Annotated in this window: 51 protein-coding genes and 1 tRNA gene (1 of these 52 running past the window's edge); 24 read left to right on the top strand and 28 right to left on the bottom strand. The window is 68.1% G+C overall.

Annotation, left to right across the window (positions count from 1 at the left end; all coding sequences use genetic code 11):
• Positions 1-1,180: 1,180 nt before the first annotated feature.
• Positions 1,181-2,392 carry an SGNH/GDSL hydrolase family protein gene (locus AC0662_RS24395; RefSeq protein ID WP_452204314.1) on the top strand — a complete coding sequence of 404 codons (1,212 nt, stop codon included), beginning with the start codon at positions 1,181-1,183 and terminating at the stop codon, positions 2,390-2,392.
• Here the strand turns inward: AC0662_RS24395 and AC0662_RS24390 are convergent.
• The 3 genes from AC0662_RS24390 to AC0662_RS24380 all read right to left on the bottom strand — a co-directional run bounded on the left by AC0662_RS24390 (position 2,389) and on the right by AC0662_RS24380 (position 5,387).
• The gene (locus AC0662_RS24390) at positions 2,389-3,810 is read right to left on the bottom strand and encodes an aromatic amino acid lyase (RefSeq protein ID WP_452204313.1); all 1,422 of its coding nucleotides are present in this window, start codon (positions 3,808-3,810) and stop codon (positions 2,389-2,391) included. The two genes, AC0662_RS24395 and AC0662_RS24390, sit on opposite strands and share 4 nt — an antisense overlap.
• Before the next feature lie 264 nt (positions 3,811-4,074).
• Positions 4,075-4,320, bottom strand: a complete 246-nt coding sequence (locus tag AC0662_RS24385) for a type B 50S ribosomal protein L31 (protein WP_452204312.1) — start codon at positions 4,318-4,320, stop codon at positions 4,075-4,077.
• Complete coding sequence (locus AC0662_RS24380; RefSeq protein WP_478303394.1) at positions 4,317-5,387, bottom strand: GTP-binding protein; 1,071 nt, start codon at positions 5,385-5,387, stop codon at positions 4,317-4,319. The genes AC0662_RS24385 and AC0662_RS24380 overlap by 4 nt, the downstream gene beginning before the upstream one ends.
• A 132-nt stretch (positions 5,388-5,519) precedes the next feature.
• Between AC0662_RS24380 and rpmG the strand changes: the two genes are divergently transcribed.
• Positions 5,520-5,687, top strand: a complete 168-nt coding sequence (gene rpmG, locus AC0662_RS24375) for a 50S ribosomal protein L33 (protein ID WP_478303392.1) — start codon at positions 5,520-5,522, stop codon at positions 5,685-5,687.
• Positions 5,688-5,696: 9 nt separating this feature from the next.
• Positions 5,697-6,002, top strand: coding sequence for a 30S ribosomal protein S14 (rpsN, locus tag AC0662_RS24370; RefSeq protein WP_478303390.1), 306 nt, complete (start codon positions 5,697-5,699; stop codon positions 6,000-6,002).
• Between the two features lie 43 nt (positions 6,003-6,045).
• On the opposite strand, the gene AC0662_RS24365 is transcribed toward rpsN, so the two are convergent.
• From AC0662_RS24365 to kdpF, 7 genes are all read right to left on the bottom strand, one after another.
• Positions 6,046-6,939, bottom strand: a complete 894-nt coding sequence (locus AC0662_RS24365) for a prenyltransferase/squalene oxidase repeat-containing protein (protein ID WP_478303388.1) — start codon at positions 6,937-6,939, stop codon at positions 6,046-6,048.
• A 90-nt stretch (positions 6,940-7,029) separates the two neighbouring features.
• Entirely contained in the window at positions 7,030-7,707 is a 678-nt protein-coding gene (locus tag AC0662_RS24360; RefSeq protein WP_452204308.1) for a response regulator, read from the bottom strand.
• Positions 7,704-10,265 carry a sensor histidine kinase gene (locus AC0662_RS24355; protein ID WP_478303386.1) on the bottom strand — a complete coding sequence of 854 codons (2,562 nt, stop codon included), beginning with the start codon at positions 10,263-10,265 and terminating at the stop codon, positions 7,704-7,706. The genes AC0662_RS24360 and AC0662_RS24355 overlap by 4 nt, the downstream gene beginning before the upstream one ends.
• 12 nt (positions 10,266-10,277) lie before the next feature.
• Positions 10,278-10,901 (bottom strand): K(+)-transporting ATPase subunit C, encoded by a 624-nt coding sequence (gene kdpC / locus AC0662_RS24350; protein ID WP_478303437.1) that lies wholly within the window; start codon positions 10,899-10,901, stop codon positions 10,278-10,280.
• Positions 10,902-10,908: 7 nt separating this feature from the next.
• Entirely contained in the window at positions 10,909-12,921 is a 2,013-nt protein-coding gene (gene kdpB, locus AC0662_RS24345) for a potassium-transporting ATPase subunit KdpB (protein WP_478303435.1), read from the bottom strand.
• Positions 12,922-12,983: 62 nt separating this feature from the next.
• Positions 12,984-14,645 (bottom strand): potassium-transporting ATPase subunit KdpA, encoded by a 1,662-nt coding sequence (gene kdpA, locus AC0662_RS24340; RefSeq protein WP_452204305.1) that lies wholly within the window; start codon positions 14,643-14,645, stop codon positions 12,984-12,986.
• The gene (gene kdpF, locus AC0662_RS24335; protein ID WP_137256202.1) at positions 14,645-14,734 is read right to left on the bottom strand and encodes a K(+)-transporting ATPase subunit F; all 90 of its coding nucleotides are present in this window, start codon (positions 14,732-14,734) and stop codon (positions 14,645-14,647) included. Before kdpF ends, kdpA begins: the two co-directional genes overlap by 1 nt.
• Positions 14,735-14,991: 257 nt before the next feature.
• On the opposite strand from kdpF, the gene AC0662_RS24330 reads away from it, so the two are divergent.
• A complete protein-coding gene (locus AC0662_RS24330) occupies positions 14,992-15,615 on the top strand; it encodes a hypothetical protein (RefSeq protein WP_478303433.1) in 624 nt (207 codons plus the stop codon).
• A gap of 51 nt (positions 15,616-15,666) precedes the next feature.
• On the opposite strand, the gene AC0662_RS24325 is transcribed toward AC0662_RS24330, so the two are convergent.
• Entirely contained in the window at positions 15,667-16,476 is an 810-nt protein-coding gene (locus AC0662_RS24325) for a PhzF family phenazine biosynthesis protein (RefSeq protein ID WP_478303384.1), read from the bottom strand.
• A 128-nt stretch (positions 16,477-16,604) separates the two neighbouring features.
• Here AC0662_RS24325 and AC0662_RS24320 point away from each other — a divergent pair, with 128 nt between their 5' ends.
• Entirely contained in the window at positions 16,605-17,702 is a 1,098-nt protein-coding gene (locus AC0662_RS24320; protein WP_478303382.1) for a TIGR03118 family protein, read from the top strand.
• 45 nt (positions 17,703-17,747) lie between these two features.
• On the opposite strand, the gene AC0662_RS24315 is transcribed toward AC0662_RS24320, so the two are convergent.
• The 3 genes from AC0662_RS24315 to AC0662_RS24305 are packed head-to-tail and all read right to left on the bottom strand — an operon-like array spanning position 17,748 to position 20,124.
• Positions 17,748-18,626, bottom strand: coding sequence for a GNAT family N-acetyltransferase (locus AC0662_RS24315; RefSeq protein ID WP_478303380.1), 879 nt, complete (start codon positions 18,624-18,626; stop codon positions 17,748-17,750).
• Between the two features lie 35 nt (positions 18,627-18,661).
• Entirely contained in the window at positions 18,662-19,222 is a 561-nt protein-coding gene (locus tag AC0662_RS24310) for a cysteine dioxygenase (RefSeq protein WP_452204301.1), read from the bottom strand.
• Positions 19,219-20,124 (bottom strand): amidohydrolase family protein, encoded by a 906-nt coding sequence (locus AC0662_RS24305; protein WP_478303378.1) that lies wholly within the window; start codon positions 20,122-20,124, stop codon positions 19,219-19,221. The genes AC0662_RS24310 and AC0662_RS24305 overlap by 4 nt, the downstream gene beginning before the upstream one ends.
• A 131-nt stretch (positions 20,125-20,255) precedes the next feature.
• Here AC0662_RS24305 and AC0662_RS24300 point away from each other — a divergent pair, with 131 nt between their 5' ends.
• Entirely contained in the window at positions 20,256-21,266 is a 1,011-nt protein-coding gene (locus tag AC0662_RS24300; protein ID WP_478303376.1) for a LacI family DNA-binding transcriptional regulator, read from the top strand.
• Positions 21,267-21,368: 102 nt separating this feature from the next.
• Here AC0662_RS24300 and AC0662_RS24295 read toward each other — a convergent pair whose 3' ends face one another.
• The gene (locus tag AC0662_RS24295; RefSeq protein ID WP_478303374.1) at positions 21,369-22,199 is read right to left on the bottom strand and encodes an SDR family NAD(P)-dependent oxidoreductase; all 831 of its coding nucleotides are present in this window, start codon (positions 22,197-22,199) and stop codon (positions 21,369-21,371) included.
• Positions 22,200-22,315: 116 nt separating this feature from the next.
• Between AC0662_RS24295 and AC0662_RS24290 the strand changes: the two genes are divergently transcribed.
• Entirely contained in the window at positions 22,316-22,861 is a 546-nt protein-coding gene (locus tag AC0662_RS24290; RefSeq protein WP_452204297.1) for a helix-turn-helix transcriptional regulator, read from the top strand.
• Between the two features lie 66 nt (positions 22,862-22,927).
• Here the strand turns inward: AC0662_RS24290 and AC0662_RS24285 are convergent, their stop codons facing one another.
• Together AC0662_RS24285 and AC0662_RS24280 are read right to left on the bottom strand one after the other, a co-directional pair.
• On the bottom strand, positions 22,928-25,846 hold the full coding sequence (locus tag AC0662_RS24285) for a M36 family metallopeptidase (RefSeq protein ID WP_478303371.1): 2,919 nt from the start codon (positions 25,844-25,846) through the stop codon (positions 22,928-22,930).
• 206 nt (positions 25,847-26,052) lie between these two features.
• On the bottom strand, positions 26,053-27,264 hold the full coding sequence (locus AC0662_RS24280) for a S53 family peptidase (RefSeq protein WP_478303369.1): 1,212 nt from the start codon (positions 27,262-27,264) through the stop codon (positions 26,053-26,055).
• A 332-nt stretch (positions 27,265-27,596) separates the two neighbouring features.
• On the opposite strand from AC0662_RS24280, the gene AC0662_RS24275 reads away from it, so the two are divergent.
• From AC0662_RS24275 to AC0662_RS24255, 5 genes are read left to right on the top strand one after another with little or no spacing between them, the layout of a single operon-like run.
• On the top strand, positions 27,597-28,895 hold the full coding sequence (locus tag AC0662_RS24275) for an extracellular solute-binding protein (protein ID WP_452204294.1): 1,299 nt from the start codon (positions 27,597-27,599) through the stop codon (positions 28,893-28,895).
• 20 nt (positions 28,896-28,915) lie between these two features.
• The gene (locus AC0662_RS24270) at positions 28,916-29,758 is read left to right on the top strand and encodes a carbohydrate ABC transporter permease (protein ID WP_452204293.1); all 843 of its coding nucleotides are present in this window, start codon (positions 28,916-28,918) and stop codon (positions 29,756-29,758) included.
• Positions 29,755-30,567 carry a carbohydrate ABC transporter permease gene (locus AC0662_RS24265; protein ID WP_452204292.1) on the top strand — a complete coding sequence of 271 codons (813 nt, stop codon included), beginning with the start codon at positions 29,755-29,757 and terminating at the stop codon, positions 30,565-30,567. The genes AC0662_RS24270 and AC0662_RS24265 overlap by 4 nt, the downstream gene beginning before the upstream one ends.
• Positions 30,564-31,208 (top strand): hypothetical protein, encoded by a 645-nt coding sequence (locus AC0662_RS24260; protein WP_478303367.1) that lies wholly within the window; start codon positions 30,564-30,566, stop codon positions 31,206-31,208. Before AC0662_RS24265 ends, AC0662_RS24260 begins: the two co-directional genes overlap by 4 nt.
• Complete coding sequence (locus AC0662_RS24255; RefSeq protein ID WP_478303365.1) at positions 31,177-33,663, top strand: GH116 family glycosyl-hydrolase; 2,487 nt, start codon at positions 31,177-31,179, stop codon at positions 33,661-33,663. Before AC0662_RS24260 ends, AC0662_RS24255 begins: the two co-directional genes overlap by 32 nt.
• 52 nt (positions 33,664-33,715) lie before the next feature.
• Here AC0662_RS24255 and AC0662_RS24250 read toward each other — a convergent pair whose 3' ends face one another.
• Positions 33,716-34,093 (bottom strand): DUF779 domain-containing protein, encoded by a 378-nt coding sequence (locus tag AC0662_RS24250; protein WP_452204289.1) that lies wholly within the window; start codon positions 34,091-34,093, stop codon positions 33,716-33,718.
• Between the two features lie 4 nt (positions 34,094-34,097).
• Positions 34,098-35,621, bottom strand: a complete 1,524-nt coding sequence (gene adh / locus AC0662_RS24245; RefSeq protein WP_452204288.1) for an aldehyde dehydrogenase — start codon at positions 35,619-35,621, stop codon at positions 34,098-34,100.
• Between the two features lie 96 nt (positions 35,622-35,717).
• Between adh and AC0662_RS24240 the strand changes: the two genes are divergently transcribed.
• Entirely contained in the window at positions 35,718-37,169 is a 1,452-nt protein-coding gene (locus tag AC0662_RS24240; protein WP_478303363.1) for a GAF domain-containing protein, read from the top strand.
• Positions 37,170-37,224: 55 nt separating this feature from the next.
• On the opposite strand, the gene AC0662_RS24235 is transcribed toward AC0662_RS24240, so the two are convergent.
• On the bottom strand, positions 37,225-37,752 hold the full coding sequence (locus AC0662_RS24235) for a hypothetical protein (RefSeq protein WP_452204286.1): 528 nt from the start codon (positions 37,750-37,752) through the stop codon (positions 37,225-37,227).
• Positions 37,753-37,917: 165 nt separating this feature from the next.
• Here AC0662_RS24235 and AC0662_RS24230 point away from each other — a divergent pair, with 165 nt between their 5' ends.
• The 5 genes from AC0662_RS24230 (at position 37,918) to AC0662_RS24210 (ending at position 44,906) form a co-directional block, all read left to right on the top strand.
• Entirely contained in the window at positions 37,918-39,282 is a 1,365-nt protein-coding gene (locus AC0662_RS24230; RefSeq protein WP_478303361.1) for a DUF4097 family beta strand repeat-containing protein, read from the top strand.
• Positions 39,283-39,360: 78 nt separating this feature from the next.
• On the top strand, positions 39,361-41,514 hold the full coding sequence (locus AC0662_RS24225) for a (Fe-S)-binding protein (RefSeq protein WP_452204284.1): 2,154 nt from the start codon (positions 39,361-39,363) through the stop codon (positions 41,512-41,514).
• 86 nt (positions 41,515-41,600) lie between these two features.
• Complete coding sequence (locus AC0662_RS24220) at positions 41,601-42,389, top strand: hypothetical protein (RefSeq protein ID WP_452204283.1); 789 nt, start codon at positions 41,601-41,603, stop codon at positions 42,387-42,389.
• A 97-nt stretch (positions 42,390-42,486) separates the two neighbouring features.
• Positions 42,487-44,058: an alkaline phosphatase D family protein gene (locus tag AC0662_RS24215; protein ID WP_478303359.1), complete on the top strand. Its 1,572-nt coding sequence runs from the start codon at positions 42,487-42,489 to the stop codon at positions 44,056-44,058.
• Complete coding sequence (locus tag AC0662_RS24210) at positions 44,055-44,906, top strand: galactose-binding domain-containing protein (protein ID WP_478303357.1); 852 nt, start codon at positions 44,055-44,057, stop codon at positions 44,904-44,906. Before AC0662_RS24215 ends, AC0662_RS24210 begins: the two co-directional genes overlap by 4 nt.
• Here AC0662_RS24210 and AC0662_RS24205 read toward each other — a convergent pair.
• The 3 genes from AC0662_RS24205 to AC0662_RS24195 form a co-directional block, all read right to left on the bottom strand.
• Positions 44,894-45,484, bottom strand: a complete 591-nt coding sequence (locus AC0662_RS24205; RefSeq protein WP_452204280.1) for a hypothetical protein — start codon at positions 45,482-45,484, stop codon at positions 44,894-44,896. The genes AC0662_RS24210 and AC0662_RS24205 overlap by 13 nt on opposite strands.
• Positions 45,485-45,663: 179 nt before the next feature.
• Positions 45,664-46,113, bottom strand: a complete 450-nt coding sequence (locus tag AC0662_RS24200; RefSeq protein ID WP_478303355.1) for a hypothetical protein — start codon at positions 46,111-46,113, stop codon at positions 45,664-45,666.
• A 96-nt stretch (positions 46,114-46,209) separates the two neighbouring features.
• On the bottom strand, positions 46,210-46,362 hold the full coding sequence (locus AC0662_RS24195) for a hypothetical protein (RefSeq protein ID WP_452204278.1): 153 nt from the start codon (positions 46,360-46,362) through the stop codon (positions 46,210-46,212).
• A gap of 281 nt (positions 46,363-46,643) precedes the next feature.
• Between AC0662_RS24195 and AC0662_RS24190 the strand changes: the two genes are divergently transcribed.
• Positions 46,644-48,032, top strand: a complete 1,389-nt coding sequence (locus AC0662_RS24190) for a helix-turn-helix domain-containing protein (protein ID WP_478303353.1) — start codon at positions 46,644-46,646, stop codon at positions 48,030-48,032.
• Positions 48,033-48,416: 384 nt separating this feature from the next.
• Here AC0662_RS24190 and AC0662_RS24185 read toward each other — a convergent pair whose 3' ends face one another.
• Entirely contained in the window at positions 48,417-49,073 is a 657-nt protein-coding gene (locus AC0662_RS24185; RefSeq protein WP_452204276.1) for a TMEM175 family protein, read from the bottom strand.
• A 52-nt stretch (positions 49,074-49,125) separates the two neighbouring features.
• Positions 49,126-49,644 carry a DUF1269 domain-containing protein gene (locus AC0662_RS24180; RefSeq protein WP_405068941.1) on the bottom strand — a complete coding sequence of 173 codons (519 nt, stop codon included), beginning with the start codon at positions 49,642-49,644 and terminating at the stop codon, positions 49,126-49,128.
• Between the two features lie 88 nt (positions 49,645-49,732).
• Between AC0662_RS24180 and AC0662_RS24175 the strand changes: the two genes are divergently transcribed.
• The 3 genes from AC0662_RS24175 to AC0662_RS24165 are packed head-to-tail and all read left to right on the top strand — an operon-like array spanning position 49,733 to position 51,275.
• The gene (locus tag AC0662_RS24175; RefSeq protein ID WP_452204275.1) at positions 49,733-49,918 is read left to right on the top strand and encodes a hypothetical protein; all 186 of its coding nucleotides are present in this window, start codon (positions 49,733-49,735) and stop codon (positions 49,916-49,918) included.
• Entirely contained in the window at positions 49,915-50,649 is a 735-nt protein-coding gene (locus AC0662_RS24170) for a hypothetical protein (RefSeq protein ID WP_478303350.1), read from the top strand. The genes AC0662_RS24175 and AC0662_RS24170 overlap by 4 nt, the downstream gene beginning before the upstream one ends.
• Positions 50,619-51,275 (top strand): tyrosine-type recombinase/integrase, encoded by a 657-nt coding sequence (locus AC0662_RS24165; RefSeq protein ID WP_478303348.1) that lies wholly within the window; start codon positions 50,619-50,621, stop codon positions 51,273-51,275. The genes AC0662_RS24170 and AC0662_RS24165 overlap by 31 nt, the downstream gene beginning before the upstream one ends.
• 80 nt (positions 51,276-51,355) lie before the next feature.
• Here AC0662_RS24165 and AC0662_RS24160 read toward each other — a convergent pair.
• Positions 51,356-51,429, bottom strand: a tRNA-Gly gene (locus AC0662_RS24160).
• A gap of 356 nt (positions 51,430-51,785) precedes the next feature.
• Between AC0662_RS24160 and AC0662_RS24155 the strand changes: the two genes are divergently transcribed.
• Entirely contained in the window at positions 51,786-52,226 is a 441-nt protein-coding gene (locus AC0662_RS24155) for a MarR family winged helix-turn-helix transcriptional regulator (protein ID WP_387769313.1), read from the top strand.
• 165 nt (positions 52,227-52,391) lie between these two features.
• Entirely contained in the window at positions 52,392-52,967 is a 576-nt protein-coding gene (gene dcd / locus AC0662_RS24150) for a dCTP deaminase (RefSeq protein WP_452204271.1), read from the top strand.
• A gap of 50 nt (positions 52,968-53,017) precedes the next feature.
• Here the strand turns inward: dcd and AC0662_RS24145 are convergent, their stop codons facing one another.
• Complete coding sequence (locus AC0662_RS24145; protein ID WP_478303345.1) at positions 53,018-54,520, bottom strand: hypothetical protein; 1,503 nt, start codon at positions 54,518-54,520, stop codon at positions 53,018-53,020.
• A 231-nt stretch (positions 54,521-54,751) separates the two neighbouring features.
• A protein-coding gene (locus AC0662_RS24140; protein WP_452204165.1) for a hypothetical protein crosses the window boundary here: on the bottom strand, positions 54,752-54,802 show its 3' end. Its footprint extends 195 nt past the window's final position; the window shows 51 of its 246 coding nt (coding positions 196-246); its start codon lies off the right edge, out of view; its stop codon occupies positions 54,752-54,754.

The following is a 54,802-nucleotide window of genomic DNA, read 5'->3' as shown; positions in this document are numbered from 1 at the left end:
CAATCGAAAAGCGATCCTTTGAATCAGAAACAAAACCATTACTGGCTTGTCATCCGTATATTTCAAAGGAATCCACCCACAGACAACGACAACCCGTAACCCAGAATCAAAAGACCCAGGGCCTAGGAAGACGTTCAACGCCTGTGGACGGGGTTAATGCATCTTTCGGCATTGACTTTCGGCACGCTGTTGAGTTCTCAAGAATCGGACGCTCACCGCGCTTCAGACTTTCGTTTGAAGCTCCGGGGCAACTCGCCCAACTTTACTGTTTCGCTTCCAGCCGGTCAAATCGGCCTTTTTCGATCCAGTCTCTCTGCGTGACTCAGTGCCTGAAACCCACCGGGGCGTGTTTCAGTTACCAAGACCTTCAGGGAGTTTGTTGGCGGGCCGGCCGCTTTCGCGTCCTGCGCTTCCGTCCAACAAGAAGAACATTACTGACATTCATGGTGCGGATGCAAATCGGGGTCCTGGACGCTTGTCCGAGGCCCTCGGCACCCGTCCTCGACACCGGCGATCCGGCGTCGAGGGAAGCAGCGCTCGTTCCTCTGGTCACCACACTCGCCCGGTCTCCCGAGCGACACTTCCATCATGCCTCACCCACACAAGCCGTTTTCGCCGGCGGGTGAGACGACGAGGTGGGAGCCGGTCAGCCCAGCTCCCACCTGTCACGCACTGCACCGTCCAGCAGACGCCTCTCGGCGAGTGGCCGCTCGAAGCGGCAAAAGTTGAGGCCCGGGGTCATGAACCGGACGGCACCACATGCAACCCCCCTCCCCCGAGACCTATTCCCGCCCAACACGCCGTACACCCGCGTGCGGTGCGAGGAGGCGTGGGGTGGGACAGGTACTGGGGACTGGAGACCCGGTATTGCCTGTCCTCAGTGACCGGTTGCTGTCTGCGGCCCCCGTCACGTCACTCCAGCCAGCGCGCGGCTTGCGGCAGCTGCTGCTGGCGGTGTTGCGGGGCCGGAGACAGGTTGTGGTGGGTGGAGACCTGTCATAGCAGGTCTCCACCCACCGGTTCCTGTCTCCAGTCACCGGTTCCTGTCTCCGGTCGTGTGGACCGCCGGACCGTCGGTCGCAGGGGGTCTACCGCTGGTCGATGACGGGTTGCAGGTGAGTGACTACTCCGGGTGGAGTGATGGTGAACATCTTCCATCCGCCCAGACGAAGGTGATCTCATGCGCCGTCTCAAGCAGTTGATCGTCGCGTTCGCATTACTCGCCATTCCCCTCACGCCGACCGCCAACGCCGCCCCGCCCACCGGATGGGTCGGTAGTTGGTCGGTCGCCGTCACCCCACCGGGTACGTCGGGACTCTCCGCGACCGGTGTCACCGATACGACTCTTCGGCAAGTCGCTCATCTGTCCATCGGGGGACCGCAGCTCCGAGTGCGGTTGTCCAACGTCTACGGAACCCAACCGCTCGTCGTCGGCAAGGTCACCGTGACGCCACGGGCCGACGCACAGGCGGGTACGCCGACCGTCGACCCGGCGAAGCTTGTCCCGGTGCTGTTCAACGGCCGCGCGTCGGTCACGATCCCGGTCGGTACCGAGTGGGTGTCGGACCCGGTGCGGGTCGCCGTACCGGATGACACCGATCTGGTGATCAGCACGTACTTCCCGGGGCCGACCGGGCCGCTCACGCAGCATCCGGCCGGGTACGCCACCGGCTTCTCGTCCGCGGGTGATCAGATCGGCGGCGACGGGTCGTCGTACCAGGCGATCCCGGGCGCGGCCCGGTACGTGATCGAAGGTGTGGACGTGCAGAGCCGCGCGCGTGGTGCCGTCGTGCTGTTCGGCGACTCGATCACGGACGGCGTCGTCTCCCCGACCGACAAGAACCTCCGGTACCCGGACCAACTGGCCGACCGCATCCTCGCCGGCCCGGCGTCCCGCGACCTCGGTGTCCTGAACGCCGGCATCAGCGGCAACCGCCTGCTCAGCAACGCGGGTACGGCGGGAGACTCGACTCTCGCCCGCTTCGATCGGGATGTCGTCGCACAGGCCGGCGTACGGACCGTCGTGCTCCTCGAGGGCATCAACGACATCGGCGGCAGCCGCGGCGCCACCGACCCGGCGGACCTGATCGCGGTGCATCGCCAGTTCATCCAGCGCGCGCACCAGGCGGGGCTGAAGGTCATTGGTGCGACCCTCACACCCTACGAAGGCGCCGGCTACTACACCCCTGAAGGAGAGGCCGACCGGCAGGCGCTGAACACCTGGATCCGTACCTCCGGTGAGTACGACGGTGTCGTCGACTTCGACAAGGCCACTCGCGACCCGGCCGCTCCGTCGAAGTTCCTCCCGGCGTACGACGCAGGCGACCACCTGCACCCGAACGCCACCGGTTTCCAGGCGATGGCGGCGGCGTTCGACCTCACGCAGCTCTAACCCGACTCGGCCGGGTGTTCGACCTGGCGGTCGCCCCATTGGGTGAGAACCCCGCGGGCGATCTCCAGGTCCTCCCGGAGCGAGCGGTCCGCCAGGTCACCGGGGAGCGCCGCGAGCGCGTCGGCGAGCCACGGCCCGATCGAGGCAGGTGCGAGATTGGCAGGCCGCAGCCCGGCCAGGCGGATCGCTCGGACCGCGGTGACGAACTCGCTGGCGAGGACCTCGCGGAGTGCGTCCAGGAGTTGCTTGGTCAGCGCGGCGGCCTGCGGCGCGAAGCTCGCGTGCAATTCGGCACCGCGGGACAAGGTCGCCGTACCGAGCGTCGCGGGCTGCGCGGACGACCGGACCGCGGCGAGCGCGTCGTGGGCGACGTACTCGATCATCATCACGCCCGAGCTCGCCTCCGCACCGCTGGCGAGGAACCGGCTGAGGCCGGTGTAATCCGGGTCGACCAGGTTCGCCACCCGCGTCGTCGAGAGGGTCGCGACGCTGTGCAGGCTGAGCCGGAGCGAGTCGAGCGCGAGCGCGATCGGCATCGCGTGCCAGTTTCCGTTGTGCAGCACGGTGTCGCCGGCCACCAGCGGGTTCTCCGCGGCCGCGTTGATGTCGATCCGCACACTGTTGCCCAAGGCATCGGAATGGTCGACGGCCGGCCCGAGTACCTGAGCGAACGCGCGCAATCCGAACGGGTCCTGGATCCGCGCGGCCGGCAACGGCAAACCGTCGAGCAGGTCCCGCATCCGGCGCGCGACCCGAACCTGCCCCGGCTGCGGTCGCGCCTCGTGGACACGGACGTCGTACACCTCGGCGTTGCCGCGCAGCGCGACATGCGACAGCGCGCCCACCAGCGGTACGACGTTGATCAGGGTCGATGCCTCGACGTACGCGAGACAGCACTCGGCCAGCGTGAACGCGTTGCTGGACAGCAGCGGGAGGGCGCTCGTCCCGTCGATCACGTCGCCGAGCGCGAGCCCGAGTTCGGCGAGCGGACCGAGGTCGCCGGTCCCGATCGCGCCGCCGCGGTGCAGGTCCGGCAGGTCGTCGTCGTTGAGCAGCCCAACGATCGCGTCGGCCACCGCGGGGTCCAGTCCCGAACCGCCGGCCGCCAGTTGATTGACCCGGATCAGCAGCCCGAGCCGCACCACGTCCTTCGGGTACGACGTCGTACCGGTCGTCGAATGCGACGCCAGCAACCGCGCGCCGTGCTCCGGATCGGCCGTCAGTACGTCGCGGTTCGCGCCGACCCCGGTGGTTCGCCCGTACACGGGCCGGTGTTCAGCCACCTCGGCCACGACCGCCGCCGACGCCGCCATCCGCTTCCGCGCGATGTCGCCGAGCCGGACCGCCGTACGTCGCTGCCCGAGCGCCACCGCCTCGAGCGGCGTCAGCCCGGCACCCGTGAGCTCGACCGGTTCCATCCCCTCAGTGTGGAACCGGGCCTGCCCCGCGGGTAAGCGACGCGCCCACCTCGCCGTCTGAGATCCGAGACAGTCGCGCACCCGGACCGCCACTACTCACCAACCTCGCCAACCACCAGTCACCCGGGCGACTCCAGGCGTGAAACCGCGCCGAAGCCTGAGGTTGGTGAGTGGCACAGGTCCAGCTTCCGTCGCGAGTGCCACGACCAAAGAAAACGGCCCGTCGCCCTCGGTGGGGGCGGCGGGCCGTCAGGGACCAGACCGTTACTTCTGGCCGTAGCGCTTCTTGAACTTCTCCACGCGGCCCTGGGTGTCCATCACGCGCTGCTGGCCCGTGTAGAACGGGTGACTCGCGGCCGAGATCTCGACGTCGACGACCGGGTAGGTGTTCCCGTCGTGCCAGACGACCGTCTCGTTGCTCTCGCGGGTCGAACCGGTGAGGAAGCTGAAGTTGCCGGACTTGTCCCGGAAGACGACCCGGCGGTAGTCGGGGTGAATGCCGTTCTTCATGCTGCGGTACTTCCTTCCAAGTAGGGAGCGAACGGATCGGTCAGGGGGTGGACCGCTTCGTCCGCACGCAGGACACAACCGTCGAGGCGGCCCCGTAATTCCCGGAGATCCAAACCGGGCCCGGTGAAGGACAGGTACGACGCGCGGTCGCCGTACTGCGGGTGCCATTCGAGGGCCGAACGGGCCTGGTGCTGCTGACCGACGCCGGCCCAGCGGTCCGCTGGCAGGTCCGCCAGCCACGGGCCGAGGACACCTAGGGAGATGTTCGCGCCGAAACTGTCCCAGCCGATGCGGTGGCGGTGCTGGGTCGCGATCCACAACGTGCCGCGACCGCGCGCTGTCCCGGCGACCAGGTCCTCGAGGGCGTCGTACAACCGCTCCGGATGGAACGGCCGGTCCGACTGCCACACCAGCGTCTGCTCACCGGGCGCCGCGATCGAGCCGGCCTCGAGAACCCGGCCAGGAACATGCAGCCGTACGCCGAGCAGGCCCGTCGGCGTGGTCTTGATGAGGAGACGCGGGTTGATCGCCTGGACCAGCGCCACCGAGTCGTCGGTGAGGATCGCGGCGTCGGCGTACTCGAGCTGGTGGATGATCACCTCGGCGATCGCGCGACCGTCCTCGGCGGCGGTCGGGATGCCGCGGTCGCGGATCAGGTCCTCGCCGGTCAGGTCTGCGACGACCGTGGTCGTGTCGACGGTCGTGACGACAGCGTCCACGAGCAGGTCGGCGTCGGCGTCGATCTCGCTGGCGATCGCCTGGGTGTCACCGGCGGCCGGGACGCTCACGATCGCGGCCTCGTACCGCTCGACGGCGGCGATGCTCGCGAGTAACTGGACGAGTGAGCCACGCAGCGCGCACGAGACACACGGGTGGCCCATCGTGATCACCTCGCGGTCGATCACGCCGGTCGCAGTCCTCGCGGTCCGGACGACGGAGCCGCTGGTCAGCGCGCTCACGTCGTACTCCACCAGGACGCCCGTCGGGCCGGCGGCGGCCAGCAGATTCGCCGCGACGGCGCCGCGGAACCCCTCGTCGAGGCCTGTCAGCAAGGTCACCGGCAGCATCGACTCTCCCGTCTTGTTGAAAACGATAACCAGTACAAAGTACCCTCTGAACCGGAATAGCCGCCACCCGGCCGGCGTTCTTCCTGGCAGGGTCACCCGCCAGGTGATCCGAGAAAGGACAGCAAGGACAGCATGGCCAAGCGCAACGACCTCCGCCCGATCATCAAACTCCGCAGCACCGCCGGAACCGGCTTCACCTATGTAACGCGCAAGAACCGCCGGAACAATCCCGACCGGGTCGTGATCCGTAAGTACGACCCGCAGATCCGGCAGCACGTCGACTTCCGCGAAGAGCGGTAGGAGCGCCGGATGGCCACCACGGCGAAGATCGCGAAGAACGACCAGCGCCGCCGTACCGTCGCCCGCTACTCCGAGCGCCGGGCCGACCTGTTACGCGTGATCGCCGATCCGGGGACGCCCGCGGCCGACCGCGCGGCGGCGCAGCTGAGGCTGCAGAAGCTGCCGCGCGACGCCAGCCCGATCCGCGTCCGCAACCGGGACGCGGTCGACGGCCGTCCGCGTGGGTACGTCGGGAAGGCCGGGATCTCCCGGGTCCGCTTCCGGGCGATGGCCCATCGCGGCGAACTGCCCGGGATCACCAAGTCCTCCTGGTAAGACAGCGAAAGGCCCTCCGCCGGTGGCGGAGGGCCTTTTTTGCTTACAGCCGGTTGTAGGCCTTCAAGGTGCGCAGCGAACCGACCGTGACGGCACCGCGATACTCCAGCGTCGCGGCCGGGCCCGGTGGCTCCCAGGTGATCGCCCAGCCGCCGTCGTCCTGCTGGTCGGCGATCAGCCGGTCGAGATGCGCCTCGAGCTGTTCGTCGGTGAACAGTGGGCGCCAGAAGCTGTCCGGCGTCGGTACGAAACTCAGCGGCGTCACGCCGTACGACGGGTCTGCGGCGTCACCGCGGTAGTGCTGGAGTTTGGGCAGCCACTCGCGGATCCGGTCGAAGTCGACGTCGTCGGTGTGCTCGAGGAACACCAGCGCCTCGCTCATGCCGTGCGCGTCCTCCGGGAAGCCCTTGGCCAACTCCGAGGCGCACCAAGCGGCGGCCTTGTCGCGCCACGGGTGGTCGAGGCCGAGCTTGCCGAGCCGGCCGACCAGTCCCGCCGTCGGGTTCAGGCCGGGCTTGTACGTCCACTCGGTGATGTGCTCGGCACGCGGGTACCCCTCGACCGCGGGGCCGCACAGCGGGACGGCGCCGTTCTCGTCGGCGGTCCGGCCGAGCCAGTCGGCGGCGCGGCGGATCATGTCCTCGTCCCGGGCGCCGGCCCCGAGGAGCGTGTCGAACGCGACCTCGACGTCGAGCGGCAGGCTGTCCGGGCAGCGCTTGTCCGGTTCCAGCCCGTGCCCGAACCCGCCGTCGGCGTTCTGGTAGCCCCGCAGCGCGTCCACCACGCCCTGCGCGTCGGCCCCTTCGAAGACCGTCGCGAAGACCCGCCGCTCGAGCACGCGAGCGTCCCGCCGTACAAAGTCCCGACCTGCGCTGAAGATGTCCATGCCCTGAGCCTCCCGCAGATCCCGGTCCACCGTCTTGAACGAAACGGACACGCGGACCGCCAGGCCATCACAATCCGCGTTCTGGCGCCGAGCCGAGCGTGCGACGGCCCGATCCGCGCGATTGTGATGGCCTGGCGGTCCTCACGGCTCGAAGCGGTAGCCCATGCCGGGTTCGGTGAGGAGGTGTTTGGGGCGGGCGGGGTCGGCTTCGAGTTTGCGGCGGAGCTGGCCCATGTAGAAGCGGAGGTTGCCGCCGGCCGTCTCGTAGCCGGGGCCCCAGACCTCGGTGAGGAGCTGGCGCTGGGACATCAGCTTGCCGGGGTTGCGGACCAGGACCTCCAGCAGGTGCCACTCGGTCGGGGTGAGGCGGATGTCCTCGCCGGTCTCCAAGGTGACCCGTTTCGCGGCCAGGTCGACGACGGCGCCGCCGACCGTCACGACCGGCTGGTCCTGGGCGATGTTGCTGCGCCGCAGTACGGCGCGCATCCGGGCCAGCAGCTCATCGATCCCGAACGGCTTGGTCACGTAGTCGTCCGCGCCGGCGTCCAGCGCCTCGACCTTGTCGGTCTGGTCGGTCCGCCCGGACAGCACCAGGATCGGCGCGTCGGTCCAGCCGCGCAGCCCGCGGATCACCTCGACGCCGTCGAAGTCCGGCAGCCCGAGGTCGAGGATCACCAGCTCCGGCGGGTGCTGCGCCGCGACCTTCAACGCCGACGTACCGGTACCGGCCAGGTGCACTTCGTACCCGCGCGCCTTCAGATTGATCTGCAACGCCCGCACGATCTGCGGCTCGTCGTCGACGACTAACACCCTCGTCACTCTTGCTCCGATCGTTCGCGGGCGCCGGGGACCGGTGCGTCGGTGGGGCGTACGGCGGCGGTCGGCATCGACACCACCATGGTCAGTCCACCACCTGGGGTGTCCTCGGGCTGCAATGAGCCGCGCATCGCCTCGGCGAGTCCGCGGGCGAGCGCCAGTCCGAGCCCGACGCCGACGGTGTTGTCGGTGTCGCCGAGCCGCTGGAACGGCGCGAACACCCGGTCCCGGTCCGCGCGCGGAATGCCCGGACCGCGGTCGATCACCCGGATCTCCACGGTGGCGCCGAGGGCGCTGCCGGTGACCAGCGGCGGGCGTCCAGGCGGCGAGTACCGGATCGCGTTGGCCAACAGGTTCGCGACCACGCGTTCCAGCAGCGCCGGGTCTGCCTCGACCAGCGGCAGCGTGTGCGGGATGTCGACCGTGACGGGATCGGAGTCGTCGCCCAGCTCCCCGAGAACCCCGGGCAGGATCTCGTCCAGCGCCATCGGCCGGGTGAACACCGGCAGTACGCCGGCCTGCAACCGACTGAGGTCGAGCAGGTTGTCCACCAGTCGCGACAGCCGGTCGAGTGACTCGTCCGCGGTCTCCAGCAGCTCGGCGCGCTCGGAGTCGCTCCACTCCACATCGTCGCTGCGCAGTGAAGTCACCGACGCCTTCGCCGACGCGAGCGGGGAACGCAGGTCGTGGCCGACCGCGCGAAGCAACGCCGTACGCAACTTGTCGGCCTCCGCGAGCGGCTTCGCCTCCGCCGCGGCCTCACTCAGCCGGGCGGTGTCCACGAGCGCCGCCGCGTGGGCGGCGAACGCGCCGACCAGACGTCGCTCGTCGGCCTCCAACTGGTGGCCTTGCAGCACCAGGACCAGGTCGTCGCGGGCGGGGATCTCCGCGTCGGCCTCCTCCGGCCGGGTGCAGGTCAGCACCCCGGCCGAGGCGAGCGGCCGCCAGACCTCGGTCAGCTCGTCGTCGTCCACGCGCTCCATCAGGCACGCTCCGCTCATCCCGAACGCCTCGCGAACCCGCTCGAGCAGAGCGGGCAGCGCGGTCTCGCCACGCAGTACCGAACCGGCCAAGGTCGCCAGCGTCTCCGATTCCGCGGCCGCCCGGGCCGCCTGTCTGGTACGTCGTGCCGCCCGGTCGACGACCGAACTGACCATCGCCGCGACCAGGACGAAGATCAGCAACGCCAGGGCGTTGTTGAGCTCGGCAATCGTGAACGTCCGCCGCGGTGGGGTGAAGAAGTAGTTGAGGACCAGCGATCCGCCTACCGCCGTCACCATCGCCGGCCACATCCCGCCGACCAGCGCGACCACGACCACCGCGAGCAGAAACGCCAGTACGTTGCTGGTCAGGTTCAGCGTGTCGCCACCCAGACCGAGGACGAGCGCGAGCACCGGCGGCAGCACGACCGCCAGCACGAAGCCCTGGATCCGCCGCCGCCGGGACAGACTCCCCCGCAGCCGCGGCAGCCGCCCACGCCCCATCTGCGAGTGCGTGACGATGTGTACGTCGATATCGCCGGACTCACGGATCGTGCTCGCACCGATCCCGGGCCCGGTGAACAGCGAACCGAACCACGACCGGCGACTGCCGCCGAGGACCAGCTGGGTCGCGTTCTCGGCCTTCGCGAACGCCAGCAGCGCGGCCGGGATGTCGTCGCCGACCACCTGGTGGTAGGTGCCACCGAGCTTCTCGACCAGGTTCCGCTGTCCGGCGAGCTCGCTCGGGTTGGCCCCGGTCAGACCGTCGGACCGCGCGACGTGGACGGCCAGCAGGTCCCCACCGGACGACCGGGCCGCGATCCGGGCCGCGCGGCGGATCAGCGTCTCGCCCTCCGACCCACCGGTGAGCGCGACCACGACCCGCTCGCGGGCCTCCCAGGTCGAGTCGATGGCATGCTCCGCGCGGTACTGCTGCAGGCCCGCGTCCACCCGGTCCGCGAGCCAGAGCAGCGCGAGCTCCCGCAGCGCCGACAGGTTGCCGACCCGGAAGTAGTTGCCCAGGGCAGCGTCGATCTTGTCCGCCGCGTACACGTTCCCGTGGGCCATCCGCCGGCGCAGCGCCTCCGGCGTCATGTCGACCAGCTCGATCTGGTCCGCGGCCCGCACCACCCGGTCCGGCACCGTCTCCTGCTGCGGTACGCCGGTGATCTTCTCGACCACGTCGTTGATCGACTCGAGGTGCTGGATGTTGACCGCCGAGATCACGTCGATCCCGGCGGCCAGCAGCTCCTCGATGTCCTGCCAGCGCTTCTCGTTGCGGCTGCCCGGAACGTTGGTGTGCGCCAGCTCGTCGACCAGGGCGACCTCGGGCCGCCGGGCCAGGACCGCGTCGACGTCCATCTCGGTGAAGCTCGCGCCGCGGTAGTCGATGATGCGCCGCGGTACCGACTCCAGCCCGTCGAGCATCTCCGCGGTGTGCTCCCGGCCGTGGGTCTCGACGAGCCCGACCACCACGTCGGTGCCCCGGGCGAGACGGCGCTGCCCCTCGCCCAGCATCTTGTACGTCTTCCCGACACCGGGCGCGGCCCCGAGATACACCCGCAGATGCCCGCGCTTCATATCAACATGCTCTCAGCTGGCAGCCAACGCGGCGTTCAGCGTCACCACATTGACGTACGGTTCGCCCAGGAAACCGAGCGTACGGCCGGTCGTGTTCTCCTTCACCAGCTCCTCGACCCGGTCCACCGGGAGCCCACGCTCGCGGGCGACCCGGTTGACCTGCAGGGCGGCGTACGCCGGGCTGATGGCGGGGTCCAGACCGCTGCCACTGGCCGTGACCGCGTCGGGCGGAACCTGCGACGGGTCGACGCCCTCGAGCTTGGCGACCTCCTGCCGGCGCTCGTCGACCAGCTTGACCAGCTCGGGGTTGTTCGGCCCGTACTGCGAGGCCGCGCTGCCCATCGCGTCGTAGTCGACCGCGGACGGGCGGGTCTGGAACCACTTCGGGTCGGCGACCATGATCGCCTTGCCGTCGGCGTCCTTCTTCCCGCTGTCCATCGTGTACGCCTGACCGATCAGGCCGGACGCCACCGGCTTGCCGTCGACCTTGATGATCGAACCGTTGGCGTTGCCGTGGAAGAGCACCTGGGAGACGCCGGTCATCACCAGCGGGTAGGCGATCCCCAGGACGACGGTGAAGACCAGGAGCACCCGGACCGCCACGCCGAACTGACGGAAACTGCTTGTCATTGACAACAACCTTTCAGCGCAGACCGGGGATCATGGAGATCACCAGGTCGAGAAGCTTGATGCCGACGAACGGCGAGATCAGGCCGCCGACGCCGTACACCAGCAGGTTCCGGCGGAGCATCGCCGAGGCGGACGAGGGCCGGTACCGGACGCCGCGCAGCGCCAGCGGGACCAGCCCGATGATGATCAGCGCGTTGAACACGATGGCCGACACGATCGCCGACTCCGGCGAGTGCAGCCCCATGATGTTCAGCTTGTCCAGACCGGGGTACGCCGCGGCGAACAGCGCGGGCAGGATCGCGAAGTACTTCGCGACGTCGTTCGCGATCGAGAACGTGGTCAGCGAACCGCGGGTGATCAGCAACTGCTTGCCGATCTCGACGATCTCGATCAGCTTGGTCGGGTTGGAGTCGAGGTCGACCATGTTGCCGGCCTCCTTCGCGGCCGACGTCCCGGTGTTCATCGCCACGCCGACGTCGGCCTGTGCGAGCGCCGGCGCGTCGTTGGTGCCGTCACCGGTCATCGCGACCAGCCGGCCGCCTTCCTGCTCCTTCTTGATCAGCGCCATCTTGTCCTCGGGCGTCGCCTCGGCCAAGAAGTCGTCGACCCCGGCCTCGTCCGCGATCGCCTTCGCGGTCAGCGCGTTGTCGCCGGTGATCATCACGGTCCGGATGCCCATCGCGCGCATCTGGTCGAACCGTTCTCGCATGCCTTCCTTGACGACGTCCTTCAGGTGGATGACGCCGAGCGCGCGGGCCGTGCCGTCGATGCTCTCGGCGACGACCAGCGGCGTACCGCCGGAGGCCGAGATGCCGTCGACGATCTCACCGAGCAAGCTGTCGGTGGTCCCGCCGTGCTGACCGATCCACGCGTTCACCGCACCCGCGGCGCCCTTGCGGATCTGCCGGTTGTCGACGTCCACGCCGCTCATCCGGGTCTGCGCGGTGAACTCCACGAACGTTGCGTGCGGCAACTCTCCGGTGTGCCGCTCCCGCAGGCCGTGCCCGGTCTTCGCCAGCACGACGATCGACCGGCCTTCCGGCGTCTCGTCCGCGAGGCTCGACAGCTGCGCCGCATCGGCCAGGTCGGTGTCGGTGACGCCCTGGACCGGGATGAACTCCGCCGCCTGCCGGTTGCCCAGCGTGATGGTGCCGGTTTTGTCCAGCAGCAGCGTGTTCACGTCGCCGGCGGCCTCGACCGCGCGGCCGGACATCGCCAGTACGTTGCGTTGCACCAGCCGGTCCATGCCGGCGATGCCGATCGCGGACAGCAGCGCGCCGATCGTGGTCGGGATCAGGCAGACCAGCAGGGCCACCAGGATCACGATGTTCAGGTTCACCTTCGCGTACGCCGCGAACGTCGGCAGCGTGATCGTCGCGACCAGGAACACGATGGTCAGGCTGGCCAGCAGGATGTTCAGCGCGATCTCGTTCGGCGTCTTCTGCCGGGACGCGCCTTCGACCAGCGCGATCATCCGGTCGATGAAGCTCTCACCGGGTTTGGTGGTGATCTTCACGACGATCCGGTCCGACAGCACCTTGGTGCCGCCGGTGACCGCGCTGCGGTCGCCACCGGACTCCCGGATGACCGGGGCCGACTCGCCGGTGATCGCCGACTCGTCGACACTGGCCACGCCCTCGACGACGTCACCGTCGCCGGGAATGATCTGGCCGGCCTCGACGACGACCAGGTCGCCGAGCCGCAGCTGGGTGGCCGGGACTGCTTCTTCCTGGTCACCGACCAGCCGGCGCGCGGTGGTCTCGGTCTTGGCCCGGCGCAGCGTCTCGGCCTGGGCCTTGCCACGGCCCTCGGCGACGGCTTCGGCGAGGTTCGCGAAGATGACGGTCAGCCAGAGCCAGACGACGATCCACCAGACGAACACGCTGGAATCGGTGACGGCGAAGATCGTCGACGCGACCGCGCCGACCTCGACGACGAACATCACCGGGTTCTTCCACATCACCCGCGGGTCGAGCTTGCGCAGCGCGTCCGGCAGCGAGGTGAGCAGCATCTTCGGGTCGAACAGGCCCGAGGGTGCCTTCTTCGAGGTAGCCGCCGGTTGCGAGACGGGCGGCGTCGTCAGCGTGGTCACAGTCCCTCCGCGAGGGGTCCAAGTGTCAGAGCGGGGAAGTACGTCAGGCCCGTGACGATCAGGACGGTTCCGACCAGCATCGTCACGAAAAGCGCCTTGTGGGTGGGCAGCGTGCCCTGGGTCACCGGCACCGGCTGCTGCTGGGCGAGCGAGCCCGCCAGCGCCAGCGCGAACACAATCGGTACGAAGCGGCCGAGCAGCATCACCAGACCGAGCGCGGTGTTGTAGAACGGGATGTTGCCGCTCAGCCCACCGAATGCGCTGCCGTTGTTGTTACCGGCCGAGGTGAACGCGTACAGCACCTCGGAGAACCCGTGCGGGCTGTCGGTGTTGAAGATCGAGGCCCGCGCCACCGCGAGTCCCATCGCGATCGACGCACCGGCCAGTACCAGGGTCGGCGTCGTCAGGATGTACAGCGAGACCAGCTTCATCTCGCGTGCAGTGACCTTCTTCTTCAGGTACTCCGGGGTGCGCCCGACCATCAGGCCCGCGACGAACACCGCTAGGACGGCGAGGATCAGCATGCCGTAGAGGCCGGTGCCCGTACCGCCGGGTGACACCTCACCGAGCATCATGTGGAACAGCGCCGTACCGCCGCCCAACGGGGTGAACGAGTCGTGCGCGGAGTTCACCGCGCCGGTCGACGTCCCCGTGGTGGAGGTGGCGAACAGTGCCGAGGCCCATTCGCCGAAGCGGGTCTCCTTGCCCTCCATCGCGGCGCCGGCGGCCTGCGTCGCCGTACCGGCGCCGAGGTTCTCGAAGAGCGTCGCGGAGAACGTGAAGGCCGCCCACAGCACGCCCATCACGCCGAGGATCGCGTAGCCCTGCCGCTTGTCCTTCACCATCAGGCCGAAGGTGCGGGTGATGCACACCGGGATCACCAGGAGCAGGAAGATCTCGAACAGGTTCGACAGGCCGTTCGGGTTCTCGAACGGGTGCGCGGAGTTGGCGTTGTAGAAGCCGCCACCGTTGGTACCCAGCTCCTTGATGACCTCCTGGCTGGCCACCGGGCCGCCGGGAACGGTCTGGGTCTGGCCGACCACCGAGGTCAGCTCGTGACCGCCGGAGAAGTTCTGGACGACGCCCATCGCGACCAGCGCGAGCCCGCCGACGACCGCCATCGGCAGCAGGATCCGTAGCGTGGTCCGGGTCAGGTCGACCCAGAAGTTGCCCAGCCGGTCGGTCTTGGACCGCGCGAAGCCACGGATCAGGGCGATCGCGACGACGATGCCGACGGCGGCGGACAGGAAGTTCTGCACCGCGAGGCCGGCGAACTGGACCAGGTGGCCCATCGTCACCTCGGGCGAGTAGTTCTGCCAGTTGGTGTTCGAGACGAACGACGCGGCGGTGTTGAAGGCGAGACCGGACGGAACGTTCGGCAGTCCGAGCGACAGCGGCAGCCAGTGCTGCAGGCGCTGCAACAGGTACAGCAGGACGACGCTGAGCGCGGAGAACGCGAGCAGCGACCGGGCGTACACGGCCCAGGTCTGGTCGGCCTTCGAGTCGACGCCGAACAGTTTGTAGGTCATACGTTCGACCCGCAGGTCCTTGTCGGACGTGAAGACGCGGGCCATGTACCCGCCGAGCGGCCGGTAGACCGCCGCCAGGCACACGATCAGGAAGCCGACCTGCAACAGGCCGGCCGCGGTGTCGGACATCAGAACCTCTCGGGAAAGATCAGGGCGGCGATCAGGTAGAGGACCAGAGCAGCGGCCACGACCAAGCCGGCGATGTTCTCGGCGCTCACAACTTCTCCACTCCACGCAATGCGGACCAGACGGCCGCGAACACGACGACGGTGAGTGCGAGGTAGACGACGTCACCCACGACGACACGACCTCAGGGCGAATGTGCTCATGGGTTCCACTGGACACCGTTGGCTGCGCGGTCAGGAGGGTTCTCGCAGGCCTCTCACACCCGCTGACGCAGCTCTCACAGGCTTCTCACATACTTACGGCTGGCATTCCCACCGACAGACAAGGGAAGAACAACCACGTGACCGAGATGGACATCACCGCCCCTGCAGAGCAGTTCTTCTCCGCGGACTCCCGGACCGCCCTCGCCGAGGCGAGCCGGAAGCTGGCCGAGCGCCTCCAGGCCCACACCGAGGCGCTGCTCGCGATGACGGGCGACGAGGACCACTCCACGCTCTTCGAGCACAACGCCGCGCTCGAGGGCGTCGTCGAGGACTGGAACGACGCCGTCTTCGAACACACCGGTACGACGCCGCTGCTGCTCGACGAGCCGGCCGACGACGAGGACGACGAAGAGACCGAGCCGGACCACGTGATCAGCGTGGTGTCGCGGTTCGACCTGCGCGTCGTCGAACTGGACGAGCTGCTCGAAGCCGGCCGCGCCGCGCAGGAGCGGCACCCGGCCGAGCTGGACGAGTCCGGCGACCGCGACCCGGTCGACACCGCCGAACAGGCCATCTACGAGATCAGCCGCGAGGTCGGTGAAGCCTGGTTCGAGCTGCCCGGCACCGAACTGATCGCGGGCGCCCGCGCGTACGTCGTACCGGAGGCTCCGTTCGAGGCGCTGGACGCCGACGCGGAGGACGTCGTCACCGAACTGATCGCCCCGAACGGCGTCGCCACGCACGCCGAGACCTGGGCCCAGACGAGCTAGAGCGAGACTGAGCGGCCCGGCGTCCGGTGGTTTCGGGCGCCGGGCCGCTGTCTATACCAGTAGTTCGCCGTCGAGCACGGTCACCGCGGTACCACCGAGGAGGACGCGGTCGCCGGCGGCGGTGACCTGGAGTACGCCGCCGCGCGCGGACACCTGGTGGCCGACCATCGCGTCCCGTCCGAGGCGCTGCGACCAGTACGACGCCAGCGCGGTGTGGGCGCTTCCGCAGACCGGGTCCTCGGGGATCCCGGCGGCCGGCGCGAAGAACCGGGAGACGAAGTCGTACTCGGCATCGGCCGGCGCGGTCACGATCGTGCCCCGGTTGCCGTGGCGCCGGTTGAGCGACTCCAGCCGGACCAGGTCCGGAGTAACGGCCCGCACCGCGTCCTCGTCGGACAGCACCACCAGGAAGTCGGTCAGCGGACCGGTCCCGTAGAGCTCGTCCGGCTTCGCCCCGAGCGCCTCCACCAGCCCGTCCGGTACGTCGATCTGCGTCACCGGGGAGATCGGGAAGTCCAGAGTGATCCGGCCCGCGGCAACCGAAGCCGACAGGATGCCGCTCCGGGTGCTGAACCGGACATGGTCGGTGACCAGACCGTCCGATACCAACGCATGCGTGGTGGCCAGGGTCGCGTGACCACACATGTCCACTTCGATGGTCGGGGTGAACCAGCGCAGGTCCCAGTCCGCGCCGGGCGTCTCGCTCGGGCGCGTGAAGGCCGTCTCCGCGTGCTGCATCTCCGCAGCAACGCTCTGCATCCAGTTCACGTCCGGCCAGTCACCGGCCCCGAGGACACACACCCCCGCCGGGTTGCCCGCGAAGGCCCGCTCCGTGAACGCATCCACCACCCGAATCCGCATGCCCCCGACGCTAACCGTCGCGGCAGACCGGGCTCCATAACCACTTCGGCACCGAGTGGCCTCTGAACCGGCCCGGCGATCCAGCCGTGTCGGCTATGTCCCGTATTCCTATCGAGGGGGAAAGTGTGATGTCAGTTCGTTCGAAACGCCGTCCGATCGCGGTCGCGACCGCACTGGTCGGTGGCCTGGCCCTGGTCGCTCCAGCGATCCCCGCCAGCGCACACCGGGCCCAGCAGCTCGACGTACGGCAGGTCAACCTGGTGTCCGACCAGAAGGGGAAGGCCGCGTTCCAGGATCCCGACCTGGTGAACTCGTGGGGTCTGGCGCTCGGCGCGAGCACCCCGCTGTGGTCGGCCAACAACGGCTCGTCGACCGCCACGGTGTACTCCGTCCCGGCGGGCTCGAGCACGGTCACGAAGCTGCCCATCCGGGTGACGGTGGGTGCACCGACCGGGCAGGTGAACAACCCCGGTCCCGGGTTCGTCCTCAGGAACAAGACGACCAGCGCACCGGCCAACTTCATCTTCGCCACCGAGGAAGGCAAGATCGCGGCCTGGAGCAGGGTGGTCGACTCGCCGACCGGCCCGGCCGAGGTCAAGGCCAGCACCCGCGGTGCGGTCTACAAGGGCCTGGCGCTCGCGTCGACCAGGAGAGGTGACCGGCTGTACGCCGCCAACTTCTCCCAGCACCGGATCGACGCCTTCAACAGCAGGTTCGCTCCGGTGAGGCTGCCGAAGGGGGCGTTCCGGGACCACCGCGTGCCGAAGAGTTTCGGTCCGTTCAACGTGCAGACGCTGAGGGACCGGGTCTTCGTCACCTACGCGAAGGTCAACCCGAAGACCAACGACGAGGTGGACGGCCGCGGTCTCGGTTTCGTCGACGAGTTCTCGGTCGACGGCAAGCTGATCACCCGCGTCGCCTCCCGCGGCACGCTGAACGCGCCGTGGGGTATCGCACAGGCTCCCAGGGCCTGGGGCCAGCCCAGGGGCACGCTGCTGGTCGGCAACTTCGGCGATGGTCGGATCAGCATCTTCCAGCCGAAGTCACACGGTCGGTTCGCGTTCGCGGGCCTGGTCCGTGACACGCACGGCCGGACTCTGGTGATCGACGGTCTGTGGGCCCTCCTGCAGGGCACCGCAACCACCGGCGGCACCGATGCCCTCTGGTTCTCCTCAGGACCGGGCGGCGAGAGCCACGGTCTGGTCGGTCTCCTCCGGATGCCGTGACAACCCACCTCCACCCGCCGGCGGACGAGTCGGCGGGTGGAGGACTCACGCTCCCAAGGTCTTCTCGAACCAATGGTCGGCGTACGGCTCTGTGTTGAACGCGGCAACCTCGGCGTACCCCGAGGTGCGGTACAGCGCGATCGCCTCGGTGAGCGTGCGATTGGTCTCCAGGCGTACGGCGCTCGCGCCGTACGCGCCTGCCTCGCGCTCGAGTTCGTGCAGCAGGCGCCGGCCGAGCCCGAGACCGCGCGCGTCGGGTGACACCCACATCCGCTTGATCTCGGCCGGTTCGGCACCGTGCAGCTTGAGTGCCGCACACCCGACCGGCTCCGAGTGCAGCGTTGCCAACAGCAACAACCCGGCGGGCAGCGTCAACTCCGCGTGGTCGGCCGAGATGCTCCGGGTCTGATCGAAGCCGCTCTCGAACCGCCGTCCGAGTTCACCGAAGTACGACTCCAGGCAGTACTGCGCGGCCGGCGAGCGCGGATCGACGATCTCGACCCGAACCATCGATGCCGTCAGCAACCGGTTCACCTCGTCCATCGCCGTGACGAGCCGCTTCTGCTGGCGTTCGTCGAGCGGCTCGAGGATCGAGGCCGCGAGTTCGTCCGAACGCTCGTCCAGGACCTGCCGCTCCGCGAGTCCTTCCGGCGTCAACCGGGCGATCCGCACCCGCGCATCCGCCGTACTGCGTTCGACGCGAACCAGCCCGGCACTCTCCAGCGAGCGCAAGAGTCGACTCAGATAGCCGGAGTCCAGATCGAGCTGGGCGCGCAGCGAGCGCACGTCGCACCCGTCCGCACCGATCTCCCACAGCACCCGGTCCGCACCCAAGGGCCGGCCGCGCGCCAGATAGTCGTCCTGCAGCGCCCCGACCCGCAGCGTGACGAGCCGGTTGAACCGCCGTACCACCCCAACGCCCATTCTCTGACTCTAGTCAGAGAATGGGCGGGCGACAGTCAGTCGATCGGGCGCAGCTCGTCGGCGTACGAGACCGAGACCCGGCGGAGTACGCCGTCCTTGACCGAGTACTGCCCCATCCGCCACAGCGGCGGGCTGTAGGCGTGGACCGTGACGCTGCCCTTGTCGAGACCGGTCAGGCGGTGGATGTGGTCCGGGCCGAAGCCGTAGACGTCACCGGCGACGACCTCGGTCTCGATGGATTCGGTCCCGATCGCGAGGTTGTGCTCGACCAGCTTGCCCTTCGCGACCGCGACCGCACCGGAGGAGACGTCGTGGTCGTGCCAGCCGGTGTCGTTGACCGGGGTCCAGCAGATCAGCCAGACGTCGACGTTCGCGTCGCGGTGCAGGGAGGCGAAGACCCGCTCCTCGTCGCTGTACGCGACCTGGTCCTCCCACAGATGCGGCTGCGCGGCGATCGAGGCGGCGAGCTCGGACAGCTCGTCGGGCGTCAGGTCGCGACCGGGAAGGTCGTCCAGCGACAGACAGTTGTTCAGCTCCACGAGCCGGCTGGCCTGGCGCGCCGGAACGTCGGGTACGTCGATCGGCTGAGCAGTCACTGCACTCCCCTCTCAGGAGTAGTCGTCCCGGCGTTTCCGAAGAGCAGCCGGTACGGGTTGTCATGGCGGATCACCGCGGTCGCGGCGTCGCCCTGGCGAAGGTCGGTGGTGTCGGCGTACGGCCGGTCCGTGCCGTGCACGACCTGGTCGATACCGAGCACCCGCGCGACCGCGTCGATCCCCTGCGGGCCGTAGCTCGAGGTGTCGACGTACAGGTTGGGGTCGATGGTGCCGAGCCGGCCGCCGCGCGCGGTCAGCCGCTCGTGGTGCACCGGCGCCAGACCGGCCGCGGCGACGAAGCACAACCGCAGGGCCGGGTACGAGCGTCGCCCGCCGAAGGCATGCCACGCCCACCACGCCGCCTGCAGCTGCGTCGTGTAGTCCACGACCGGCGCCCACCAGCCCGGCGCATCGGTCGTGCGCGCCGCACCGGGATGCACGAGGATCGGCTTACCCAACCGCTCCGCGAGGCGCAGCAGTTCGGCCTGCGCTTCCCACGCGGTCGGCGTACCGAGGACGTGCGCCGGGAGCTGCAGTCCGAGAAAACCCTTGTCCAGCAGGGATTCCAGCCCGGCCGTGTCCGGATCGAGCAGGTCCACGGAGGCCCAGGCGCGGAACGGTGCGGGGAACTCCGCCGCCCCGTCGTGCCACGCGGCAAGCAGTTCGGCATCCCCGAGCTCCTCGACACCCAGCGGACTCGACAGCGACACGGCGGCCAGTCCGGTCCCGGCGTCCTGCTCGAGTGCGACCCGCTTGCCGATCTCGTGCGCCGCCGGGTCGACGTCGTACGGGGCCTCGGTCGTGGTGTGCAGCGTCCAGCCGTCCAGGTACGGCGGTTCGCGGCGGGCGCGGAGCCGGTCGACGAACGCCTCCGGCCACAGGTGCTGGTGGACGTCGATCATCGGCCCCTCCCTTCACCGGGGTTGTCAGCGCGGGTTTGATCAGATTGAAGCGCTTCAGGATGTCTAGAGTGAAGCGCTTCAAAGGTGCCGTTGTCAAGTTTTTGTCCGCCGGCCCGGCTAGGGTCATGGACATGTCCGGAACCGGCCGGAGGCCCACCCTCAAGGACATCGCCGCCGAGACCGGGCTCTCGATGGCCGCCGTGTCGTACGCACTGCGCGGCCTGCATGGGACCCCCGAGACCAGACAGCGCGTCCAGGACGCCGCCGAGCGCCTCGGCTACCAGGCCGACCCGGTCGCCCGCGCGCTCGCCTCGGGCCGCAGCGGCTCGGTCGGTGTCCTGTGCGCGTCCCTCGAAGATCTCTGGCAGCAACGCGTCGCCGCCGCGCTCGGCCGCGAACTGCTGGCCCCGGACCGGAACGCCTGGATCATCGACTCGGCCGGCGACGCCGACAGGCAGCTCGAGCTCGCGCAGCACCTGGTCGACCATCGCGCCGACGCGATCGTGGTGATCCCGATCAACCCGGCCGCCAAGGGCTGGGCGACGATCGCGGAGCAGGCGCCGGTGATCGCGATCGGCGACGCGCTGCCCGGCGCGAAGGCGAAGTCCGAAGTGATCATGGACAACGAGTCCGGCGTGAGTACGGCGCTGCGCCGCCTGGCCGACGCCGGTCACCGCGATATCGCCGTACTGAGCCCGACCCGCCGCCTCGAGGTGGAACGCCCTGCCGAGCAGATCGCCCAGCGGGTGGCCGGCGACCTCGGACTGACGATCCGCCTGCTGCAGTGCCCGCACGACCTGGCCGGCGCGACCGAGGTCGCCCGGGCGCTGCTCACCAGCACCCCGCGCCCGACCGGCATCCTCGCGCTCGCCGACTCGATGGCCTTCGGCGTGTACGCCGCGAGTCGGGAGCTCGGCCTGCGCATCCCGGACGACCTCTCGCTGCTCGGCTACGACGACCAGCCGATGTCCCAGCTGCTCACGCCCCCGCTGTCGACCTTCCACTGGCCGCTCGACGACCTCGTCAGCCACGTCGTCTCCCGCGTGACCTCCGCCGTCGACACCAACCGCCGAGTTCGCCGAACCACCCTCACCCCCACCCTGATCGAACGCGGCTCGGTCACCGCCCCGCCCACCCACTGAGCGCGACGACCACCGATCCACGAGAGCTCCCACGCCCTCGAAACTAAACTAATCCACTACACTTACCCCCCATAGTCCACCATCCGGACCCCACCATCGCGGTCATGGTTTGAGGCCATTGAGGCCTACCGAGGTGCTGATCAGGCGGTCGCGGAGGGTGGGCGGGAGCTTGGGGAGGATCGCGCCGAGGGTGCGGGCTTCTGCGACGGCGTACCGGCGTCGGGGTCGGCGGGCCTCGATCGCGCGGACGATGGTCTCGGCGACCTTGTCGACGGGGCCTGGCTTGAAGCGGGCCATCGCCTTCTCGTACGCCTCGAGGTGCGCCTGATACAACCCGACCCGCTCGCGGTCCGCCCGCTGCAGCGCGGCGTCCGCGGCCGCGCCGGCGCGCGCGAAGATCTCCGTCTCGGTCGTCCCGGGCTCGACCACCACCACCGGGATCCGCCACACCGCGAGCTCGAGCCGCAGCGCGTTCGACAGCGCTTCCAGCCCGGCCTTGCTGGCGGACAGTGCCCCGAGCAACGGCATCGCGACCCGGCCGGTCGGAGCACTCACGTTCACGATCCGCCCCTGGCCGGCCCGGACCAGCGGCAGGAACTCACGGATCACCGTCGCCGGCCCGAGCGTGTTGACCTCCAGCTGACGACGCCACTCGTCGGCGGGCACCAGCTCCAGCGGACCCTGCACGATCACCCCGGCGTTGTTGACCACCGCCCACAACCCGTCGACCTCACCCGCGACCCGCTTGGCCGCCGCCGCGACGCTCTCCGGATCCGCCACGTCCAACGGCAGCACCCGCACGCCCGGCTCGAACTCGGCCCGTCCGCGCGCTCCGGCGTACACCGTGAAACCCCGGCGTCGCAGCAGCCGCACGGTCGCCGTACCGATGCCGCCGGTCGACCCGGTGACGAGCACCGCCCGTTCCTCCGTCATATCGACTCCCCAGCTTGAGATGTTCTTTAGGACATGTCCCTAGGGACATATTTGAGCATGCACATGTCCGTAGGGACATGTCAAGATGGCGTACGGCGAAACATCGAGGAGGCGGTATGTCGTTGCGGCACGGGCTGCTCGGGCTGCTCGCGGAAGGGCCGGCCAGCGGGTACGACCTGGCCGGGCGGTTCACCGAGGTGCTCGGTTCGATCTGGCCGGCCCAGCACCCGAAGATCTACGCCGAGCTGAACAAGCTCGCCGCCGAGGGGCTGGTGGAGGTCGAGAGCGAGGGCCCGCGGCGACGGAAGGCGTACCGGATCACCGACGCCGGGGTGGCGGAGGTCAAGCGCTGGCTGACCGAGGTCGACGTCGACCACACGATGCGGTTGCAGCCGCTGCTGCGGTCGTTGTTCTTCTGGATGATGGACACCGACGAACTGCAACGGCACCTCGAGACCGAGGAGCGCTACTACCGCGAACTCGCCGACCATTACCGCGACTACGCCGACCGTAAGGACCGCGGGGAGTTCGGCTACAGCGAGCAGACCCAGTCGATGCGCGTCACGATCGAGGCCGGTGTCCGCCTCTACTCGGCCCTCGCCGACTGGGCCCAGTGGGCGCAAACCGTGCCGCCGGCCAAGCCCGGCAAGAAACGGCGCTGAACGCCGGAAGGCCGGTCGAGGGGTGCTCGACCGGCCTTCGCGGGGTACTGCGGGGGGTGCTGCGGGTTACTTGGTGCCGAAGACCTGGAGTTCGGTCATGTCGGTGAACTGGCAACCGCCGAACGCGCCGTCGGGGCAGTTCGTCTTGAAGTCCGGAACCTGCGGGCTGAGCATCCAGAACCGGACGTACTGGACACCGGTCGCGTTGCCGGTCGGGGTGACCAGGTTGTACTTGCCCCGGTTCGCGGCGGCGAAGGTGCCCTCCGCCGCGGTGGCCCAGGTGGTGCCGTCGGCCGAGGTCTCGATCTTGTACTGACCGGTCGACGCGCTGCCCGGGTCGCCACACGTGTTCGACGGGTCCACGTTGAAGTTGCTGACGTTGACCTTCGCCGGCAGCTTGATGTCGACGTGCTTGGCGATCATCGTGTTGGTCGGCGTGCCCTTGTCGTCACCGGTGGTGCTGCCCCAACCGGTGCCCTGGGCGTTGTCGATCGCGAAGTCCGGACCGCACTGCGGGCTGAAGTCCGGACCGTTGAAGCCGGCCACGGTGCCGCCGCCGGACGAGGCCGCCCAGTTGCGACGCGGTACGAAGTTCGCCTTGGTACCCGGGGTGACCTTGACCGACTGGACGATCAGCTCGTAGCCCGGAGCGGACACGACGATCTTCGGGTACGTGCCCGGCGCGACACCGGTGATGGCGTAGTTGCCGTTGGCATCGGTCGTGCCGGCGTAGTCACCCGCGTAACCGGAGGAGTGACCGCCGATGTAGACCAGCGCACCGGCCACCGCGGCACCGGTGTCCTTGTCCTTCACCGTGCCGCTGAGCGTGGTGGTCGCACCCGTCGGCGGCTTGTGGAAGTCCTCGACCGGGTAGGCGTCGCCGCCGTCGACGACACCGGCGTACCAGCCCATGCCGCGGTTGGCGAAGACGGTCCAGATCGTGTCGGCGTTCTTGCCGCCACTGGCGACCAGGTCGGCCTGGACGATCGCGTTGCGCATGTCGAGCATCGTCGGGTCGGACGGCGAGAGCTCCATCGCCCGGGTGATGATGCTCATCGCGTAGCTGCGGCCGAAGCGCTCGCGGAGGTCCCACAGCGTCTGGGCCCAGACCTCACCGGAGGCGTGCACCTCGGGCGCGCCGCCGATCGTCGGGAAGTCGGCGTAGGTGTAGCCGCCCTTCGAGCCGTCCGGCTGGACACAGTTCGCGCTGACCGCCTTCACGCGGCAGTCGATCGCCTGGGTGCGGATGGTGCCACCGCCGGTCACGTACTTGCCCTCGAGGACCTCACCAGGAGCGGTGGTGTCCTTCTCCAGGCCGTGGGAGACCAGGTAGTCGAGCGCGTAGAAGTCGCTCCAGGCCTCGCCCATCGAGCCGGCCTGGACGCTGTTCAGCGTCGAGTTGCCGGTGGCGTCGACGACCAGGCGGTTCGACAGACCGTGGGTGTACTCGTGGTACAGGATGTCCGCGGAGTTGGCGCCGCTGGACGGGACCAGGGGCTCCTGCTCGTCGGTCAGACCCGGGTAGTGCCACAGGTACATCTGCATGGTCGGCGGAGTGCCGTCCGGCGGGGTGTTCATGTTCGCGTTGTCGATGTGGTTGGCGTCGGGGCCGCCGTTCGCGGCGGTCGCCGCCCCGTCCAGCGCGTTCAGCAGCACCGGGTCGCCGTCCGCGGCATCGAACGAGCCGGCCGCCGGGGTGAAGCTGATCGGCGGCTTCGCCAGCCAGTCGTGGAAGTTGCTGGCCAGGTAGAACGCGTTCGTGACGTCCTGGTTCATGTTCGTCTTCCAGGAGTCCGGCTTGGCCGGGTCCCAGGTGCAGATGAACGAGGCCGAACAGAGCGTGGACGAGTTCTGGAAGGTGGTCAGCTTGTACTCGGCGCCGGTCTTGGTGCCGGGCACCTTGACCGTCTCGCCGGCGTTCGGCTGGTTGTCGTCGTTGAGGTCGGCCCAGGCCGCGACCGACGAACCGTCCAGGAGGGTCTTGGCGTTCTTCGGCAGCCACTTGTTGTAGATCAGGTTCTCGACCCGCTGGGTGCCGCCCTTGGGCGCACCGGGGTAGTTGTCCTGGACGAGGGCGTCTCCGACGCCCGCGCTGGACAGGTTGCGGCGGTAGAGGAGGCCGCCGGTCTGCGCGTCGATGACGTGCGTGTAGACCTTGGTGCCGCCGGCATTGACGTAGGTCATCCAGCCCTTGCGCAGCCCGTCGGCGGTGTGGAACCACACCTGCTTCGCGGTGTCACCGTTGCTGAAGGTGGTGTTCACGCCGGAGGACTTCGCGGTCGCGGTCTTCGCGGTCGCGCCGATGTCCTCGATGGCGGCGCTGCGGGCCGCGTTCGCGGACAGCTTCGGGGCCGCGGCGTTGGACCGGGTCTGCGCGGCCGAGGTCAGCCCGGAGACCGGGGAACCCATCAGCGAGACCAGCTCACCGTGCTTGGTGACGTTGGCCTTCAGGCCGTTGCCGAAGACCTCGACGCCGTCGACCACCTGGGACCACGAGATGTGGTGGGTGCCGAGGTCGTCGACGTAGTCCTTGCGCAGCTGCAGCGTCGCCAGGTCCGCGTCGGAGAGCTTGAAGACCTCGGGGTGCGCCTTGACGTAGCCGAGCGCGATCTCGGTCGCCTTCTTGCCGCTCTTGCCGGTGAGGAAGCCGTTCAGCTTGGTCACCTGGGCCGGCGTACCGGTGTTCGGGTCGAGCTCGACGACACCCTGGGCGCCGAGCGAGTTGCGGAACTTCTCCGACGCCGCCGACTCCTTGCCGGCCACCTTGGCGGCCCGCGCGTACGTCGTCTTGGCGTTCGGCGTCCGGGCGTCGTAGAAGCCCTTCTGCTCCTTGCCGGTGAAGTTCTCCGACTGGGCGGACTTGCCCTTGTCGGGACCGGCGGTCTGCGCGGCGTCCGCGCCACCGGCGGTCATGGCCAGCACGGTGGCGGCCGCGGAGACGGCGGAGACTGCCAGGAGCCCCCGCCCTCTGCGTGATGTGGTCACAGCAAATCTCCATGGAGTTCGTGTGTCTGCGGATCGCCCTCCACGACCCGTCCCGGGGGCTGACATTAAGCCCGCCGGGGCTCCCGGGGAAGAGAAATCTCCGGAATGCCCTGGAGTCGAGGGTTGTCCTTCGTGCTCGGAACAGTACCGGTAGTGATCGGAATGTTGCGCACAGCCACCATCCGATCACTACCGGTGTCGCTGGATCAGAAAGCGCCGGCGCCGTTCGGCGTACCGAGGCCGGTCGGGCCGTCCCAGCCGGCCCGGGCGTTGCACCACTGGGTCGTCGGGCAGGTGCCGTTGCTGCCGCTGGTCACGTCGAACAGCGAGCCCGGGTGCGCGTACGGCGCGGCGTTCGCGTACCCGGCCGTGTTGCCGGACAGCGCGTAGACCGCGGCGATGATCGGCGCCGCCTCACTGGTGCCACCGAACTGCGCCCACGTCGACGCCGTCTTGCTGGTCGGGTAGTAGATCGCCATCCCGCCCTTGCCCGGGTCGGCGGCCGCGGAGACGTCGGCCATCGCTCGCTTCGAGCATCCGGTGTCGAACGAGGACGCCGCGCTCAGAGCCGCGTTGTACGTCGAGCAACCCGAGCCGGCGCCGCTCCACACGCTCTCGCTCCAGCCGCGCGAGTTGCTCGCGGCAACCAACGACGTACCGCCGACGGCCGTCGTGTACGCCGAGGACGCGGGATAGCTGCCGCCCTGGTACCCGTTGTCGCCGGTGGACGCGGTGACCGCGATCCCCGGGTGGTTGTAGTAGCTGCCGTACGTCGTGTCGTCCGCGTCGCCGCCGCCGTAGCTGTTCGAGATCGCCACGACGCCGGGCTGCTTCGCGGCCGTCTGCACCGCGGTCCCGAGATCGGCGAAGCTGGCCGACTTGGCCTGGACGACGACGATCTTCGCGTCCGGCGCCGCGGCCGAGACCGCGTCGACGTCGAGCGCCTGCTCGCCGGCCCAGCCGACGTTGAACTTCGGCAGCGAGGTCCCGCCGGTCTGGTTGATCACGCGCAGGCAGCCGTTGGCCGTCGTACAGTCGCCGAGGCCGAACTGCTTGCGGTAGACGCCGAGATCGCGCTCCAGGTTCGGGTAGCCGTACGCGTCGACGATCGCGACGGTGCGGCCTGCGGCCTTCAGGCCCTTGAGTTTGTACGCGTCCTGCAGGCCGGTCGGGGTGAGTCCGGTGGCCGGCGGCGCGGTGGACGTCGGGGCGACGCCCTTGTCGTTGACGAGTTTGATCGCGTCACACACCGCGGTGTGCGCGGACTTGGTTGCCGAGCACACCTTGGCGGCGTGCTTCCCGGCGGTGTAGGGGGTCGGGCCCGTGACGGCGCCCGACGCGGTCAGTGCGGGGGCGGTCAGTCCGACGACGGCGAGTGCGCCGGCGCCCAGGGCGGACACGAGAATCCGTTGCCTCAACAGGACTCCTCGAGGTTGGGCAGGCCTCCGCGTGCAGTCCGTTCGGCCGGCTGGGCGGAGGCCGGCGGTTGTGGGGGTCCTCGCATCGTCCGTCCGTCGCGGTCCCGGAGGCCAGCGGTCGGACCGCTGACAAATGTCATGGGTGGACCCGTGACACCCGCCCCGGCCGGATCCGGTTTTCCGCCTGGTGGCGCGGCCCGCGAGCCACCAGGCGGGAGTGAAGGATTCCCCCTGAGTTTCCGGGCGTCCGACCCTTGACACGGTTTCGGCCGCCGGGGCTATGCTGCCGGGAACTTCTGAGAAATCGATTTCCCCGCTCTGGAGGAACGGTCATGGATCAGCCCCTGCTCAATCGGCGACGCTTCCTCCAGGCCACCGGTGGTACTGCGCTGGCCGCCACGCTGGCCGGGTGTGGTGGTGGCAGCAGTGGCGGCGGTGGGTCCTCGTCGAAGGAACTGTCGTTCGTCTACATGGGCACCGCCGAGCAGCAGGCGACCTGGAACAAGCTGTTCGCGAAGTTCACCGAGCAGCACCCGGAGATCAAGCTCAAGGCCGAGGGCATCCCGCTGTCGAACTGGGGCGACTTCTTCAACAAGCTGTCCACCCGGATCGCCGGCGGTCAGGTCCCGGACGTCATCCAGATCGCCACCGAGGGCCAGCGGCTGTTCGCGTCCAAGGGCCTGCTCGCACCACTCGACGACTACATCAAGAAGGACCAGTCGACGATCGACGAGTACTACGCCGACATGGACCCGAACCTGATCGAGTGGGACAAGAAGTACGCCTCCACCGACGGGAAGACGTACTACCTGCCGGGCGAGTTCAACACGATGTGCATGTGGTACTCGAAGGATCTGTTCGCGAAGGCCGGCGTACCGGAGCCGACGGCGAAGTGGACGTGGGACGACTTCCGGCACGCGTGTGAGCAGATCAAGGCCAAGACCGGAGCCTTCGGGTACGCCGCGGACTCGGCGTACTTCGCGGCGATCATGCCCTGGCTGCTCACCAACGGGACCAGCAGCTTCAGCGAGGACTGGTCGAAGCCGACGTTCGACGACCCGAAGGCGATCGAGGCGGCCGAGTTCAACCGGAAGCTGGTGGCCGACAAGCTGTCGCCGCCGCCCGGCGGCACGTTCGACGCGTTCACCGCGGCCGCGCAGGGCAAGCTGGCGATGTTCGGTGGCGGCCGCTGGCCGATCATCAGCATCCGGAACCTGAAGGCGACCACGAAGATGGGCATCGTGCCGTGGCCGACCAAGGTCGAGCAGGGCTCACCGGTGGGCTGGAACGGGTACCCGATCCTGAAAGCGTCGAAGAAGAAGGACGACGCCTGGACGTTCATCAAGTTCCTGATCTCCAAGGAAGGCTCGTCGACGTTCGCCCAGCTCGGCGGCACCATCGTCCCGGCCCGGAAGTCGATCGCGAACAGCCAGTCGTTCCTCACCGACGCGCCGAAGGGGACGGAGTACCTCTACCAGGCGCTCAGCTACGCGACGCCGATCCCGTCGCCGGACAAGGGCGCCGCGATCCAGAAGGCGATCGAGGACGGCTGGAAGCAGGTCCTGACCGGTAACGCCGCGCCGGGCGACGCGCTCGGCAAGGCGCAGACCACGCTGGAGGGGTTGGTCTGAAACCCCAGCGTCGGGACTGGTTGCCGGGCTACCTGTTCATCAGCCCGGCCGTCCTGCTCTTCCTGCTCTTCGTCGCGCTCCCACTGGTCGCCGCGTTCGGCCTCAGCCTGTTCCACTGGGACCTGCTGAGTACGCCGGAATTCGCCGGCCTCGACAACTTCAAGCAACTGGTGTCCGACTCCGCGACCATTCGCGCGGTGATCAACACCTTCGTCTTCGCGCTCGCCTCGGTGGTCACGCACATCGGCGTCGGCATGCTGCTCGCGCTCGGCGTCCACCGGACGATGACCCGCGGAACGAAGTACTTCGTCCGGACCGCGTACTTCTTCCCGTTCCTGATCTCCTGGGCCGCGGTCGCGCTGATCTGGAAGTACGTCCTGGATCCGGCTTTCGGCCTGGCGAACTTCTACCTCTCGGCGACGACGAACTGGCTGGCCTCGCCGACCTGGGCGCTGCCGACGCTGATCGTCGTGGACTGGTGGCACACGATCGGGTACACGTTCATCATTCTGCTGGCCGGCCTGCAGACCGTGCCGTCGCAGTTGCTCGAGGCGGCCCGGGTCGACGGCGCGAACGCCTGGTGGCGGTTCTGGGGCGTGACGCTGCCGGTGATGTCGCCGACGATCTTCTTCGCGACCGTGATCACGTTCATCGGCGCGTTCCAGATCTTCGACCCGATGGTGATCATGACCCAGGGCGGCCCGGACGGCGCCACCCGGAGCATCGTGCAGTACACCTACGAGAAGGGCTTCCAGTCCTTCGAGGTCGGGTACGCCGCGGCACTGTCGCTGGTGCTCTTCGTGGTGATCATGATCGTGACCGGCCTCCAGTTCCGCCTCAGTCGACGGTGGGTCCACCAGTGAAGGGCAAGCTGCTCGATCTCGTGCTGGTGCTCGGTGGGGTGTTGATGATCGCGCCGCTGGTCTGGCTGATCGTGAACGCGTTGTCGGAGCCGATCGACGCGTTCCAGCTGCCGCCGCGGTGGATCCCGAGTCCGCCGACGCTGCAGAACTTCCAGCAGGTGCCGGGGCTGATCCCGTTCGCACAGATGGCGTGGAACAGTCTGCAGATCGCGGTGATCACGACCGCGGGCGCATTGCTCACCAGTGCGCTGGCGGCGTACGCGTTCAACCGGCTGCGGTTCCCGGGGCGGGACCAGATCTTCTCGGCGCTGCTGGCGGCGCTGGTGGTGCCGGTGCAGCTGACCGTCGTACCGATCTTCATCATGATGCGCTGGCTGCACCTGGTCGACACGACAGTGGCGATCTGGCTTCCGGCGTTGGTGAACGTGTTCGGGATCTTCTTCCTGCGGCAGTACATCTCGTCGATCCCGCGGGAGCTGGACGAGGCGGCGATCATGGACGGCGCCGGGCACTTCTGGATCCTGTTCCGGGTGATCCTGCCGCTGGCGCGGCCGGGGCTGACCGCGCTCGGGATCTTCGTGTTCGAGGCGTCCTGGAACAACTTCTTCTGGCCGTACATCTTCCTGTCGTCACCGGAGAAGATGACGCTGCCGGTCGGCCTGGTGTCACTGCAGGGCGCCGTCGGCGGCGGTCCGGCGGTCGTCCTGTTCGCCGCGATCACGATGGTGGTGCTGCCGATCCTGGTGCTGTTCCTGATCTTCCAGCGCTCGTTCATCGCGTCCATCGCGTCGACTGGCCTCCGCGCATGACCGACCACCTACCGACAGCCTTCAAAGCCATCTGGCACGAACTCCCCCTGCTGGCCGCGTCCGGAGCCCTCGTCTGTACGGCGTCCGCGCTGGTCGTACTGCTCCTGCCAGGGGTCACCCCGCTCAGCGTTCTCCTGCTCGCAGTCTTGGTCGGGCCAGTGTGGGCCGCCGTCATCGCGACGACCGACTCAGTGGTGCGCCGCGACCGCGGCGGCGTACTGCTGTTGCTACGGCACCTCAAGCAGCACGGTCTGGCCGGCGCTGCCGTGGCCATCGTTCCCGGTGCGGTCGCCGCTCTGGCGTTGCTCAACTGGCATCTGTACACCGGCCCGGTCTTCGCCGTACCGCTCGCTGTGAGCTGCTGTGCGAGTGTCCTGCTGCTGTTGGCTTCCTGCTACGCGTTCAGTCTCCGTGTGAGCGGTGGACTGCGTGGCAAACAGCTCTGGTTCACCGCACTGCACCTGGTCTCGCGAGCACCGCTCGTACCGCTGGGGGTGCTCGCACTGGCTTTCGTCGCTGTGCTCGTCGGTACCTCCGTGACTGCCTCGCTGCTGCTGCTCGCCCCCGGCCCGGTGGCGTTGTTCGCCTCCGCAGGCACCTGGACTTCCTATGGGACGGAGAACCATGCACTACACCGGTGACAACCTTCGACACTTCGCACTGCCGCTGGGAGGTCTCGGTACCGGCACTCTCGCCCTCGCGGGCAACGGTGCGCTGCGTCAGTGGCAGCTGCACAACGTCGGCAACCACGAGGGCCACGTACCGGACAGCTTCTTCGCACTGCGTCTCTCCCGCATCGAGCCGCCGCTGGACGAGGTCCGGCTGGTGCAAGGTCCGCCGGCAGATCCCTCCGACACTCCGCTGGTGACCGACGACGTGGTCCCCGCCGGCGAGCAACGACTGCACGAGCTCCTCCGGCCGATCGGTTCGACGAAGGTGACTGCCACTTATCCACAGGCACATGTGGACTACGACACCGATCTCCCGATCGAGATCGGTCTGGACGTCTTCAACCCGCTGGTGCCGTCGGACGCCGCCGCCAGCTCGCAGCCAGTCGTCGCGTTCACCTTCACGCTCCGCAACCCAGGCGAGATCGCCGTCCACGGCAAGTTGGCTGCCGCGCTGCAGAACTCCGTCGGCTGGGACGGTGTCAGCCCGATCGACGGGGTCGCGTGCAGCCTGCACGGCGGCAACACGAACCGCGTCCGCCGTACCAGCGAGTCGACCGCGCTAGTCCTCGAGAACGGCTCGCTGCCCGCGGACCACCCGGGTGCCGGTCAGCTCGTCCTGGCGAGCGACGGCGCGGACGCGTTGGCGCACCCGCAATGGTCCCGCCCGGACGAATTCGTTGCCTTCCTCAACGGTCCGGTGACGCCGGCGAGTGGGGCGAGCGCGCCGGGCAGCACGTGGAACGGTGGGTTGGCGGTGCCGTTCGACCTGGGCCCCGGTGAGACCACGCAGGTCCGGTTCCTGATCGCGTGGCACTTCCCGAACCGATATGTCGACTTCAACCAGTTCGGCCCGCATCCGGAGTACGGGCACAGCCGGTTCTGGCTGGGCAATGCCTACACCGCACGCACGCCCGACGCGGTCGCCGCGGCCGAGGCGTTCCTGCCGCGGTGGGACGAGCTCCGGGACCAGACCGCTCGGTGGACTGAGGCGTTCGAGTCGAGCAGTCTGCCGGGTGAGGCCGGGACCCGACTCGCTGCACTGGCGGCCGACGTACGCAGTCCGACTGTCTTTCAGACAGCGCAGGGCGACGTACTCGGGTTTGAGGGTGTGCTTGGCGCGTCGACGGTGATGTGGGGCGGTAGGTACGGCGGCTCGTGTCCGCTCAACTGCACACACGTGTGGAACTACGAGCAGACGCTGTCCCGCCTCTTCCCGTCCCTCGAGCAGAACATGCGCGACACGGAGTACGACGTGATGCAGGCACCGGAAGGGTACATCCCGCACCGGGTGCGCGCACCGCTCTACATGAGGCAACTGTGGGACGTGGTGATCGGCGGACCGGAAGAGCCCGCGCTGGACGGGATGCTGGGCAACGTACTCAAGACGTACCGCGAGGTGCGTCAAGGAGCCGGACTGGAATGGCTGGCGCACCGTTGGCCTAACGTGGTCCGGCTGCTCGACCACATCCACGGCAAGTGGCTACGGGACGGCGTACTGCGGGGTATCCAGCCCAGCACGCACGACATCGACCTCTGTGGCGTCAACTCGTTCATGGGCACGCTGTGGCTTGCTGCGCTGCGTGCCGCCGAGGAGATGGCGTTGCTGCTCGGTGAGGACGCCAAACCCTTTAGGGCACTCTTCGAGACCGGCAGCACGGCGTACGACGAGTTGCTGTTCACCGGCGAGTACTACCGGCAGATCCTCGACCCTGACGAGACACGCGACTTCCAATGGGGTGACGGGTGCCTCGCTGACCAGCTGATCGGTCAGTGGTGGGCACACCAGCTCGACCTCGGATACCTCCTCCCCGAGGACCACGTGAAGACCGCGCTGCGCAACGTCGTACGGCACAACCTGCGTACCGGCTTCCAGGACTTCGACCACCCGTACCGCGTCTTCGCGGACGGCGACGACACCGGTCTCCTGATGTGCACCTGGCCGCACGGCGGTCGCCCCGACATCCCCACGCGGTACTGCGACGAGGTGTGGACCGGCTCGGAGTACCAGGTCGCGGCGCACTGCCTCTACGAAGGACTCACTGACGAAGGAATGTCCATCCTGCAAGGCCTCTGGGCTCGGTACGACGGCACGCGCCGCAACCCGTTCAACCCGATCGAATGCGGCGACCACTACATCCGCAACGCCGCCGGCTGGTCCGTCCTGGAAGCCCTCACCGGCTACCGCTACAACGCAATCACCAGCACGGTCAGCTTCGCGCCACTGGCCCTCAGCCGAGCGTCGGACGACTGGAACTTCCCGTTCACGACGAACACCGGCTGGGGTGTGGCGACGCGGGCCGGCGCCACTCTCACCATCGACTGCAAGTCAGGCCATCTCGACCTGCAAGCCGTCCACGTCGACGGCACGGTGCACCCGGTCGACAGCCCCATCCACCACGGGCAGCCGTTGGTGATCACCACCTAGACATGGAGGAGTGCCGGCCGCCCGGCAACGCCACCGGACGGTCGGCACTCGATCAGAGGAGTCCCAGTTCCGCGGACTCGGTGTCGGTGAAGAGACGGGAGCGGATCAGGAAGCGGACGCCCTCGGGGGCTTCCACGGAGAATCCGCTGCCGCGGCCCTTCACCACGTCGACGGTGAGCTGGGTGTGCTTCCAGTACTCGTACTGGTTCGCTGACATCCAGAAGCCGATCGGCTTGTCCAGACCGTCGACGGACAGATCACCGAGATGCACGTCCGCTGACCCCGTTTTGAACTCACCGTCCGGGAAACACATCGGCGAACTGCCGTCACAGCAGCCACCGGACTGGTGGAACATCAGCGGACCGTGCATGTCGGTGAGGCGACGCAGCAGATCCGCCGCCTCGTCGGTGAGCAGCACCTTCTCGACCATCGGATCAGAAGAACCCGAGCTTCGAAGGGCTGTAGCTGACCAGCAGGTTCTTGGTCTGCTGGTAGTGGTCGAGCATCATCTTGTGGTTCTCCCGGCCGATGCCCGAGTTCTTGTAGCCGCCGAACGCCGCGTGCGCGGGGTACGCGTGGTAGTTGTTCGTCCAGACCCGGCCGGCCTGGATCTCCCGCCCGGCTCGGTACGCCGTATTGATGTCGCGCGACCAGACGCCCGCGCCCAGACCGTAGAGCGTGTCGTTGGCGATCTTCATCGCGTCGGCGTAGTCGTCGAACTTCGTCACCGCGACGACCGGACCGAAGATCTCCTCCTGGAAGATCCGCATCTTGTTGTCGCCCTCGAAGATGGTCGGCTGGATGTAGTACCCACCGGCCAGGTCGCCGCCGAGCTCGGCCTTGCCGCCGCCGGTGACCACCCGGGCGCCCTCTTCCTTGCCGATCCCGATGTAGGCGAGGATCTTCTCGTACTGGTCGTTGCTGGCCTGCGCGCCCATCATCGTGTCGGTGTCCAGCGGGTTGCCGAGCTTGACGGCCTGGGTGCGCGCGGTCGCGTCGGCGAGGAACCCGTCGTAGATCGACGACTGGATCAGCGCGCGGGACGGGCAGGTGCAGACCTCGCCCTGGTTCAGCGCGAACATCGTGAAGCCCTCGAGCGCCTTGTCGTAGAAGTCGTCCTTCGACGAGGCGACGTCGGCGAAGAACACGTTCGGGCTCTTGCCGCCGAGCTCCAGGGTGACCGGGATGATGTTCTCCGACGCGTACTGCATGATCAGCCGGCCGGTCGTGGTCTCACCAGTGAACGCGACCTTGGCCACTCTGTTGCTGGAGGCAAGCGGTTTGCCGGCCTCGACGCCGAACCCGTTGACGATGTTCACCACGCCCGGCGGGAGCAGGTCCTGAATGAGTTCCATCAGCACGTGGATGGAGGCCGGGGTCTGCTCGGCCGGCTTCAGTACGACGGCGTTGCCGGCCGCGAGCGCAGGCGCCAGCTTCCAGACCGCCATCAGGATCGGGAAGTTCCACGGGATGATCTGCCCGACCACGCCGAGCGGCTCGTGGAAGTGGTAGGCGATCGTGTCGTCGTCGATCACCGATACCGAGCCCTCCTGGGCCCGCAGCGCACCGGCGAAGTACCGGAAGTGGTCGATCGCGAGCGGCATGTCGGCGACCAGCGTCTCGCGGACCGCCTTGCCGTTGTCCCAGCTCTCGGCGACCGCGAGCAGTTCGAGGTTGGCCTCGATCCGGTCCGCGATCTTGTTCAGGATGTTGGCCCGCTCGGCCGGTGACGTCCGCCCCCAGCCCGGCGCCGCACCGTGCGCGGCGTCCAGCGCGGCCTCGACGTCCTCCGACGTCCCGCGGGCGATCTCGGTGAAGTTCTCGCCCGTGACCGGGGTCGGGTTCTCGAAGTATCCGCCCTTGACCGGCGGCACCCATTCACCACCGATGTAGTGCTCGTAGCGCGATTTGAACGCGACCGGGCTGCCATCCTGCCCGGGAGCTGCGAAGATCGTCATAGGTCCTCCTTGACACCGCGACGTTGGACCCGAAGCTAGTAAGCCGGACGTTGCACGAACGTTGCACACTGCAGATGCGGCTCGAAGTGAGGCGTCATGGACCAACCGGAGCGGGCTCGCCGACTGAGCGAGTTGTACGACGAGGTGCTCGGCGGCGGCCGCGTGCCGGGCGCGCCACGTCCGCTCGTCGCCGCGTCCTGGGAGCGCTCACTCGCGGCCGCGGTCGACCCCGAGCTCGACCAGCCGCCCGTCGTCGTCGACCACGAGATCCTGGCGGCGCTGCGCGACAACCATCCGTTGCAGGCGGTCCTTCCGGTGCTCCGGCAGACGCTGACCACGATCGCCGACGAGGCGTCGCACATCATGATCATCACCGACGCGCGCGGAACGATCCTGTGGCGCGAGGGCGCGTCGGACGTGAAACGCCAGGCGGACCGGATCGCGTTGTCGGAGGGCGCGGTGTGGTCCGAGGACCAGATCGGCACCAACGGGATGGGTACGGCGCTCGCGGTCGGTGAACCTGTGCAGATCTATTCCGCCGAACACCTGGTCCGCCGGATCCACGAATGGACCTGTGCCGCCGCGCCGGTGCACGATCCCGACACCGGCAAGCTGCTCGGTGCGGTCGACGTCTCCGGACCGTTGCGGACCGTCCATCCCGCGATGGTCGCGCTGGTGACCGCGGCGGCGCAGCTCGCCGAGGGACAGCTGAAGGTCCGGATGGCCGCGGCCGACGAGATGCTGCGCGCCCGCAACATGCGGCACCTGATGGCGCTCGGCGACGCGCCCGGCGCACTGCTCACCCCGACCGGCCGGGTGCTCGCGGTCCAGCCCCTCGAATGGTTGCCCGACCGCCTCGTCGTACCAGAGGGTGCCGACCGCATCGATCTCGGCGACGGCCGCGAAGGATTGGTCGAGCGACTCGACGAGGGCTACCTGCTCCGCATGCCCGGTACGCCGGTCCGCCGTTCGCGACCGTCGTTGCGCCTCAAACTCCTCGGCTCCGGTCAGCCGATCGCGGTCGTCGGCGGCCGCGAGATCGCGCTGACGCTGCGGCGGGCCGAAGTACTCGCGCTGTTGTTACTGCATCCGTCGGGGCTGACCGCCGAGCAGCTGATGCTTCAGCTGTACGGCGACGAGGGCAACCCGACCACGGTCCGCGCGGAGATGCACCGGCTGCGGAACCTGCTCGGTGGCGGCGTCCTCGACACCAAGCCGTACCGGATCATCGCGGACGTGACCAGCGACGTGACCGACGTACAGACTGCGCTCCGCGACGGCGACCTGCAGAAGTCTCTGACGGCGTACGGCGGTCCGCTGCTCGCGCGCTCGGACGCACCCGCGCTCCGGGCCGAACGCGACGAGCTAGACGCGACGTTGCGCCGCGCGGCCCTCGATGCCCGCAGCGCCGACGCGCTGTGGACGTTCGCGCAGACGTCGACCGGCGCCGAGGACCTGGAGATCTTCGAGTCGCTCGAGGCCTTCTTGCCGGCCGACGACCCGCGGCACGCCGCGGTCGCCGCCCGACTGAACCGCCTCGTCGACTAACCCCTCACTCGCGCCCGACCAGGATCCACGACCACCCACCCTCCGCCTTTGTTCCTTACTCCCGCCCCACCAGGATCCACATGTAGTCGTTGTTCTTTGTGGGGAAGGTGGCGGTCTTGTTGCTGAGTTCCTTGGTCGCGCTGCAGTCCGACTTCGTGTACTTCCAGCGCACCACCTGAACGCGCCACGACTGCTTGAGCTGATGCAGCCGCCGGACCTTGTTGGCCGGGACCTCGGCCGTGTACGACCAGCTGTCGGTGACCGAGTGGGACTTGCCCACGGTCTTCGCGTACTTGTTCTGGATCTCCGCGATCACCAACGGGATGCTCACCCCGAGATCACCGGTCCAGGACGAGTTCGACTCCGACGTCGCCGTCTTCTGGTACGTGATCCGCCCGGGCCCCTCCATCCAGTCGCTGTAGAGGTTGGTCCCGACGTACACCTCGTGGCCGCCCTTGGCGTACCAGTTCACCTCGTTGGTGTCGCATTTCTTGGCCGCGGCCGGCGCCGCAGTCGCGACAGCCGGGACGACCAGACCGGTCGTGAGCAGCAGGCCGGCAGCGATTCCTCGACGAACACGCATGACTCTCTCCCACTGAAACCGATTGACAGGTACTGCGTTTGCAGTGGTTGGAAACTTACGGATTGGTCTAGTACGGCCGCAACGAGTTGTCCGTAACGCTCTGTGTCGATTCCTTCACGACGAGATCTCACTCATCGTGACCTCCCGTCCCCCTACCCTCGGCGAATGGCCGAAAGAGAACGCACCGCCGACACCGAAGGCCCGGTCACGCTGAAGGTCGGGCTGCGCGACCGGAACGGAACCGTCCAGGTCAGGGTCGACCCGACCTGCACGCACCCGTCGGTCCGGATCCGCACCGCCGATGCGACCGGTGTGTCGGCCGACGCGATCGCCGAGGCGATGCTGCATTGGGACGAGGACGACCGGCAGTTGACGGTGGACCTCGAGACGCCGGGCGTCGATCCGCGCTCGGGGTCGGCGGTCGATGTCGAGGCAGTGGTGCGGCCGGGCAGCACGCTGGACATCGCCACGCACGGCGCGAACGTCGTGGCGACCGGGCCGCGCGGGCTCGCTGCCGCGACGGTCAAGACGACATACGGTTCGATCACCATCGACGAGGCCACCAACGTGCAGGCCGAGACCGTCGGCGGATCGGTGCGCGTCAGCTACGCGGACAAGGTTGTCGTCCGGAACCAGACCCCGTTCGACGGCAACGACCACGTCGTCATCGGCCGGGCCGCCGACATCGATGTGGAGGCGACGGGCAGCCGTGTCCGGATCGGCGATGCCACCCGCGACCTGGTGGTCAAGACCGGCGAAGGCCACATCGACATCGAGAACCTCTCGGCGGACACCAGTCAGGTGCGCACCGACAGCGGGACCATCACGGCCTGGGTCACGGGTGGGCAGAGGCACCAGTTCAACTCTGGCACCGGCCTGGCGAACGTCTCGATCGAGAACCCCGCGCCGGTTGACGTTCAGGTCCGGATCAGCGACCTCCGTGGCGTGATCAAGCCCCATATGTCCGAGGAATTCGCGGAACGGCTCCGGAACGCCAGCGAAGGCCCCGCCCAGGCGAGCGACCGCGCCGCAGCTGCGGCCGGAGCAGCCGCTGCAGCGGGTACGAGCGGTCCCGCCGCAGGTGTCGGCGCTGCGGCAGGCACCGCGGCGGGTGCCGGTGCCGCAGCGGGGGCTGCGTCTGGCGCGGCGGCTGCGGCAGCGGCAGCGGCTGGGCCGGCGTCGTCGCTCGCGGTCGAAGCCGCCGAGCTGGCCGCGACGCGGGCGGCGTACACCACGGGCTGGGCGGCCCGGCACCAAGGAACCGGTGAGCGGACCCCGGACACACCGGGTACGGGCCAGTTCGCCAAGGCACTGCGGGAGGCGCACACCCAGGGCTGGGACGACCGGGACAAGCTGACCGACGCCGAGGCGAACGCGCAGCTCAACCGCACCGCGGAGGCGGAGTCCGGTCGACCCGCGGCCGCAGCCGCCGGAGCGGCCGGAGCGGCCGGAGCGGTCACCGCTCCAGAGGCCGCAGCAAAAGCGGGTGTCTACAAGGCGCCGCGCGATCGTGGCGGCCACGGTCGCTGACCGGGTGATGTGGAACACGCGGGTGACGATCGCCGCATGGACATGACTCGCGAGTAACCAACCAATAACATCGCTGGTATGCAGATCCTCGCCATCGTCGTCTCGCTCGCGGTGACGCTCGTCGCTGTCGCACTGTTCGGCAGGACGATCGGGTACATCGTGTCTGTGATCAAGCTCGGGCAGCCGGCCGGCCGAACGGACAAACCGGGCAGCCGGACCGTCACGCTGGTCAAGGAGAGTCTCGGCCACACCCGGATGCTGCAGTGGAGCCACATCGGGGTGATGCACTGGTTCGTGGCGTTCGGGTTCATCGGGCTGTTCCTCACCCTGGTGACCGCGTTCGGGCAGCTGTTCGACCCGCATTGGGCGCTGCCGGTGATCGGCCACTGGTTCGTGTTCGAGTGGGTCAGCGAGGCACTCACCTGGACCGGCCTGATCTCGATCGTCGGCCTGATGATCTACCGGCTGATGCACCTGCCGAAGGGCGACCACCCGCGTTCGTCGCGGTTCTACGGCTCGACGTCCTGGCAGGCGTACTACGTCGAGTACACGATCCTCGGCGTACTGATCTGCATCCTGTTGCTGCGCGGGCTCGAGTACGAGCTCAGTGGCGCGTCGAAGTTCCACTTCCCGACGACGTTCTTCATCGGCACCGGCCTGTTCGGCGGACTGAGCGAGCAGGGCCTGGAGAACGCGGTCTACCTGGTCGCGATGATCAAGATCCTGATCTCGTTCGCGTGGATGATCACGATCTCGCTGAACGCCACGATGGGCGTCGCCTGGCATCGGTTCACCGCCTGGCCGAACATCTGGTTCAAGCGCGAGGCCGACGGCGGTACCGCGCTGGGCGCGCTGCAGCCGATCATGGTCAACGGCGCCCCGATCGACTTCGAGAACATCGAGGAGCTCGACGAGGACGCCGCGCTGGGCGTCGGCAAGGTCGAGGACTTCACCTGGAAGGGCCTGCTCGACTTCACCACCTGCACCGAGTGCGGGCGGTGCCAGTCGCAGTGCCCGGCGTGGAACACCGACAAGCCGTTGTCGCCGAAGCTGATCATGATGGGCCTGCGCGAGCACGCCTACGCGAAGGCGCCGTACCTGCTGGCCGCTGACGACGACGCGCGCAAGTCGCTGCCCGAGCTGGTCCTCGCCGAGCAGGACAAACCGTTGGTCGGCCCCGCGGATGTCGCGGTGATCGACGAAGAGGCACTGTGGGCGTGTACGTCGTGTGGCGCGTGCGTACAGCAGTGCCCGGTCGACATCGAGCACGTCGACGCGATCATGGACATGCGCCGGTACCAGGTGCTGATCGAGTCGTCGTTCCCGTCCGAGCTCAACGGGCTGTTCAAGGGCCTGGAGAACAAGGGCAACCCGTGGAACATGAACCCGTCCGGCCGGATGGACTGGGCCAAGGACCTGCCGTTCGAGGTCAAGCAGGTCGGCACCGACGTCGAGTCGCTGGACGAGGTCGACTACCTGTTCTGGGTCGGCTGCGCCGGCGCGTTCGAGGACCGCGCGAAGAAGACCACGCAGGCGGTCGCCGAACTGCTGAACATCGCCGGCGTCTCGTTCGCCGTCCTGGGTGACGGTGAGACCTGCACCGGTGACCCGGCCCGCCGGTCCGGCAACGAGTTCGTCTTCCAGCAGCTCGCGATGCAGAACGCCGAGGTCTTCAAGGAGACCAAGGTCCGCAAGGTCGTCTCCACTTGCGCGCACTGCTTCAACACGCTGAAGAACGAGTACTCCCAGCTGGGCGTCGAGCTCGACGTCATCCACCACACCCAGTTGCTGAACCGCCTGGTCCGCGACGGCAAGCTGACCCCGGTCGCCCCGGCCGACAGCTCGCTCAACGGCCAGAAGATCACGTACCACGACCCGTGCTACCTCGGCCGCCACAACCAGGTGTACGACGCCCCGCGCGAACTGCTCGACATCATCCCGGGCGCGGAGTACGCCGAGATGCCGCGGAACCAGACCAAGTCGTTCTGCTGCGGCGCGGGTGGCGCGCGGATGTGGATGGAGGAGAAGGTCGGCACCCGGATCAACCTGAACCGGACCACCGAGGCGGTCGAGACCGGCGCCGACAAGATCGCCACCGGCTGCCCGTTCTGCCGGGTGATGCTGTCCGACGGGCTGACCGCGAAGCAGGCCGACGGCTCGGCCCGCGAAGAGGTCGAGGTCCAGGACATCTCCCAACTGCTCCTCGCCTCTGTAAAGCGCGCGGAAAGCTGACCTGCAACTAGGTGCAAAACTCTTCCTCCCCAGGCGGTCCAGACCATAAGATCCTCCGGCTGCATCACCTGGGGAGGAACAACAGCATGAAGCTCCGCGCCGCGATCGCCACTGTCGCCGCCGTACCACTCGCTCTCGGGCTGGCCGCCTGCAACCACGAGGCAAAGCCCACCGGCTACCGCCCGTCGGCACCAGCTGAGGTCACTGACTCGAAGCCCACCACGGCCGCGCCGCTCAAGCAGGCTCCGGCCGCGCACCTGAACCGGATCTCGTTCGTCCCGGCGATGAACACCGCCCTCACCAAGCAGAAGTCCTGGCGGATCACCGGCACGATGTCGGCCAACGGCAGCACCGTGATGACGATGGACGGCGTACAGACCGCGAAGCCGCTCGCGATGTCGGTGCGCGCCACCGGCGCGGCGCTCGGTGGGCAGCAGGCGCACATCCTGCTCGTCGGCAAGACGCTCTACGTGTCGGCGCCCGGGTTCTCACCGACCGGCAAGTACAAGAAGGTCGGCGGCGCGGACGCGATGCAGATCCGGTCGCTGGTCGACAGCGGCGACCCGACGAAGCTCTTCTCGTCGTTCAGCTCCGCGCTGGTCGGCGTGAGATACACCGGCACGCAGACGATCGCCGGCAAGAAGCTCGAGCGGTACGTCGTCACCGTCAACACCGCCAAGGCCCTGAAGACAGCCGGTACGGCGGTCCCCGCGGGCGCACCGGAGACGGTGTCCTACGAGCTCCTACTGGACGCCCAGCACCTGGTCCGCCAGGTGCGGTTCGAGGACCTGGGGATCTCGATGAAGCTGTCGATGACCGACTACAACAAGCCGGTGCGCATCACCGCGCCGCCGGCGAGCAAGATCGCCAAGTAGACCGATATCGGTCATTTTCCCACCACCTCGTGTGAACTTCTCGTAATCTCCCGTTACAGATGTGATCACCTCGGGATGATCGGGTGGGTGGATGCCGATGCGGAGTACACGACGCAACTTCCTCACCGTCAGCGGAGCAGCGGCGGCGCTCGCGTTGACCGGAGGTCTTCCGGAGATCAGATCCGCGGCCGCGGGATGGACGGGCCGGCCCGACCGGCGGGACCCGTTCACCCTCGGCGTCGCGTCCGGCGATCCGTTGCCGGACGCGGTGGTGATCTGGACACGGCTGGCCCCTGACCCACTCGCGCCGTTCGGTGGGATGGATCGGCGACCGGTCGAGGTGCAGTGGCAGGTCGCCGAGGACGAGCAGTTCCGCCGGGTGGTGCGCCACGGGACCGCGCGGACCGGACCCGAGGCGAGTCACTCGGTCCACGTCGACGTCCGCGGACTACAGCCGTGGCGGCACTACTGGTACCGCTTCCGCGTCGACGGGCAGCTCAGCCCGGTCGGTCGCACCAAGACCGCACCGGCGGCCGACGCGGTGGTGCCCGAACTGTCGCTGGCCTTCGCTTCCTGCCAGGCGTGGTGGGAGGGCTGGTACACGGCGTACGCCGACATGGCCGCGCGCGAGCACGACGTGGTGTTCTTCCTCGGCGACTACATCTACGAGTTCGGGATCGACCGCGGCATCCGGCCGCACTCGAACGAGCCGTACATCACCCAGCAGACCGTGACGCTGGACGAGTACCGGCAGCGCTACGCGGCGTACAAGCTGGACCCGGATCTCCAGAACGCCCACGCTCGGGCGCCGTGGGTCGTCACGCTCGACGATCACGAGGTGGTCGACAACTGGGCCGACGAGGCCCACCCGAGCGCGCCACCGGCCCAGTTCCTGGTACGCCGGGCCAACGCGTTCCGCGCGTACTGGGAACACATGCCACTGCGGCTCGCGCAACTGCCGAAGGGGCCGGACATGCAGCTCTACCGGCGGATCAGGTACGGGCGGCTGGCCGAGTTCAGCGTGCTCGACACGCGTCAGTACCGGTCGGACCAGGCGTACGGCGACGGCACGAAGGCACCGGGTCCGGAAACCGCCGACCCGGCGCGGACGATCACCGGTGATGCGCAGGAGAAGTGGCTGCTCGACGGCTGGTCCGCCTCGCAGACCCAGTGGAACGTGATGGCGCACCAGACCGCGATCGCCCGGCTGGACACCAAGGACGGGCCGGACGTACTGGTCCCGATGGACACCTGGGACGGGTACGAGGCGTCCCGGAACCGGATCCTCGGTGGCGCCGCGCAACGAAAGGTTCGCAACCTGGTGTCGATCGCCGGCGATCTGCACCGCAGCGTCGCGTCGGACCTCAAACTCGACTTCACCGACCAGGCGTCGCCGACCGTCGGCGCCGAGTTCGTCGGTACGTCGATCACGTCCGGGATCGACGGCGAGGATCTGGACGCCGGCGGCGCGACGCTCCTGCGCGAGAACCCGCACATGAAGTTCGGCAACTTCCAGCGCGGCTACGTCAGCTGCAGCATCACGCCCGAGCGCTGGACCTCCGACTACCGTGTCGTCGACAAGGTGTCCGTCCAGGGCGGCACCGTCAGCACCCGCGCCAAGCTCCTCGTCGAGGACGGCCGCCCCGGCATCTCGGAGGTACAGCGATGAGGATCCCCCGGCAGACCGTCGTCGCCGCCGGCACGCTCCTGGCGGCCGCCCTGCTCGGCTCCAGTTCGATGCCAAAGGCAACCTCCGACGTGACGGTCGGCGTCACCCCGGAGCAACTGAGCGTGGTCGGGCTCCCGTGCTTCCCCGGCACATTGAACCTGACCATGACCAACACCGGCAGCCAGGACCGGTACGCCGACCTGACGCTCGACCCGAGTGGTCCGCTGCAACTGTCCCGCACGCTGTTCTCGTCCTGGCTGCCCGCGGTCGACCCGGATCAGCCGGTGACCGCCCCGGTCGAGGTCCGGGTCCCGCGGGACACCAAACCCGGCATGTACCAGATCGGCGTCGAGGTCGACCGTACGCGCGTCAACGTGCCGGTCACCGTCACCCCACTGCCCGCGAAGGGTGCCGGTGACAACCTCGCCCTCGGCGAGCAGGCGACGGCATCCTCGACGCACGGCAACTTCACCCTCTGCGGCGCGGTCGACGGCGACAAGGACTCCGAGCACTGGGACACCCTGACCGGCTGGAACGACGGCACCCGCGCCGCCTTCCCCGACACGTACGACGTCGCGCTCTCCGCGCCCGCCACGCTGAACCGGGTGGAGCTCTACACGCTGGACTCGGCGAAGTACCCGGCCCGGGCCAACGGATTGAAGGACTGGGACATCCAGGTCCGCGTCGAGGGCAGCTGGCAGACCGTCGCACAGGTCCGCGGCAACACCGTGGGGCACGTCACGTCGACGTTCGCCCCCGTGAAAGCCGACGCCGTACGGGTCCTCTGCCTCGATGGCAACGACCACACCTACTCCCGCATCGTCGAACTCGAGGTCTACGGAAGCTGACCGCTCAGAACTCGGCGTACTCGGCGCAGACCGGGAGTTTCAGGCGTAGCAGGGCGCCGGTCCGGCACGGCGGCCATGGCCTTGGCTCGAGAGACGCCGAGCGTCGTGGCCAGGTGGGCCGCCGCGGCGTTGGTCGCGAACGGCGCGTCCGCCCCCTTGTCCTTGTGGCCGCGCTTGCCGTCCGGTCCGGCCTTGTGGTCCTTGCCGCCGCGAGTGCGCCCGGGCTCGAGTAACACCGGTTCGACGACGGACCTGACCTTCGAGACAGGCAGCCCCAGGTTGGCCGCGACCGCCGCGGCGAAGGCCTGTGGCGTGACGTTGGCCGAGCCCTCCAGCGACCTCTTGGCCGCGACGAATGCTGCTTCGAGCCGGCTTGCCGACACCCCGAGCTTCGCCGCCATCGCGGCGAATTCGGCCTTCCGGCCCGGCTTCGGCTTTCCCTCCGCCTTGGCGGCGGCAGCGGCTTTCGCGCCGCCGGTCTTCGGATCCGAGCCGGTCGTCGCCGCCGACGCCGTACCCGTCGCGACCAGCGCGGCGAGCGATACCGAGGCCACGGCCAGCTGTAGGCGTTTCATCATCGTGAGTCCTTTCGTCCCCTGGGTGCGCCGGGCGGATACCGGCGCTGTGGGGACCAGACAAACAACGCGGCCTCAGCTGTGGTTTCAGCCGGCTTTAGAGCTTCCTCAGAAGCCCACGCTCTCCGTGGCGAGCGAGCGGTTGACCCGGGCAACAGTTGCCGCCTGGGTCAACCGTTTGATCATCCGAGTGCCGCGAGCACGGCGATCAGCAAGGTCACGACGACGATTGCCCCGACCATGCCGAAGAGCGCGCCGATCCCCTTCCGCTTCACCTGGCTGTGGCCGATGCTTCCGGAGGTGAACTGGTGGAACGGCGACGCGTAGAACACCGGCACCGCTTGGTTCGGCTGCACCGTGCAGTCGAGCGCGGCCTTGCCGTAGACGCGAATCCACTGCGAGTGGATGTCGATGTGCAGCGGTCCGGCAGGTACCGGAATGTCGTTCCGCCCGTATTTGACCGGCACCGGGTAGCCGTTCAGGTGCACCGTCGGCGGAATCATGTTGGACGTCATCGCGCTGCCCTGGATGGTCAGGTGCAGCATCCCCATCGGACCCTGCGGCTGGAACTGCTGCTGCGGCTGAAACTGCGCCGGCTGAAACTGGGGCGGCGGCTGCTGCGGGTAGCTCATGCCGCCAAACGATAGAGCGTGCCAGGGCTATGGAGCGGGTGACGGGAATCGAACCGCATTGTCAGCTTGGGAACAGAATTGTCACCACCGGACGGCTCACGCGCAGCGCCACACCCACTGGATCGACGCCGCGAGCATGAAGGCGCTCGCGACAACTCCTGTCGGTCGCAACTTCGTCAAGTACGAGATGCCGGTCCAGAAGGACAAGAAGTCGGCGTGACGCTCGACCCGGAGCAGGCCCTGGGGCACCTTCCCCAGGGTCTGCGCGACGAACTGTTGAGACCTGACCAGCCTACGGGCGCAGCTCCCTGCGAATCTGGGCTGCGAGGTTTCATACGTCGATGCGCGTGATGATCGCGGCGGAGCGCGCGGTCGCGAGCCGGTCAACCTACTCGGCTGCTGCCCAGATGCCTCCGTCAAACCCTCGTCTTAGCCGCGTCGCCAGGGCGAGTAGCGGTTGAGGAGGCGGCGGATGTTGCGGCGCATCAGTCGTCCAACCACTCTGCGCCGGTCTCATCGCGGTGGTAACCATGGTGGCGACCGAGGATGCAGCTCCGGCCGCTCGTGGGGTTCTTCCCATCGCAGTCAATGTCCTGTGCAGCCCGCAGGATTGGCCACCCTGCGGTGTCTCTCTCGGGTCCCCGCGTTGTTTCGGTCATGTCCAGATCTTCATCGACGCGGCCCCTCGGATCGATCATTCCCGCGTATCCCTCAGCATCGGGAGACAGGGATACAGAGCGTGGGTGACACTGGGGTTTATGTCGTTCGGGAGCCGCCTCCAGGAGTACCGCGACCATCGCGGGTGGTCGCTTGGTGACCTGGCACGAGCAACGCACGTCAGCCGGTCCTACCTCTCGAACATCGAGAACGGCCGGAAGCCCGCGACCGAAGAGGTCGCGCGAGCATGTGACTCGGCCCTGCGCGCGAAGGGCGAACTGATTGCTGCGGCCCGCCAGGACGCGACAGCGAAGCTCAACGAGACGCCCTGGCAGACGGCCGAACTGGTCTCACGCTTGCAGTCCTCGGATACGACGCCGAACACGATCGAGGCGCTTCATTCGACGGTTGAGGAGCTGTGCTGTCAGTACAACCGGCGCGATGCACTGGAACTGCGTCAGGAGGCTCACGAGTGGCTGCAGTACGTCGGTAGCCTCTTACGCCATCCCGTTGGGCTGAGGGCGCATACGGATCTCCTGGTGGCCGGCGGTTGGCTTGCGTTGCTCGCGGGGTGTGTTGAGTACGACCTCGGGATGGGCACGGCGGCGGAGTCCACGCGTGTAGCGGCCGCACAGCTCGGTGCGGAGGCCGGACATCCGGAGATCGTTGGATGGGGTCAAGAGATGACCGCCTGGTTCGCGCTCACACAAGGCCGGTTCCGGCAGGCAGTCGAGGCTTCGAGGCGCGGGCAGGCTGTTGCTGAGGGCACCAGTGTTCAGGTGCAGCTCCTCGCCCAGGAGGCCAAGGCGCGGGCACGGCTTGGTGAGTCGGGTCTGTCGACGCTGCTGGAGTCCGGCCGTGATCTGCTCGCGGTACTGCCTTACCCGGATCGGCCGGACAACCATTTCAAGGTGGATCCCGCGAAGTGGGATTACTACTCGATGGACATTCACCGCATGGCCGAGGACAACGTCCAGGCCGGTGAGTACGCGACGTCTGTCATTCGCGACAACATCGCGCCTGACGGCACCGAGCTGAGCCCGATGCGGGTGTCCGAGTGCAGGCTGACACTGGCGTTCGTCGCCGGGCGGGAGGGCGACTTGGAGCAAGCCGTTGACCTTGGCGTCGAGGGGCTGAAGGACGGCCGCCAGAGCAAGGTGCATCTGCGGATGATCGCGAGCGAGCTGGACCAAGAGTTGCGGCAGCGATTCCCGGGCGAAGGCGCAGTGACTGGCTTGCAGGAAACGCTCCGAGCTGTCTGAGCCGACGCCCTGCGGACTCCATTCGTTACGTGGCCCACTATCGAGCGCTTGTTTAGTTGGCGGCGATCCGGCTTGCCGCGATCGAGACAGCGCGTTGGAGGTCATGTTGGGCGGGTCACGGGCACGCGGTCCGTTTCCGCGCCCGGACAGAGACGAACCCCGCAGCTCGGAAACCAGCTCCTGACCTGCGGGGTTCTGCAGTGAGCGGGTGACGGGAATCGAACCCGCACTGTCAGCTTGGGAACAGAGTTGTCAGCCGTAGTCGGCTCAGCCTGACGGGCGGCGAGTGGCTCGCCCGGTCCGAATTATCCGCTGTTGACCGGTGGTTCACGCCGTGGTTCGGTGGTCGGCGTCGGATCGTTCGTCACGTCCGGTGAGCGGTGCTCATTGGGGAGTGCTATGACGTCTGCGCAGCACTCGTGCGGCCTCCCGGAACGGCACCACGAGGTACACCGCGATACCGAAGTAGATCGCCACCGCCAGGATCGGCAGGGCGAGGCCGATGAGGATCGCGATCGCGTACGCGATGACGCCCCGGAGGGACTTTCGCCGTGGGCTGCGCAGTTCCTCGCCCGCTTTGACCGCGTAGAGGTGCTCGCGCCGGGCGTAGGCGTCCAGGCCGGAACCTAGCAGGCTGATGGTCAGGAGGGTGAGCCCGTACATGGTGACGTACACGCGTTCACTGTTCATGTCGTCGTCCCGCAGCGCGTCTGCGATGAGCCCGGTCGGGAACGGCAGGAAGACCACCGCGAGCAGGAGGAGCAGGTTGAACCGCAGGAACAACTGATCGGTCCCGCTGAGCCGGTCGGTCATGGCGGTGTGCAGGAGCCAGGCGGCCCCGATGGTCAGGAAGCTGACGAGATAGGCCAGGTAGCCGGGCCAGCCGCGTAGCACCTGCTCCAGAGGCGTGCCCGGCGGACGGACGGCGAGATCCAGTACCAGCAGTGTGGCGGCGAAACCGAAGACGCCGTCGCTGAATCCTTCCATCCGGCCCTTGTCGAGAACCCGGGGCCTCCGCGGGGCGTCTGGTTCAGCTGGCACGGCACCGTCTCCTCAGCGTCTGCGGGTGCTCCCCCTGCCGGTGTGGTCCGGATCAGGACTCCGCGGCCTCGATGACCTTCTCGTCGCCCTCGTTGACGGCCTTGACGACGGCGTCGTAGTCGCCCTTGTCGATGGCCTTGCTGACCTTCTTGGTCGCCTTGCCGACGGCCTTGTCGACACGGTCGAGGTAGAGGTCGTCGACGACCGCGGCGATCGCCGAGGAACCGGCAGGCAGCCACTCCTCCGCGTCCACACCGATTGACTTCTCCGCGTGACGCTTGGCGATGGCCCCTGCACCGGCACCGATCCCGGCGCCGACCACACCGGCAAGCAACAGGGGCGGGGCGAACAATCCGACCACGAGCCCTCCGACCGCGCCCAGGGTCGTACCGGCGGCGACGTAGCCGCCGCCGTGCTCCTTGACCTCCACCTGGCCCGAGGAGTCACGTGAGAGGACCACCGCGGCCATGACGACGGTGTCGTCCAGCTCCTTGATGGTCGTGAAGTCCGCTTGTGCGGAGGCTTCGTCGTCGTACGCGGCGACGAACAGCGTGTAGTTGCGATCTGCCACGATGGGTGCCCCCTGTTCAGGTCGTGGCCGCCCGGCCACCTACAGCCAGCGTCACCTCGCCCGGTCGCGCCGGCATCATCTCCCAAAGGTGATTTCGACCCGCACCGTTGATCCGCAGCCCCCGCGGGTTGCCCGGATGGTCGCGGCCGGTGCGATCACCCACGCCGACGCGATCGCCGCACTGACCGATGTGGGGCAGCAAGCCGAGCAGACCGCCCGCGACATTCGAGCCGCCATCACTGGTGGCTTCCGTGACGAAGGGATCGCCGCATGATCACCCCGACCGACACCACGCCCAAGCCGATCGACGGTGCCGAGCTGCTGGCCGACGTCGGCGCCACCATCGCCCGCTACGTCGTCTTGCCGAGCACGTCCGCCGCGATCGCGGTCGTGCTGTGGATCGCCGCCGCGCACGCCGTACCGGCCTGGAACTGCGCGCTCCGGCTGGTCATCCGGGCACCCGAACGACGCTGCGGAAAGTCCCGGCTGCTCGACATGGTGGAAGGGATGAGCCACCGGCCGTTGATGACCGTCAACGCCAGCCCGTCAGCGGTCTACCGATCCATCGGTATCGCGCCGAGCGATCCGCCGACGTTGCTGATCGATGAGGCCGACACGATCTTTGGCCCCAAGGCCGGGGAGAACGAAGACCTGCGCGGCCTGCTCAACGCCGGTCACCAGCGCGGCCGCCCAGCATTGCGGTACGACGCTGGCAGCCGGTCGGTGGAGAAGATCGCCACGTTCGCGATGGCCGCCCTGGCAGGGATCGGGGCGATGCCGGACACGACGCTGGGCACCAAGCCGCTCCGTGAGCTCACCGCGCCAATGCTGCGGGGCTGGCGGCAATCAGTACTGGACGGCGGCCTTGGACCAGTTACAGCCGCCAAGGCGTACCGGCTGCTGCGGTCGATTCTTTCGACCGCAGTCGAAGACGACTCATCAAAACCAACCCGTGCTACATCAAGGGAGCTGCTGTGGAGCGCAGTCCGGAACGACCGGTGCTGACCGCTTCCGAGGTCTACAAGCTGGCGGACGCGATGCACCCGAGGTTTCGCGCCCTGGTTCTGGTAGCGGCATTGGGCAGCCTCCGCTGGGGCGAGCTGGCAGCGCTGCAGCGGCGACATGTCGATCTGGTCAATGGGGTGCTGAGGATTCGCCAGGCCGCCGTCGAGCTGCCGACCGGTGAACTGCAGATCAGTCCACCAAAGACGGCGGCCGGCCGCCGGACTGTGTACCTCCCGGAGATCGTCATGCAGGACCTGCGCGTGCACTTCGACATCTATGTCAAACGAACGCCTGAAGCATGCGTTTTCATCGGAGGAAAGGGTGCACAGTTGCGTCGGTCAACGTTCCAGCGGAACTGGAGGAAGGGACTCAACGGAGCATGTCTAACCGGACGGGTCCACTTCCACGACCTGCGACACACCGGCAACACCTGGGCAGCCGAGTCCGGCGCGACCCTGCGGGAACTGATGGAGCGCATGGGTCACGCCAGCAGCAGGGCAGCTCTCATCTATCTGCACACCAACGACGGACGGCACAAGGGCGTAGCCAAGGCGATGTCAGAACTCGTCGCTCAAGGTCTGCGGGACGACCCGGACGACGATCTCCCGGTGGCATCGGGCACGTAACGGGCACGGCGGGGGCAACCGGTCACTGAGATGGCGAAACCCCAGGTCAGAAAGTTGCCTTTGACCTGGGGTTTTTGATCTGGAGCGGGTGACGGGAATCGAACCCGCACTGTCAGCTTGGGAAGCTGATGTTCTGCCATTGAACTACACCCGCGTGGTGCCGGTCTCCCGGCAGCGGAGACGAGCATAGCCGATTCGGGGGCGGACAACCACGCCGGGTCCGCGCGCCGGACCGGTCCGGCGCCGCCGCTCGCCGGCCGATGTTTGCTGCGGCGTCAACGGGATACCCCTGGAGTTGGTGCCGAACGCATCGAAAAGCACGCTGCGGGCGGTTTGCCAGGGGGGTTCTTGGGCAGTTTCTGACAAAGGACGCGTTCAGGGCTGGGCAGGTTCGTCATCTTCTGGCAGATTAGAACGTGTTGCCGGGGGCAACAATGGACGCAACGTGAGGATGCGGTCCTGGAACGGACCGGACAAGATGGTTGCGGGGCAACTATGAAGGGGTGAACGGTGGCAACAGACACAAGTGACGCAGTGGACAACCTGGAGAAGGAGCTCGTCACATTGGCGCGGCGGCTGCGTGGTCTGCAGCGGACGCTGTCCGACGAGGCGCATCCGGATCTGGAGCCGGCACAGTACGCGTTGCTGAACCACGTGGAAGAGCTGGCGCCGGTGCGGATGGCCGACCTGGTGGCAGCGCTCGAGGTGGACAAGGGTCCGGTCAGCCGGGCCTGCGCGCGACTGGAGGAGGAGGGTCTGCTGAAGCGGGCGGCCGACAAGTCGGACGCGCGTGCGACCCTGCTGACGCTGACGGCGGCCGGCAAGCGCAAGCTGACGGCGGCCCGGAAGAAGCGGCACAAGGTGATCGAGGACCTGCTCAAGGACTGGTCCCCGACGCAGGTGAAGACCTTCGCCGCCCAGGTGTCGAAGTTCAACAAGCTGGCCAACTGAGGTTAGTTGCCTCAGGCCCACGGTCTGGTGGTGCGGTCTCCGCCGGAGAGCTGAGGGCTCCGGACGATTCACCACCAGTCACCGGGTACGGACCTGTGGCCCATGAGGACGTCCTGGGCGCCTCGTGAACTGTGCGGATGAGCAGCACGCTGCTAACGTGCGACCGTGCTGCTCTCCGACCGCGACATCCTGGCCGAGATCGACGCGAAACGGGTCCAGCTGGATCCGTTCGATGCTGCGATGGTGCAGCCGTCGAGTGTCGACGTACGGCTGGACCGGTTCTTCCGGGTTTTCGAGAACCACAAGTACCCGCACATCGACCCGGCCGAGGAACAGCCGGACCTGACCCGGCAGGTGGAGCCGGAGGGTGACGAGCCGTTCATCCTGCATCCCGGTGAGTTCGTCCTGGGATCGACGTACGAGCAGGTCACGCTGCCTGACGACGTCGCGGCGCGGCTCGAGGGCAAGTCGTCGCTGGGCCGGCTGGGGCTGCTGACGCACTCCACCGCGGGCTTCATCGACCCCGGCTTCTCGGGGCACGTCACGCTCGAGCTGTCGAACGTCGCGACGCTGCCGATCAAGCTCTGGCCGGGGATGAAGATCGGCCAGCTCTGCTTCTTCCGGCTCTCCTCGCCGGCCGAGCACCCGTACGGCTCGGACAAGTACGGCTCCCGCTACCAGGGCCAGCGCGGCCCGACGCCGTCGCGTTCCTTCAAGAACTTCCACCGCACCGACGTCTGACCAACGAAAAAGGCCCCGGGAGAATCCCGGGGCCTTTCTGCTGCTCACACTCAGGCAGTCGGCTTCAGGTAGACGCAGATGGTCTCGACGCTCAAGGTGCTGCCGGTGGCGCCCGTCGGAGCCTGCGAGTAGACACCGCCGTACGGCGACACCGCGTCCGGCGACCCCTGCGTGCCGTTGTACTCGCTCATGTCGCTGCCGCCCGGGGTCGAACCGTCCGACGGCGAGTCGCTGTCGGACGGCGTGTCACCGGAACTCGGGGAGTCGCTGTCCGAGGGCGTGCTGCCGGCGGACGGGCTGCTCTCGCTCGGGCCACCGGACGGGCTCGCGCCCGGCAGGTCCTGGCCGGTCTTGCCGTCCAGCAGCACGCCCTGCTTCTCGGTCTGGACGTACACGACCCCGTGGAACGCAGCGGTCACGTTCGGTACGACGCGCCCGCCGGTCAGACTGGTCCAGCCCCAGGCCTTCTTGCCGGTGGTGTCGTCGAACCCGACGATCTCCTGCGGGCCGGTGGGCTGGGCCTCCCGGCAGGCGATCGAGCTCACCTGGTCCCAGACGCAGCTGTAGCCACCGGAATCGCGCGCGGTCAGTCCGGGCGCCGACTTCACCACGGCGCCGGTCGCCAGGTCGACCGAGTAGAACGAACCGACCTCCTCGGACCCGTAGGTGCCTTCCTTGGTCACCGTGCCATAGAAGTAGGCGTGCTTCGTGCCGCCGGCGATCTCGCTCAGGGAGACGCCTTTCAGCGGGATCTGCTTGGTGATCTTGCCGCTCGCACCGTCCGCGATCAGGACCGTCCCGTCGTCGCTCGACCGGCCGTCCGTCGACTTGGCACCGGCGACGACACCGCCGTGCACAGCAGCCGCGAGGACGCCCGGGATGACCGTCGCCTTCTTCGTCTTGGGGTCTGCGAACACCGTCTTGCCGCCACTCGCGCTGACGCCGATCGCGACCTGGCCGGTCTCCGGGTCGAACCGCAGATTCCGCAGGCTCGGCGTACCGGCCGCGACCGCACCGGTCCCGTCCACGGTGCTCACCGGTGCGGAGACCTCGGCGACCTTCTGCCCGGAGTCCACGTCGATCCATTGGACCAGCACCAGGCCCTGCGGCTTCTGCGTGCCGTTGCCCTTGTCGGACTGGCCGTAGGCGACGATCGCGACGTCCTTGCCGTCGAGCTTGACGCCGACCGGCTCGGTCGCGTCGCTGACGGTCGTGGTCTCCGCCGCGGTCGACTTCATCGTCCAGGACTTGCTCGGGTCGGCGACGTTGTTGCCGATCAGCCCGTCGTAGTGGCCGATCAGGGCCACCGGGCCGACCATGCCCAGCTTCGCCTCGTCGTACATCTCCCGGGTCTTGATCTTCTCCACCGGGAACGCCGCCGCGGCGGTGAAGGCCTTGGGCGGGTCGAAGGACGGGACGCTCGGTGCGGTCGGCGTGGGCGAACTGTTGGAACTGCCGCCGTTGTTGTCGGAGCCCGAATCGGACTTCTTGTCGCCGCCGCCGCAGCCGGCCACCAGGATCAGGGCGGCGGTGACGGCTGTGGTTGCCACCATCGGGCGCAACATCGTTGGTTTCTCTCCCCAAGTCGACCGAGAATGATCGACTGAACGCTAGCAGTGTCAATGGGTCCGCCCGGCAGTTATCCACAGGCATTGCACGAAGCTGCAGCGACCGGGGAATCGGTCAGCGGGTCCTGGTCCCCAGATCGACCAGACCGAGACGCTGCAGCACTGCACAGAGCGCGGCGGCCGCGCCGTTCACCGGTACGCCGGTCAGTACGCCGTTCATCGGACGATCGAGAGCCCGGTACCGCGATGACGCGGCTGCGGCTCGGT

It is taken from the genome of Kribbella sp. NPDC043289, assembly GCF_056436705.1.
The sequence above is the reverse complement of the archived record's forward strand: the minus strand, read 5'-3'. Positions and strand labels throughout refer to the sequence as shown.

What these genes read in the sequence shown, in the direction of transcription:
- AC0662_RS24395 (WP_452204314.1), top strand. Translation starts at nt 1,181, where the DNA reads ATGCGCCGTCTCAAGCAGTTGATCGTCGCGTTCGCATTACTCGCCATT.
- AC0662_RS24390 (WP_452204313.1), bottom strand. Translation starts at nt 3,810, where the DNA reads ATGGAACCGGTCGAGCTCACGGGTGCCGGGCTGACGCCGCTCGAGGCG.
- AC0662_RS24385 (WP_452204312.1), bottom strand. Translation starts at nt 4,320, where the DNA reads ATGAAGAACGGCATTCACCCCGACTACCGCCGGGTCGTCTTCCGGGAC.
- AC0662_RS24380 (WP_478303394.1), bottom strand. Translation starts at nt 5,387, where the DNA reads ATGCTGCCGGTGACCTTGCTGACAGGCCTCGACGAGGGGTTCCGCGGC.
- rpmG (WP_478303392.1), top strand. Translation starts at nt 5,520, where the DNA reads ATGGCCAAGCGCAACGACCTCCGCCCGATCATCAAACTCCGCAGCACC.
- rpsN (WP_478303390.1), top strand. Translation starts at nt 5,697, where the DNA reads ATGGCCACCACGGCGAAGATCGCGAAGAACGACCAGCGCCGCCGTACC.
- AC0662_RS24355 (WP_478303386.1), bottom strand. Translation starts at nt 10,265, where the DNA reads ATGAAGCGCGGGCATCTGCGGGTGTATCTCGGGGCCGCGCCCGGTGTC.
- kdpA (WP_452204305.1), bottom strand. Translation starts at nt 14,645, where the DNA reads ATGTCCGACACCGCGGCCGGCCTGTTGCAGGTCGGCTTCCTGATCGTG.
- AC0662_RS24330 (WP_478303433.1), top strand. Translation starts at nt 14,992, where the DNA reads ATGGACATCACCGCCCCTGCAGAGCAGTTCTTCTCCGCGGACTCCCGG.
- AC0662_RS24325 (WP_478303384.1), bottom strand. Translation starts at nt 16,476, where the DNA reads ATGCGGATTCGGGTGGTGGATGCGTTCACGGAGCGGGCCTTCGCGGGC.
- AC0662_RS24320 (WP_478303382.1), top strand. Translation starts at nt 16,605, where the DNA reads ATGTCAGTTCGTTCGAAACGCCGTCCGATCGCGGTCGCGACCGCACTG.
- AC0662_RS24315 (WP_478303380.1), bottom strand. Translation starts at nt 18,626, where the DNA reads ATGGGCGTTGGGGTGGTACGGCGGTTCAACCGGCTCGTCACGCTGCGG.
- AC0662_RS24305 (WP_478303378.1), bottom strand. Translation starts at nt 20,124, where the DNA reads ATGATCGACGTCCACCAGCACCTGTGGCCGGAGGCGTTCGTCGACCGG.
- AC0662_RS24300 (WP_478303376.1), top strand. Translation starts at nt 20,256, where the DNA reads ATGTCCGGAACCGGCCGGAGGCCCACCCTCAAGGACATCGCCGCCGAG.
- AC0662_RS24295 (WP_478303374.1), bottom strand. Translation starts at nt 22,199, where the DNA reads ATGACGGAGGAACGGGCGGTGCTCGTCACCGGGTCGACCGGCGGCATC.
- AC0662_RS24290 (WP_452204297.1), top strand. Translation starts at nt 22,316, where the DNA reads ATGTCGTTGCGGCACGGGCTGCTCGGGCTGCTCGCGGAAGGGCCGGCC.
- AC0662_RS24275 (WP_452204294.1), top strand. Translation starts at nt 27,597, where the DNA reads ATGGATCAGCCCCTGCTCAATCGGCGACGCTTCCTCCAGGCCACCGGT.
- AC0662_RS24260 (WP_478303367.1), top strand. Translation starts at nt 30,564, where the DNA reads ATGACCGACCACCTACCGACAGCCTTCAAAGCCATCTGGCACGAACTC.
- AC0662_RS24255 (WP_478303365.1), top strand. Translation starts at nt 31,177, where the DNA reads ATGGGACGGAGAACCATGCACTACACCGGTGACAACCTTCGACACTTC.
- AC0662_RS24250 (WP_452204289.1), bottom strand. Translation starts at nt 34,093, where the DNA reads ATGGTCGAGAAGGTGCTGCTCACCGACGAGGCGGCGGATCTGCTGCGT.
- adh (WP_452204288.1), bottom strand. Translation starts at nt 35,621, where the DNA reads ATGACGATCTTCGCAGCTCCCGGGCAGGATGGCAGCCCGGTCGCGTTC.
- AC0662_RS24240 (WP_478303363.1), top strand. Translation starts at nt 35,718, where the DNA reads ATGGACCAACCGGAGCGGGCTCGCCGACTGAGCGAGTTGTACGACGAG.
- AC0662_RS24235 (WP_452204286.1), bottom strand. Translation starts at nt 37,752, where the DNA reads ATGCGTGTTCGTCGAGGAATCGCTGCCGGCCTGCTGCTCACGACCGGT.
- AC0662_RS24230 (WP_478303361.1), top strand. Translation starts at nt 37,918, where the DNA reads ATGGCCGAAAGAGAACGCACCGCCGACACCGAAGGCCCGGTCACGCTG.
- AC0662_RS24225 (WP_452204284.1), top strand. Translation starts at nt 39,361, where the DNA reads ATGCAGATCCTCGCCATCGTCGTCTCGCTCGCGGTGACGCTCGTCGCT.
- AC0662_RS24220 (WP_452204283.1), top strand. Translation starts at nt 41,601, where the DNA reads ATGAAGCTCCGCGCCGCGATCGCCACTGTCGCCGCCGTACCACTCGCT.
- AC0662_RS24215 (WP_478303359.1), top strand. Translation starts at nt 42,487, where the DNA reads ATGCGGAGTACACGACGCAACTTCCTCACCGTCAGCGGAGCAGCGGCG.
- AC0662_RS24210 (WP_478303357.1), top strand. Translation starts at nt 44,055, where the DNA reads ATGAGGATCCCCCGGCAGACCGTCGTCGCCGCCGGCACGCTCCTGGCG.
- AC0662_RS24205 (WP_452204280.1), bottom strand. Translation starts at nt 45,484, where the DNA reads ATGATGAAACGCCTACAGCTGGCCGTGGCCTCGGTATCGCTCGCCGCG.
- AC0662_RS24200 (WP_478303355.1), bottom strand. Translation starts at nt 46,113, where the DNA reads ATGAGCTACCCGCAGCAGCCGCCGCCCCAGTTTCAGCCGGCGCAGTTT.
- AC0662_RS24190 (WP_478303353.1), top strand. Translation starts at nt 46,644, where the DNA reads ATGGTGGCGACCGAGGATGCAGCTCCGGCCGCTCGTGGGGTTCTTCCC.
- AC0662_RS24170 (WP_478303350.1), top strand. Translation starts at nt 49,915, where the DNA reads ATGATCACCCCGACCGACACCACGCCCAAGCCGATCGACGGTGCCGAG.
- AC0662_RS24145 (WP_478303345.1), bottom strand. Translation starts at nt 54,520, where the DNA reads ATGGTGGCAACCACAGCCGTCACCGCCGCCCTGATCCTGGTGGCCGGC.